General features: G+C 50.7%; 48 protein-coding genes (1 of these 48 running past the window's edge). 24 read left to right on the forward strand and 24 right to left on the reverse strand.

Features of this window, described 5'->3' with window-relative positions; all coding sequences use genetic code 11:
• Positions 1-101: 101 nt before the first annotated feature.
• Positions 102-554, reverse strand: coding sequence for a hypothetical protein (locus Q1A04_RS05305; RefSeq protein WP_299702219.1), 453 nt, complete (start codon positions 552-554; stop codon positions 102-104).
• 51 nt (positions 555-605) lie between these two features.
• Positions 606-1,130 carry a GNAT family N-acetyltransferase gene (locus tag Q1A04_RS05310; protein WP_299702221.1) on the reverse strand — a complete coding sequence of 175 codons (525 nt, stop codon included), beginning with the start codon at positions 1,128-1,130 and terminating at the stop codon, positions 606-608.
• 241 nt (positions 1,131-1,371) lie between these two features.
• On the opposite strand from Q1A04_RS05310, the gene Q1A04_RS05315 reads away from it, so the two are divergent.
• On the forward strand, positions 1,372-1,647 hold the full coding sequence (locus tag Q1A04_RS05315; protein ID WP_299702223.1) for a glycine zipper domain-containing protein: 276 nt from the start codon (positions 1,372-1,374) through the stop codon (positions 1,645-1,647).
• Positions 1,648-1,773: 126 nt separating this feature from the next.
• Here the strand turns inward: Q1A04_RS05315 and Q1A04_RS05320 are convergent, their stop codons facing one another.
• The 4 genes from Q1A04_RS05320 to lpdA all read right to left on the reverse strand — a co-directional run bounded on the left by Q1A04_RS05320 (position 1,774) and on the right by lpdA (position 7,363).
• Entirely contained in the window at positions 1,774-3,003 is a 1,230-nt protein-coding gene (locus tag Q1A04_RS05320) for a DEAD/DEAH box helicase (protein WP_299702225.1), read from the reverse strand.
• Positions 3,004-3,146: 143 nt separating this feature from the next.
• Positions 3,147-4,265, reverse strand: a complete 1,119-nt coding sequence (locus tag Q1A04_RS05325) for an acyl-CoA desaturase (protein WP_299702227.1) — start codon at positions 4,263-4,265, stop codon at positions 3,147-3,149.
• Positions 4,266-4,485: 220 nt separating this feature from the next.
• Complete coding sequence (locus Q1A04_RS05330; RefSeq protein ID WP_299702229.1) at positions 4,486-5,598, reverse strand: acyl-CoA desaturase; 1,113 nt, start codon at positions 5,596-5,598, stop codon at positions 4,486-4,488.
• Positions 5,599-5,968: 370 nt separating this feature from the next.
• Positions 5,969-7,363, reverse strand: coding sequence for a dihydrolipoyl dehydrogenase (lpdA, locus tag Q1A04_RS05335; RefSeq protein WP_299702231.1), 1,395 nt, complete (start codon positions 7,361-7,363; stop codon positions 5,969-5,971).
• 215 nt (positions 7,364-7,578) lie between these two features.
• Between lpdA and Q1A04_RS05340 the strand changes: the two genes are divergently transcribed.
• Positions 7,579-8,211, forward strand: coding sequence for a tetratricopeptide repeat protein (locus tag Q1A04_RS05340; protein ID WP_299702234.1), 633 nt, complete (start codon positions 7,579-7,581; stop codon positions 8,209-8,211).
• 206 nt (positions 8,212-8,417) lie between these two features.
• On the opposite strand, the gene Q1A04_RS05345 is transcribed toward Q1A04_RS05340, so the two are convergent.
• Positions 8,418-9,749 carry a peptidoglycan DD-metalloendopeptidase family protein gene (locus Q1A04_RS05345; protein ID WP_299702237.1) on the reverse strand — a complete coding sequence of 444 codons (1,332 nt, stop codon included), beginning with the start codon at positions 9,747-9,749 and terminating at the stop codon, positions 8,418-8,420.
• 277 nt (positions 9,750-10,026) lie between these two features.
• Here Q1A04_RS05345 and fabG point away from each other — a divergent pair, with 277 nt between their 5' ends.
• From fabG to Q1A04_RS05365, 4 genes are all read left to right on the forward strand, one after another.
• Entirely contained in the window at positions 10,027-10,773 is a 747-nt protein-coding gene (gene fabG, locus Q1A04_RS05350; RefSeq protein ID WP_299702240.1) for a 3-oxoacyl-[acyl-carrier-protein] reductase, read from the forward strand.
• 187 nt (positions 10,774-10,960) lie between these two features.
• A complete protein-coding gene (locus Q1A04_RS05355) occupies positions 10,961-13,042 on the forward strand; it encodes a VWA domain-containing protein (RefSeq protein WP_299702243.1) in 2,082 nt (693 codons plus the stop codon).
• Positions 13,043-13,051: 9 nt separating this feature from the next.
• Entirely contained in the window at positions 13,052-13,663 is a 612-nt protein-coding gene (locus tag Q1A04_RS05360) for a GNAT family protein (protein ID WP_299702246.1), read from the forward strand.
• Positions 13,664-13,707: 44 nt separating this feature from the next.
• Positions 13,708-14,397: a pseudouridine synthase gene (locus Q1A04_RS05365; protein WP_299702249.1), complete on the forward strand. Its 690-nt coding sequence runs from the start codon at positions 13,708-13,710 to the stop codon at positions 14,395-14,397.
• 1 nt (position 14,398) lies between these two features.
• On the opposite strand, the gene Q1A04_RS05370 is transcribed toward Q1A04_RS05365, so the two are convergent.
• Positions 14,399-15,361 (reverse strand): YpdA family putative bacillithiol disulfide reductase, encoded by a 963-nt coding sequence (locus tag Q1A04_RS05370; protein WP_299703635.1) that lies wholly within the window; start codon positions 15,359-15,361, stop codon positions 14,399-14,401.
• Between the two features lie 254 nt (positions 15,362-15,615).
• On the opposite strand from Q1A04_RS05370, the gene Q1A04_RS05375 reads away from it, so the two are divergent.
• From Q1A04_RS05375 to Q1A04_RS05390, 4 genes are all read left to right on the forward strand, one after another.
• Entirely contained in the window at positions 15,616-16,083 is a 468-nt protein-coding gene (locus Q1A04_RS05375) for a hypothetical protein (RefSeq protein WP_299702252.1), read from the forward strand.
• The gene (locus Q1A04_RS05380) at positions 16,080-16,280 is read left to right on the forward strand and encodes a helix-turn-helix transcriptional regulator (protein ID WP_299702254.1); all 201 of its coding nucleotides are present in this window, start codon (positions 16,080-16,082) and stop codon (positions 16,278-16,280) included. Before Q1A04_RS05375 ends, Q1A04_RS05380 begins: the two co-directional genes overlap by 4 nt.
• 122 nt (positions 16,281-16,402) lie before the next feature.
• Positions 16,403-19,339, forward strand: coding sequence for a glycosyl hydrolase (locus tag Q1A04_RS05385; RefSeq protein ID WP_299702256.1), 2,937 nt, complete (start codon positions 16,403-16,405; stop codon positions 19,337-19,339).
• 224 nt (positions 19,340-19,563) lie between these two features.
• Positions 19,564-20,922, forward strand: a complete 1,359-nt coding sequence (locus tag Q1A04_RS05390; RefSeq protein ID WP_299702258.1) for a M24 family metallopeptidase — start codon at positions 19,564-19,566, stop codon at positions 20,920-20,922.
• Between the two features lie 95 nt (positions 20,923-21,017).
• Here the strand turns inward: Q1A04_RS05390 and Q1A04_RS05395 are convergent, their stop codons facing one another.
• Positions 21,018-21,584: a PepSY-associated TM helix domain-containing protein gene (locus Q1A04_RS05395; RefSeq protein ID WP_299702260.1), complete on the reverse strand. Its 567-nt coding sequence runs from the start codon at positions 21,582-21,584 to the stop codon at positions 21,018-21,020.
• 180 nt (positions 21,585-21,764) lie between these two features.
• Complete coding sequence (locus Q1A04_RS05400) at positions 21,765-24,950, reverse strand: glycosyl hydrolase (RefSeq protein WP_299702263.1); 3,186 nt, start codon at positions 24,948-24,950, stop codon at positions 21,765-21,767.
• 331 nt (positions 24,951-25,281) lie between these two features.
• Here Q1A04_RS05400 and dnaK point away from each other — a divergent pair, with 331 nt between their 5' ends.
• The 3 genes from dnaK to Q1A04_RS05415 all read left to right on the forward strand — a co-directional run bounded on the left by dnaK (position 25,282) and on the right by Q1A04_RS05415 (position 29,432).
• Positions 25,282-27,213 carry a molecular chaperone DnaK gene (gene dnaK / locus Q1A04_RS05405; RefSeq protein WP_299702266.1) on the forward strand — a complete coding sequence of 644 codons (1,932 nt, stop codon included), beginning with the start codon at positions 25,282-25,284 and terminating at the stop codon, positions 27,211-27,213.
• Between the two features lie 234 nt (positions 27,214-27,447).
• A complete protein-coding gene (locus tag Q1A04_RS05410; protein ID WP_299702268.1) occupies positions 27,448-28,152 on the forward strand; it encodes a hypothetical protein in 705 nt (234 codons plus the stop codon).
• 44 nt (positions 28,153-28,196) lie between these two features.
• Positions 28,197-29,432, forward strand: a complete 1,236-nt coding sequence (locus Q1A04_RS05415) for an outer membrane beta-barrel protein (protein ID WP_299702271.1) — start codon at positions 28,197-28,199, stop codon at positions 29,430-29,432.
• Between the two features lie 115 nt (positions 29,433-29,547).
• Here the strand turns inward: Q1A04_RS05415 and purE are convergent, their stop codons facing one another.
• Positions 29,548-30,072 carry a 5-(carboxyamino)imidazole ribonucleotide mutase gene (purE, locus tag Q1A04_RS05420; RefSeq protein WP_299702274.1) on the reverse strand — a complete coding sequence of 175 codons (525 nt, stop codon included), beginning with the start codon at positions 30,070-30,072 and terminating at the stop codon, positions 29,548-29,550.
• A 1-nt stretch (position 30,073) separates the two neighbouring features.
• Positions 30,074-31,204 (reverse strand): 5-(carboxyamino)imidazole ribonucleotide synthase, encoded by a 1,131-nt coding sequence (locus Q1A04_RS05425; RefSeq protein ID WP_299702277.1) that lies wholly within the window; start codon positions 31,202-31,204, stop codon positions 30,074-30,076.
• A 149-nt stretch (positions 31,205-31,353) separates the two neighbouring features.
• On the opposite strand from Q1A04_RS05425, the gene Q1A04_RS05430 reads away from it, so the two are divergent.
• The 5 genes from Q1A04_RS05430 (at position 31,354) to Q1A04_RS05450 (ending at position 35,839) form a co-directional block, all read left to right on the forward strand.
• Positions 31,354-31,971: a MarC family NAAT transporter gene (locus tag Q1A04_RS05430; RefSeq protein ID WP_299702280.1), complete on the forward strand. Its 618-nt coding sequence runs from the start codon at positions 31,354-31,356 to the stop codon at positions 31,969-31,971.
• A 9-nt stretch (positions 31,972-31,980) separates the two neighbouring features.
• Positions 31,981-32,751 (forward strand): hypothetical protein, encoded by a 771-nt coding sequence (locus Q1A04_RS05435; RefSeq protein WP_299702283.1) that lies wholly within the window; start codon positions 31,981-31,983, stop codon positions 32,749-32,751.
• Positions 32,752-32,914: 163 nt separating this feature from the next.
• Positions 32,915-33,541, forward strand: coding sequence for a MarC family NAAT transporter (locus tag Q1A04_RS05440; RefSeq protein ID WP_299702286.1), 627 nt, complete (start codon positions 32,915-32,917; stop codon positions 33,539-33,541).
• Between the two features lie 147 nt (positions 33,542-33,688).
• The gene (gene hemE, locus Q1A04_RS05445; RefSeq protein ID WP_299702289.1) at positions 33,689-34,726 is read left to right on the forward strand and encodes a uroporphyrinogen decarboxylase; all 1,038 of its coding nucleotides are present in this window, start codon (positions 33,689-33,691) and stop codon (positions 34,724-34,726) included.
• A gap of 18 nt (positions 34,727-34,744) precedes the next feature.
• Complete coding sequence (locus tag Q1A04_RS05450; RefSeq protein ID WP_299702291.1) at positions 34,745-35,839, forward strand: porin; 1,095 nt, start codon at positions 34,745-34,747, stop codon at positions 35,837-35,839.
• Positions 35,840-35,995: 156 nt separating this feature from the next.
• Here Q1A04_RS05450 and Q1A04_RS05455 read toward each other — a convergent pair whose 3' ends face one another.
• From Q1A04_RS05455 to Q1A04_RS05480, 6 genes are all read right to left on the reverse strand, one after another.
• Positions 35,996-37,795 (reverse strand): potassium transporter TrkG, encoded by a 1,800-nt coding sequence (locus Q1A04_RS05455; protein ID WP_299702293.1) that lies wholly within the window; start codon positions 37,793-37,795, stop codon positions 35,996-35,998.
• A gap of 36 nt (positions 37,796-37,831) precedes the next feature.
• Positions 37,832-39,631, reverse strand: coding sequence for a potassium transporter TrkG (locus Q1A04_RS05460; protein WP_299702295.1), 1,800 nt, complete (start codon positions 39,629-39,631; stop codon positions 37,832-37,834).
• Positions 39,612-40,631, reverse strand: a complete 1,020-nt coding sequence (locus Q1A04_RS05465) for a bifunctional heptose 7-phosphate kinase/heptose 1-phosphate adenyltransferase (protein WP_299702298.1) — start codon at positions 40,629-40,631, stop codon at positions 39,612-39,614. Before Q1A04_RS05465 ends, Q1A04_RS05460 begins: the two co-directional genes overlap by 20 nt.
• Positions 40,631-41,839 carry a pyridoxal phosphate-dependent aminotransferase gene (locus tag Q1A04_RS05470; protein WP_299702301.1) on the reverse strand — a complete coding sequence of 403 codons (1,209 nt, stop codon included), beginning with the start codon at positions 41,837-41,839 and terminating at the stop codon, positions 40,631-40,633. The genes Q1A04_RS05465 and Q1A04_RS05470 overlap by 1 nt, the downstream gene beginning before the upstream one ends.
• Before the next feature lie 706 nt (positions 41,840-42,545).
• Positions 42,546-43,154: a recombination mediator RecR gene (recR, locus tag Q1A04_RS05475; protein WP_299702304.1), complete on the reverse strand. Its 609-nt coding sequence runs from the start codon at positions 43,152-43,154 to the stop codon at positions 42,546-42,548.
• A gap of 11 nt (positions 43,155-43,165) precedes the next feature.
• On the reverse strand, positions 43,166-43,447 hold the full coding sequence (locus Q1A04_RS05480; protein WP_299702307.1) for an ATP-dependent Clp protease adaptor ClpS: 282 nt from the start codon (positions 43,445-43,447) through the stop codon (positions 43,166-43,168).
• A 383-nt stretch (positions 43,448-43,830) separates the two neighbouring features.
• Here Q1A04_RS05480 and Q1A04_RS05485 point away from each other — a divergent pair, with 383 nt between their 5' ends.
• The 4 genes from Q1A04_RS05485 to Q1A04_RS05500 all read left to right on the forward strand — a co-directional run bounded on the left by Q1A04_RS05485 (position 43,831) and on the right by Q1A04_RS05500 (position 49,817).
• Complete coding sequence (locus Q1A04_RS05485) at positions 43,831-44,373, forward strand: hypothetical protein (protein WP_299702310.1); 543 nt, start codon at positions 43,831-43,833, stop codon at positions 44,371-44,373.
• Between the two features lie 19 nt (positions 44,374-44,392).
• Positions 44,393-45,106, forward strand: coding sequence for an endonuclease/exonuclease/phosphatase family protein (locus Q1A04_RS05490; RefSeq protein WP_299702313.1), 714 nt, complete (start codon positions 44,393-44,395; stop codon positions 45,104-45,106).
• A gap of 313 nt (positions 45,107-45,419) precedes the next feature.
• Positions 45,420-48,713 (forward strand): amidohydrolase family protein, encoded by a 3,294-nt coding sequence (locus tag Q1A04_RS05495; RefSeq protein WP_299702316.1) that lies wholly within the window; start codon positions 45,420-45,422, stop codon positions 48,711-48,713.
• 246 nt (positions 48,714-48,959) lie between these two features.
• Positions 48,960-49,817: a DUF4846 domain-containing protein gene (locus Q1A04_RS05500; RefSeq protein WP_299702319.1), complete on the forward strand. Its 858-nt coding sequence runs from the start codon at positions 48,960-48,962 to the stop codon at positions 49,815-49,817.
• 81 nt (positions 49,818-49,898) lie between these two features.
• Here Q1A04_RS05500 and Q1A04_RS05505 read toward each other — a convergent pair whose 3' ends face one another.
• Positions 49,899-51,056 carry a serine hydrolase gene (locus tag Q1A04_RS05505; protein ID WP_299702322.1) on the reverse strand — a complete coding sequence of 386 codons (1,158 nt, stop codon included), beginning with the start codon at positions 51,054-51,056 and terminating at the stop codon, positions 49,899-49,901.
• Between the two features lie 152 nt (positions 51,057-51,208).
• On the opposite strand from Q1A04_RS05505, the gene Q1A04_RS05510 reads away from it, so the two are divergent.
• Entirely contained in the window at positions 51,209-51,808 is a 600-nt protein-coding gene (locus Q1A04_RS05510; RefSeq protein WP_299702323.1) for a DsbA family oxidoreductase, read from the forward strand.
• Positions 51,809-51,873: 65 nt separating this feature from the next.
• On the opposite strand, the gene Q1A04_RS05515 is transcribed toward Q1A04_RS05510, so the two are convergent.
• Together Q1A04_RS05515 and Q1A04_RS05520 are read right to left on the reverse strand one after the other, a co-directional pair.
• Positions 51,874-52,686 carry a TerB family tellurite resistance protein gene (locus Q1A04_RS05515; protein ID WP_299702324.1) on the reverse strand — a complete coding sequence of 271 codons (813 nt, stop codon included), beginning with the start codon at positions 52,684-52,686 and terminating at the stop codon, positions 51,874-51,876.
• 71 nt (positions 52,687-52,757) lie between these two features.
• Positions 52,758-53,210, reverse strand: a complete 453-nt coding sequence (locus tag Q1A04_RS05520; RefSeq protein WP_299702325.1) for a MarR family transcriptional regulator — start codon at positions 53,208-53,210, stop codon at positions 52,758-52,760.
• Between the two features lie 213 nt (positions 53,211-53,423).
• On the opposite strand from Q1A04_RS05520, the gene hisC reads away from it, so the two are divergent.
• Positions 53,424-55,574 (forward strand): histidinol-phosphate transaminase, encoded by a 2,151-nt coding sequence (gene hisC / locus Q1A04_RS05525; protein ID WP_299702326.1) that lies wholly within the window; start codon positions 53,424-53,426, stop codon positions 55,572-55,574.
• 1 nt (position 55,575) lies between these two features.
• Here the strand turns inward: hisC and Q1A04_RS05530 are convergent, their stop codons facing one another.
• The 3 genes from Q1A04_RS05530 to Q1A04_RS05540 all read right to left on the reverse strand — a co-directional run.
• Entirely contained in the window at positions 55,576-56,133 is a 558-nt protein-coding gene (locus tag Q1A04_RS05530) for an NUDIX hydrolase (RefSeq protein ID WP_299702327.1), read from the reverse strand.
• A gap of 127 nt (positions 56,134-56,260) precedes the next feature.
• The gene (locus tag Q1A04_RS05535) at positions 56,261-57,364 is read right to left on the reverse strand and encodes a glycosyltransferase (protein ID WP_299702328.1); all 1,104 of its coding nucleotides are present in this window, start codon (positions 57,362-57,364) and stop codon (positions 56,261-56,263) included.
• Between the two features lie 35 nt (positions 57,365-57,399).
• Positions 57,400-57,671 carry the 3' portion of a glycosyltransferase gene (locus Q1A04_RS05540; RefSeq protein WP_299702329.1) on the reverse strand. Its footprint extends 841 nt past the window's final position, so only the last 272 of its 1,113 coding nucleotides appear in the window; the start codon falls outside the window, past its right edge; it ends in the stop codon at positions 57,400-57,402.

Raw genomic sequence — 57,671 nt, forward strand, 5'->3', positions numbered from 1 at the left:
TCAATAGCCTAAAATTGTTAGCCGATAGCGGCAAACATTAAGGCATGCAGGCACTTATAAAGTGCGAATTGGATTGATCGGCACTGGGATTGCCTAAAAAGCTATTCTTGCGGAGAAGAAATTGGGATGTTTTTCAAAAGCTTATACTCAAATTCCACCGTGTCCCCCTGCACCGGTCTAGCGTGCATTACGGCAATACTGTCGCCTTCGTGTAGGGCATAGTAAAAGTTTCCGCGCCCGGCCCACCAGCCGCCACAGGCTGATAGCGCATGTCGTGGCACCCCAAAGGAGGTATACATTTGCGGAGCGATAACCGAACAGGTATAGACCGTATCGAGCACGTGCTGCATCTCCAGTTGGCTCAGGTATACCACTGCAAGTGGGTCGCCCTCATCGGCGCTTTGGATCTCCTCGCACTGCAGGTCTGCTTTCACCCAATTGCTTGGGTCATACACTGCGTTTCCCTGTTCAAGCCGCTGATACTGCTCTTCTTGTCGCTGGCTGCAGGCGACAAGCGTGAATAGGTATAAAGTTAAGATGAGGCGGAGCTTCATTAGGAGCGGTTTTGTTAAACCCAAAGGTATAAAGAGAATTGCTTCAGCGCATCAGGCAATCTCTCTTTTCATCACGACCATGCCCCGGTAAATTTCCTTCATCATTTCGAAATCCAGCTCTTCCGTACCGCACTTTTTAAAGCCATTTTGCTCATAAAAATCAACAGCGCGGCTACTGTCCATGGCCTTGAGCCAAACAATGCGCTTATCGCATTCCAAGGCATACTGCACCGCAAAGTCCACGGCCCACTTGCCAATGCCGATACCTAAAGCACGGTCTACAAGGTATAGCCGTTCCAGTTCTAGGCACTCCGCATCTGTATAGCCTTCAAGCGCTTTGTCTTTGTTGAGTTTCATAAAACCCACGGGCTCGTCTTTGTAGCTGATTATGAAGAAAGCAGCATTAGGATCTTCCAACTCTTTGCGCAGCGCCTCTTCCGAAAAACATCGTTCGATGTACCAGGCCCCGCCATCGTGCCACAGGTAGGTATAGTGGTCGTTGTAAGACTCCAAAGCAACGTCCCGCAGGGCAGGTGCATCGGCTGCTGTGCAGGGAGTAATGGCGATATCGGTCATAGCTGGTTGGCAACAGGTCGTGTTAGAGAGTACTATATAGAAAAGGTATACTTTTTATAGCATTCTTTTGTGCCATGTAATCTACATTTTCATAAAATATTTTTAACGCTAGCAGTATTTCATGCTCATCACACTGTTGTTAACCCATTTCATAATTGCACTCAATACGCGCATCTCTCTTACAGAATCACAACTATGGATTCCCTAAAAACGTATTCAACTCACACTAAATCAAATAGCTATGAAACAATTAAGAATATTTTCTTTCACCATTTTATCAGTGTTTCTACTAGGTGGTTGCGCTGGCACAGACGGATGGAGCAGTAAAAAGAAAGGTGCCGTGATAGGCGGCGCGGCAGGTGCTGCTACGGGTGCGGCTGTAGGTGGTACCTCGGGCGCTGTAATTGGTGGCGCGGCTGGTACTGTAGCCGGTGGCGCCGTTGGCCGCAAGAAAGACAAAAAGAAAAGGGAACGACAACGCGAACGGGAAAATCAGCAGAATCAGAACGAACGCTAGGATATACTTTCCTATAGAAAACAGAACAGGCTGTTGGGAAAACAATAGCCTGTTTTGTTTTTAGTGGTTTATCAAATTAGGTTGAAAGGACAGTTATATAAGCAGGAACGATAAATCATTCTGCAATTACCTCTTTCCTCGTCTTCCTTTGCCTCCCCTGCCTGAGCCTTTATGCTTGTCGCTTTTGGATGACGATGAAGTCGCCGCTTCCATGAAATCCTGTGCCGTGAGCGGGAACGGGTGCTGGTCTACCACAGGCATGGCTTTACCTGTGAGGTTCTGGATGGCTATAAGCAGCGGTGTTTCACTGGCGCCACAAAACGTAATGGCGATGCCTGCAGCCCCTGCCCTACCCGTACGGCCAATGCGGTGCACATAGGTCTCAGCCTCAAAAGGGAGTTCATAGTTGATGACATGCGAGAGCTCCTCCACGTCTATTCCCCGGGCGGCCACATCAGTTGCGACAAGTACCCTGGTTTCGCTGTTCTTGAAACTTTCGAGTACCCGCTCCCGGTCACGTTGGGCACGGTCGGCATGGATAGCTTCGGCGGCTATACCTGCGGTGCTGAGTTCCTTAGCCAGTTTGTCAGCTCCCTCCTTGGTGCGCAGAAAAACAAGCGTGCGATCTATACCTGCGTGCTGCAACAGGTGCAGCAACAAAGGCGTTTTGTTTGCTTTTTTTACATAATACAGCTCCTGCCTGATAGTGCCCGCCGTTGAGGAAACTGGACTCACTTCCACATTAACCGGTTCTGTCAATATCTTCTTCGCTAGCTTTGCAACTTCAGGCGCCATAGTCGCCGAGAAGAACAGCGTCTGCCGCTTCTCAGGTATAGCCTGCAGCACCTGCCGGATGTCCTGCAGAAAACCCATGTCGAGCATGCGGTCAGCCTCGTCTAGCACTAGTAGCTGCACCTGCTGCAAGTCTATGAAGCCCTGATTGAGCAGGTCGAGTAAGCGGCCGGGTGTGGCAACCAGCACATCTATACCTGTCTGTAGCGCTTCCGTCTGCACTTTGTAGGGCACGCCGCCATAGACCACCAAATGCTTCAAACCGGTATACCTGCCATAGGCCGCAAAACTATCACTCACCTGACTCGCCAACTCGCGGGTAGGCGTGAGCACCAATGCCCGAATGGCTCGCGGCTCAGGTATAGCCTGCCCGTGCAACAGCTGCAGGATCGGTATAGCGAAGGCTGCCGTTTTGCCTGTTCCTGTTTGGGCCGTAGCCAGCAAGTCGCGCCCCTGCAGCACTTCAGGTATAGCCTGCGTCTGGATGGCTGTGGGCTGAGTATAGCCTTCTTCTTCCAACGCTTGCAGGATGGAGGCAATCAGGTGTAGGTCTTTGAATGTCATGTGGCGCAAAATGTGTTTACAGGTATACGGGCCGTATGTGCTTCTACAAAGGTATAGCCCAACTCCGCAAACCCCATAGATGCCGGAAATAAAAAAGCGACCGAACTTTCGCCCGGTCGCTTCATTTATATTTCACTTACAGCTTATGCCATTACCTCGTTCAGATTCGGCAAACGCAGTCTACCGAATCGGTGCAAGGTGTTCAAATGCGAGTTCACAGCCTGCAAGAAGGTTTTGCTCTCGATATAAGTCAGGTTAAATTCAGATGCAGTTTGCTTAACGATATCCGCAATAGCCGGATAGTGCACGTGGCTGATGCGCGGGAAAAGATGGTGCTCAATCTGGAAGTTCAGTCCACCTACGTACCACGACAACCACTTACTCTTACGGGCGAAGTTGGCTGTAGTGTTTAACTGATGGATAGCCCAATCGTTTTCAATAACACCACTCTCGGAAGGCACAGGATGGGTGGTTCCTTCCACAGTATGCGCCAACTGAAATACCGTAGACAGGATGATACCCGCTACAAAGTGCATCAGCAGGAAGCCTACCAGTACTTCCCAAAAGGGTATACCGAAAATAAGCGTCGGAGCTACCAGAATCGAGAAGAAATAGAGTATTTTAAAGGCTACTATCTTAGAGAAAGCAACAGTATTGGCTGATTTGGAATTGGCATTTACCCCGTTTCTGATGTATTTGAAGAACTGTACAAAATCTTTCAGAATTACCCAGTAGAGTGTAAGCAGGCCGTAGAAAAACAAGGCATACGCCCACTGCAGCCTATGGATAAACTTCACTTCTGTGTGTGGGGAAAAACGCAGCACGACCATGTCGTCGATGTCTTCGTCCATATCCACCACATTGGTATAGGTATGGTGCAGGATGTTGTGCTGCAGTTTCCAGTTAAAGGCGGAAGCCCCCAGCAGGTTCACGGAGTGCGCCATCAGGTAGTTCACCGTCTTGTTCTTAGAGAAAGCACCATGATTAGCATCATGCATCACGCTCATGGCCACGCCGGCTACCCCAATACCCATCACCAACCAAAGTCCGAGGCTTATCGTTACATTCGGAGTAAAGATAAGCAGGGCCGCAAATGGCACCACGTAGAGCAGCATCAGAATAATGCTTTTAATAAGTAAGCGGGAATTACCGTATTTGGGCAGGTTATTCTCTGAAAAATAGGTGTCCACACGTTTGCGGAGCGTCGGGAAAAACAGACTTTTGTCTTTGTTTACGAATTTTACTTTGCCTTTAAGCTTCATTTAATCTACTTGATATTCTAATAATTACGCACACTCTAAATACTGTTTTACGATGCAGCAAGTCATGTGTTTACGCAACCTTAAGTAAAAACAGGTTGTATCTGCCTTTGTTTCTCTAAACAGAAAATTCAGGCGACACAGTAAGCGCGCATATACGCAATTGGGGTGCAAATATAGAGGGGAAACGGGATACTATCAGCTTCCGGGGCCTATTTGATTTTTAACCGATGGCATCATTCAGACTCGGCAGTCTGCCAAAACGGTGCAGTGTGGCGATATGCGATCGCACAGCCTGTCCAAAAGTCTCGTTTTCCATGTAAGGAATACCAAACTCAGTTGCTGTTTCCTTCACAATACCGGAAATGGCCGGGTAGTGTACGTGGCAAACACGCGGGAACAGGTGGTGCTCAATCTGGAAGTTAAGTCCGCCCACATACCACGACAAGATCTTGTTGTGGCGGGAGAAATTAACCGTTGTATTCATCTGGTGTATGGCCCAGTCATTTTCAATAACGCCATGCTCGTCCGGTCTCGGGTGACTAGTACCCTCTACCGTATGTGCCAACTGGAAAACGACTGTCAGCACAATACCCGCCACAAAGTGCATGATGAAAAAGCCGAGCAGCACCTGCAAAAACGGAATTCCGAAGAATAGTGTTGGCACCACCAGTACAACGAAAAAGTACAGCGCTTTCATGGCAATCAGCTTTGCAAGCCACGTCCGGTTCTGGGTCGGTGTGTTGTTATTCACGCCATTCTTTTTGAAGAGCGCATACTGCACGAAATCTTTTGCCACCACCCAATAGAGTGTCAGCAGACCATAAAACACGAAAGCATACACCCATTGTATTTTATGAAAGAACTTCACCTTGCTATGAGGATTAAAACGCAGCACCAGCCTGTCCTGAATGTCTTCGTCCATTTCCACCACGTTTGTATAGGTATGGTGCAGGATGTTGTGCTGTAGTTTCCAGTTAAAAGCGGAGCCACCCACTAAATTTAAGGTGTAACCCATCAAATCATTAACCCGCTTGCTGCTCGAGAAGGCGCCGTGGTTGGCGTCGTGCATCACACTCATCCCTATTCCTGCCACGCCCAAGCCCATCACAAACCACAGCAGCAGACTAAGCGGATAAGCCGGCTGGAAAGCCAGCAGCGCCAAGAATGGCAAAAAGTAAGCAAGCAACAGCACCACACTCTTCACGATCATGGTAGTATTGGCTGTTTTCGGAATGTTGTTCTCAGCAAAATAAGCGTCTACACGCTTTCGGAGGGTTGGGAAGAAAAGGCTTTTGTCTTTGTTTACAAACTTTACTTTGCTCTGCAGCTTCATAGCTTTAAGGTGATGTGTGATAAAATCAAAACTCACGCATAGGGGCAGAAAGGCACAGAGAGTGAATTAATGGTATACTGTGTAAAAGAGAATCCGGCGTATTTAAGTTCAGATGCCCTTGTATCAGACCGTAGTCTCACCCGCTGCCAATTTCAGCTTCCGATTCTTCTAAAAAAACAGCAAGACGATGGAGTCAACGTCCCACTTAAGCTTGCAATATAGTCATTATCAAATAAATTCAGAAAATACTGAGGTTCGGAAATGAAATATATAAAGGACCTGTAATATCTATAAGGCTTGGCTTGCGGAACCATAAAAAAAGCCTGACCAGATGAACTCCGGTCAGGCTTTTTATAGCTATACCTGAAAATTACAGGTGGATTACTTCGTCGTAAGCAGCAGCGGCAGCTTCCATCACCGCTTCGCTCATGGTTGGGTGCGGGTGCACCGACTTGATGATCTCGTGGCCAGTGGTTTCCAGCTTGCGGGCTACCACTACTTCGGCGATCATTTCGGTTACGTTCGCGCCAATCATGTGCGCACCTAGGAACTCACCGTATTTCGCATCGAAAATCACTTTCACGAAACCGTCTTTCGCACCGGCGGCGCTTGCCTTGCCAGAAGCGGAGAACGGGAACTTGCCTACTTTAATGTCCAGACCTTGCTCACGGGCGGCTTTCTCAGTCAAGCCAACCGAAGCGATCTCTGGAGAGCAGTACGTACAGCCCGGGATGTTACCATAGTTCAATGGCTCTGGGTCGTGACCTGTGATGGCTTCTACGCAGATGATACCCTCGGCAGACGCCACGTGCGCCAGCGCAGGGCCCGGCACGATATCGCCAATCGCATAGATACCGTCCACGTTAGTTTTGTAGTACTCGTCTACTACCACGCGGCCTTTCTCCACGTTGATACCCAGTTCCTCTATACCGATGTTCTCCAAGTTGGTCTGTATACCTACTGCCGAAAGAACAACTTCCGCTTCCAGAGTTTCTTCGCCTTTCGCCGTCTTCACTTTCACTTTGCAGATGTCTCCGCTTGTGTCCACAGACTCCACAGACGCGTCGGTCATGATATTGATACCCGCCTTCTTGAAAGACTTGGCCAACTGACGTGATATTTCTTCGTCCTCTACTGGCACAATGTTCGGCAGGTACTCCACCACAGTTACTTTCGTACCCATGGCGTTGTAGAAGTAAGCGAACTCTACGCCAATAGCGCCAGAACCTACCACGACCATGCTCTCCGGCATTTTGTCAAGGGCCATGGCCTGACGGTAGCCGATGATTTTCTTGCCATCGATTGGCAGGTTAGGCAGCTCACGTGAGCGGGCGCCTGTCGCCAAGATGATGTGATCAGCCTCCAAGGTATCTTTCTTGCCGTCAGCATCCGTCACTTCAATTTTGCCTTTGGCCACCACTTTGCCGGTGCCCATGATGGCGTCAATCTTGTTTTTGCGGAACAGGAACTGAATGCCTTTGCTCATACCGTCAGCCACACCGCGGCTACGCTTGATCACGGCGTTGAAGTCTACAGAAGCCTCACCGATTGTAATGCCGTAGTCAGATGCGTGGTTGATATATTCGAACACGTTAGCGCTCTTCAGCAGTGCTTTGGTCGGGATACAGCCCCAGTTCAAGCAAATGCCGCCCAGCGACTCACGCTCGATCACACCTACTTTCATACCCAGCTGCGATGCGCGGATTGCCGCCACATAACCACCCGGGCCACTACCAAGCACTAACAAATCGTATTTTGATGCCATAGTCTCTTATTTTTAAAATGATGAGCAAAATTAAACGATAATCCCAACTTCACAAAACCACTTCTCAAGGTAAACAGCTGGCCCATTGGTTTAGTATTTTACAAAGGAGACACAGCCACTATACAAAGATATGGTAGTAAAAACAGGACAAAATATTCGGTATTGCCCTGAACAGTTGTATTTTGCGCGCCCATAACATGAGTTAACCACACTGCATGAAAAAAATTTTACTTCTATTTATACCTGTACTCCTCTCCCTGCCGGCCTTTTCACAGAAGGCAGCAAAGCAGCCTGTGCAAAAGTCTGCCTTGGAATATTTTCAGTCAGGCAACAAGAAATTCAATGCCGGTAAATATGCCGAGGCCATCAAAGATTACAATGAAGTTTTGAAACAGGAGCCTGAGCATGTGGTCACGGTCACAAACCGTGGTATCGCCAAGGACCGCATTCTCGATTATCGTGGTGCGATCGAGGACTTTAACAAGGCCCTCGAACTGGACCCGAAGCACGTGGAGGCTTGGACCAGCCGTGGCCTTTCCAAGTATAACCTGCAGGACTACCAAGGCGCGCTCAAAGATTTTAACAATGCCGTGGTACTGGAACAAAGGGAAGCCAAGATCTACAACAACCGAGGTCTCGCTCGCTATGCCCTCAAAGACTATCGCAGCGCCCTGATCGACTATGGCCGCGCTATTACCCTGAACCCGAAATACGGAGAGGCCTACTACAACCGGGCAGCCCCCAAGTATAACACCGGCGACAAGGAAGGCGCCTGCGCCGACTGGGTAAAAGCTAGCAAGCTCGGTGTAAAAGAAGCGGATATGTATTTGAAAGAGTATTGTAATTAACCTGCCCCCTCCTAAAAACAGGAGGGGGAGCCCTGTTAAAATTTGCTCCCAACCATACCCTTCTTTTCAAGTTTCTAGATGTTAAGAAAATTTTGTTGTTGGAACGAATTCAGCATAAAAAACTCCCCTCCTGTTTTTAGGAGGGGCTGGGGGAGGTAAAAAAAGGGGCGCTTTGCAGCGCCCCTTTTTTAATCACTATATAAACGTTAAGCCTCTTCTTCGTTTTTACTTGCCGATTGCTCAGATGCAAGCAATTCCTTTGGCTGCAAACCTTCCAGCTCGATCGCCATCATCTTACCTTCCACTTCCGCTTTCAGCTCTTCAAAGGCCTCCATGTATTTCTTATCAATCGGATGGGCGGATGGCAGTTTCACCTTGAGGGCGTCTACCTGCCTGCCGTTCTTCCAGAAGCGGTAGCATAGGTGCGGACCTGTTGCCAGACCGGTGCTGCCTACGTAGCCGATGGTTTGACCCTGTTGCACGCGTCTGCCTTTCTTGATGCCTTTGGCAAACTTGGACATATGCAGGTACTGGGTGGTATAGGTGTTGTTGTGCTTGATCTTTACATAGTAGCCATTGCCTCTGGTATAGGACGCCTCTAAAACAACCCCCTCACCCACGGTGCGGATCGGCGTGCCCCGCGGCGCGGCAAAATCGGTACCGAGGTGTGGCTTGTAGCGTTTCTGCACTGGATGGAAACGGTTCATGGTGAAGCGCGAGCTAATGCGACTGTACTCCAGCGGCTCGCGCAAAAAGGCTTTCTTCAGACTCTTGCCGTCTTGGTCGTAGTAACCACCCTTCTTTCCCTCCTGTTCAAAGGCGATGGCATACAGCGGCTTGCCCTCGTGCTCAAAGTAGGCCGCTTTTATCTTTCCGAAACCGATGACGTTGCCATTTACCATTTTCTCGTCATAGATCAGCTTGAAATGGTCTCCGGGCTGCAGGCGGCTCAGATTCAGGCGCCATGCATAGATGTCGGCAAAATGGTTAACGAGTTGCGGAGAGCCACCGGCCGCCAAAATTGACTCGAACAGCGAATGCTCTATAAAACCGGCAATGGCCCGTTCCACTATCTCGACCTGACGCTTCTCCAAACGCACATCCAACTCCCCGTTCAGGTCATAGATTACATACTCCACCTCGTTGGGCTCATAGATAAAGTAGCGGGCCGTCTGGGCCGAGTCCTGCGCGTGTAGTATGATGTAATTGCGGTTGGCATTGATGCGACGCACATTAAACACCTCTTTAGACTTGCGGGCCAGTTGGTCAATGGTGGTTGGGGAGATATTGAAACTGGCCAGGATCTGGGAGAGGTTCTCGCCTCTTTCAACGGTTCCCTCTACAATTTCTAGTGTATCGGTCGGAATGCCGAAAATGACTGGGGCTGGCTTTTTAACTACTTTGATGGGTGCTGCCGCTGGCTCTTTTTCTGCTTTGGGAATGCTGGAACTTTTAAAGCCGATGGTTTGCGCGGCGGTAATAAATACAAAAAGCGAAACCGCTATCAGGATGGCTAGTCCGATGCTACGTTTGAACATTACTGGGTACCTTTGGTTGGAAGAATGGCACGAAAATATGGTTTAACCTATAGAAATAAAAATATATACAAACACAATATTCAGATTATAAATATGTTACAATCCTGTTTTCAAAACGCCATATAGCACAGACATATCTTTTCACCTATATATCCCATTGCATTATACCCCATCACCTAGAACTTAACCTTCTAATAGCCAAAACCTTAAGGATAATTAAAAATGGAGGATGGGCTTCCTCTTCTGAATAAAAAAATCTTTTATAACTTTGGCCTCTATGAAAGCATTAGAAGGAAAAGTAGCCCTCGTAACAGGGGCATCAAAAGGTATAGGCCGTGCCATCGCTGAGAAGCTGGTGGAAATGGGCGCTCAGGTAGCATTCACCTACCTGTCAAGTGTAGAAAAAGGACAAGCCCTTGAGCAGGAACTGACTGCCAACGGAGGCAAAGCCAAAGGTTTCCGCTCCGACGCCTCCGATATGGCGCAGGCCGAGAAGCTGATCGAAGATGTGGTAGCTGAGTTCGGCAAGATCGATATCTTGGTGAACAATGCCGGCATTACCCGCGACGGCCTGCTAATGCGCATGACCGAAGACCAGTGGGACGCGGTGATCAACACCAACCTGAAATCTGTATTTGCTTTAACGAAAGGCGCCACCAAGCACATGATGCGCGCCAAGAGCGGTTCGATCATCAACATCACCTCGGTTGTAGGTATAAAGGGCAACGCCGGACAGGCCAACTACTCGGCCTCTAAAGCGGGTATTATCGGCTTCACCAAATCTGTGGCGCTGGAGTTGGGTTCGCGCAACATCCGCTGCAACGCGGTGGCTCCGGGCTTTATCGAAACGGAGATGACAGGCGAACTCGACCAGAAAGTGGTAGACGAGTGGCGTAAGGCGATCCCTCTGAGACGCGGTGGCACCCCTGAGGATGTGGCCAACTGTGTCGCTTTCCTGGCATCTGACCAGTCTTCGTACATCTCCGGCCAAGTGCTGCAGGTAGACGGCGGCATGCTGACATAAGTTAATTAAGAATTGAGAATGAAGAATTAGAAATTAGAAAATACACAAACAGTAATTCTTAATTCTTCATCCCCCATTAAACAAGACCAATGCTGTGGCGTTTACGTTAGTAGCATTGGTCTTTTTCTTTTATCTTTAAGTCAGTGTTTTTTCTTAAACTCTCAAACTCCTAAATTCTCAAACTTCTTTGAACTCCTTCCGCCTCATAACGACTTATTCCCCTTGGCTGATACTGGCATGTCTGGTAGTGGGTGCGCTGTATGCGTGGCTGCTTTACAGCAAGCGGACGCCTTGGCCGAAGAGTATAAACTATGCCTTGGCGGCGGTGCGCTTTGCGGTGGTCAGTTTTCTGTGTTTCCTGCTGCTCGGTCCGTTGGTTAGGTATGTGAGCAACAGCACGCAGTCGCCTACCATTGTGTTTGCGGTGGATAATTCGCAGTCCGTGGCACTGTTCTCGGATTCCGTACAGCTGCAACAGACACAGCAGGGCCTGCAGGAGCTGCGCAACAGGCTGCAGGACCGAGGTATACAGACTGAACTGAGAGTTTTGGGCGAGTCCGATGCGCCTCAGAACTTAGGTGAATTGCAGTATGAACAGGAAACGACCAACCTGAGTCAACTGCTCCGCAACGTGCAGGAAGACTTTGAGCAACAGAACTTGGCTGGAGTGGTGCTGCTGTCAGACGGCATCGTGAACCAAGGCACCTCCCCTACCTACTCGAACTACAACTACACCATCTACCCCATAGCCGTAGGCGATACCGTCCCGAAAAAAGACATCGTGCTAGCCTCTTTACGCTACAACAAGGTAAATTACAGCGGCAACCGCTTTCCCCTCGAAGCAGAGGTGCAGCAGCAGGGTTTTGACGGGACCACGGTTACCGTACAGCTCAAGGAAAACAACAAAGTGCTTGACCGCAAAACCGTCACCCTTAAATCCGGTCAGCCGATACAGCAGGTGCCGTTTCAGGTAATGGCCGGGGGCCTTGGCAAGCGTCATTATGAAGTGGAGGTGCTGCCGCGGCAAGGTGAGTTCACTACGCTCAATAACTCCCGCAGCGCCTACATTGACGTGGTAAAAGGCAAGATCAAAGTACTAGTAGCTGCCGCTGCTCCCCATCCGGACATCAAAGCACTCCGGGCCGCCATCGAATCCAACGAGAACTATGAGACCGAACTGTTTATACCCGGGCTGACCACGCTCAAGCAGCAGGACTACGATGTGGCGGTGCTACACCAGTTGCCGGGCAGAACGGCTGGCGGTGAGGCGGCACTTAATCTGGTGCGCCAGAAGAACCTGCCTGCGCTATACATCATCGGCCCGCAGAGCGACATTGGTAATTTCAACCAGCTAAACGTCGGCATTCGTATTAATACGCCGGGTCAGTCAGACGAGGTGACCAGCGTGATCAACCCGAACTTCAGTACGTTTCAAGTAGCGGAGGATGCCACCGAGCGAGTGCAGCAATATCCGCCGGCCACCGTGCCTTACGGCGATTACCAGCTTGCGAGAAACACCGAAACGGTGCTTTACCAGCAGGTGGGCCGCGTGCGCACCAACAAGCCGCTACTAACCGTGCAGACTGTCGGCGACAAACGCAATGCCGCCCTCTTGGCCTCCGGCACATGGCAGTGGCGCCTCACCGAAACGGCCAATCACGAAAACGCCGCCGTGTATGACAAGCTGATCACCAACTTGGTGCAGCTGCTCACGGCCCCACGCAATAAAAAGCGCCTGAACGTATACCCGCAACTGAACGAGTATAGCAGCTCCGATGAGATTCGCTTCGCGGCCGAGGCCTATAACGAGGCGCTCGAGCCGATCTATGGCCAGAATATTACGCTCAAATTACGGAACACGGAAGGAACTGAGAAGTCATTTGATTTTGCGAATGGCGAGAATCAGTCTGGGGTGAACATCGGCACGCTGCCGGGAGGCCGCTATACCTATACCGCCTCGGCGCGCATCAACGGTTCGCTGCAACAGGACAAGGGCGAGTTTGTGGTGGAGGAGTTGCAACTCGAGGCGCTGCATGCAGTGGCTGACCACAACCTCCTGTATCAGCTTGGCAGTAACACGGGTGCTAAGTTATACTATCCTGCACAACTGCAGCAATTGGAAGAAGACATACTCAAAGCCGACTACAAGGACCTCATCTACAGTTCGGAGTCTCTCAACGACTTAGTGGATCTAAAATGGCTATTCTTTTTGATTCTGGGACTGGTATGCGCCGAGTGGTTTGTGCGTAAGTATAACGGAAGTTATTAGAGCAGCACTATGAAAAATTCAACCGTCCCTCAGTGTATCGTATTGGAAACAGAACGGCTATACCTGAGCGAACTGAGCCCGGCAGTTTACAACTATCTGTTTACTACCTGCAGCGATGAGGAGATCACAGCCTATCTAGGCTTAAAGAGCAAAGCCGAGCTGGCAGAAGAAAAAAATAAGTTCAAACTAGGGCTGACCACGTATTTTCACTCTTTCAGAAACTTTAGAATACTGGAAAAAGCCACGAACACGGTACTGGGCCGATGCGGTTACCATACGTGGATCGTGAGTCACAACCGGGCAGAGGTGGGCTACGCGCTGCTTGACGACAGCTATAAGCAAAAAGGCTACATGACTGAGGCGCTGGGGCCTATATTGGCCTACGGCTTTGAGGAGATGGGTTTGCGCCGCATCGAGGCGCTGGCCGCGGACTATAACACGCCTTCCATAAAATTACTGAATCGGTATGGCTTTCAATTCGAGGGCGTCGTGCGGGAGCATTATGTGGTGAATGGTGTGAACGAAGACTCCGTGCTCTACTCCATCATCCGCCCCGAATACGACCAGCTTAAATCATCTTGGAATCTGCAGTTTCTAATTCGTCAGCCCGAGCAGGTATAGCTTTAGACACCCCTTTCTAACTTTTGACTTTCGAACTTTCTATCTTGAAATACTTCCTCCTCAACAAGCCTTACGAAGTCCTCACTCAGTTTACGGATGAGACAGGGCGCGCCACGCTCAAAGATTTTGTTCCCGTACCGGAAATCTACCCGGTCGGCCGCCTCGACTACGATAGTGAAGGCTTAGTGCTTTTGACCGATGACAAAGCCCTGCAGCACCGCCTTTCCGATCCGAAGTTTAAAATTGAAAAGACTTACTGGGTGCAGATGGATGGCATACCTACCGAAGAGGCGCTGGAGGAATTGCAGCGTGGCGTGATGATCAAAAATGTAAAGACCGCGCCTGCCAAAGCCCGCTTGCTGGAAGAAGAACCGCAGGTATGGGAGCGCTCCAAGCCCATCCGTTTCCGAAAGGAGATTCCGACCTCTTGGGTAGAGATCAAAATATCGCAAGGCATGAACCGACAGGTGCGCCGCATGACGGCTGCCGTAGGCTACCCTACCCTGCGCCTGATCCGTCCGGCCATCGGGCCACTTAGCCTAGACGAGCTGCAACCCGGCGAGTACCGCGAACTGACAAACGAGGAAGTGACAGAATTGAAGCGCCTGACAGCGGGAAGTAGTTTTGGGACTGGCAGCAGACCCAGAAAGACTGGCGGCACTACAAAAAACACAGGTGGCCGGCATTATGAAAGCCGCAACAACTCCAGCCGGAAGAAACGGATTGACAGATAGGTTATTTTTTGAGGATATCCCGCACAATCTTCACGGCATGCTCCCGCGAGTTCTCGATAAACCAGACGTGCGTTTCCATGCCCCCGCATACCACGCCCGCTAGGTATAGCCCGGGCATGTTCGTCTCCATAGTCTCCGGGTTGTGGTAAGGGTGCCGGAAAAAGTCATCAGACAGCTTCACGCCTATTTTCTCTAAAAAGGGGAAGTTCGGCTGGTAACCCGTCATGGCCATCACATAGTCATTGGGTATCGTCAGTTTGCCGTCCGGCGTCTGGATATCCACCTCCTGCTCCCGAACCTCCGTCAGGCTGGAGTTGAAATAAGCCTTGATACTGCCCTCGGCAATGCGGTTTTCCAGATCAGGCTTGGTCCAATACTTGATGCGGCCGAGTTCTCCTTCCCGGACCACCATAGTCACATTGGCTCCTTTGCGCCACGTCTCCAACGCCACGTCCGCCGAGGAATTGTTGGCCCCTACCACCACAATTTTCTGTTTGTAATAAAAGTGCGGGTCGTAATAGTAGTGTCGCACCTTAGGCAAGTCCTCCCCGGCTATACCCAGTTTATTCGGGATGTCATAAAAACCTGTCGCCACGATCACGTGCCTCGCTTTATACTTTGCCTTACTTGTGTTGACATGGTATACTTTTTCCTCCTGCGCTATACCTGTCACTTCCTCGAACAGCCTGATGTTTAGCTGTTCGACATCCGCCACCCGACGGTAATATTCCAATGCCTCGCTGCGGTTAGGCTTGGCATGGATGGACGGGAACGGAAAGCCGCCGATCTCCAGCCGGTCGGCAGTGGAGAAAAAGGTCATATTTAGCGGGTAGTGAAAGAGTGAATTGGTGATGGTGCCTTTCTCAATGATTATATAGCTTAATCCGGCATTTTTCGCCTCCAGTCCGCAAGCCAGCCCGATGGGGCCACCGCCAACTATAAGTATGTCGAAGGTATCGTTCAAAGTATCGTATTTTAATGGGTAACTACCAGCGACTGGCAGTGTGTTAGAGCGAATATACGCAACGTCTGGCATAGCAGTAATACCACATCCAACTCAATTCAGGGACGTTTGCCAAATCCGCCACTTCGTTTATATAGCGGTTTACCCAACTATTGCGTCTATTCATGTAATAAAATTCATACATAATGTAAAATACACTTGCATAATGTAAAATTTACTTTACATTTGATACGGATTTTAAACGAAATATAAACATGAAAACACGTTACCTTTTTCCTAACCGGTTTAAGATGATCGGCTGGATACTTTTGATTCCTTCCACAATAGTGGGTCTGCTTATCATGCTTTTCGATTACTATGTTTTTAACCTAGAGGGTACTGTATTTGCTGTGTATGATGGAGGCATTCTTGAAAAATCGAGGGCTTTTGCATTTGTCGAAAATAACATCGTAGATGAATTAGTGGCGATACTGGGTATAGTAGGTGGTTTACTTGCCGCTTTCTCAGAAGAAAAGGATGAAGATGAATACATCGCCAAGATCCGGCTGGAGTCGCTGCTTTGGGCTACTTATATCAACTATGGATTTCTATTGTTTTCGGTGATTTTCATTTACGGCTGGGGCTTTTACCAGGTCATGCTGTTCAACATGTTCACAGTGCTCTTTATCTTTTTGGTGCGCTTCAACTTTATTCTTTACAAAACAGCCAGAGCAGTCGCATGAAGAACACTATAAAAGTTGAACGGGCTATCCATAATTTCACGCAGGAAGACTTAGCTAAAAAGATTGGTGTCAGCAGGCAGACCATCAATGCGATGGAAGCCAACAAGTATGTACCATCCACTGTGTTAGCACTGAAAATTGCCCGTGTTTTCAGTAAACCTGTAGAGGATATCTTTGCGCTGGATGAAACCGATTAGCTTGCTGTCGGTAGGGCTGACTCTTGAATGTACCCCTTAAGCGGGCCACTCTCTTCCAAATTCCAGTGCAATTTCTTAGCTTTAGACACTAAAGCTAAACTAACCTTACCAAATTCTACATAATGCAAAAACGTATACTTTCGGTAGCGCTGCTGGTGGCCCTGAGCGGGGGAGCTGTGCAGGCTCAGAAGAAAGCACCAAAGCAGCCGGCCTACACCCCAGCCAAAGAGCGACTGCAGGGATTCGAAAAGCGCCAGCAACTGGACCAGAACTCCCTTGTAAAGAACGTGGCCTTCCGGAACGTGGGACCGACCGTGCAAAGCGGCCGTATCACTGACTTGGACGTGAACCCAAAAGATCCGACTAACTTCTACGCGGCCTATGCCTCGGGCGGACTCTGGAGAACAATCAACAACGGAATCTCTTTCGAGCCGATTTTTGACAACGAAGCGGTGATGACCATCGGTGACATTGCCGTGGACTGGAACAACAACGAGACCATCTGGATTGGTACCGGCGAGAGCAATTCCAGCCGCTCCTCCTACTCGGGCGTGGGTGTTTACAAAAGCACCGACGGTGGAAAGTCATGGCAGCACATGGGCCTCGACGACACGCACCACATCGGCCGCATCGTTCTGCACCCGACCGACCCGAACACCGTTTGGGTCGCAGCTGTGGGTCACCTGTACTCGCCAAACAAAGACCGTGGCGTTTATAAAACCACAGATGGTGGCAAGACATGGAAGAAGACACTGTACACTGACGAGAACACCGGTGCCATTGACATGGTGATTGATCCGAAGAACCCAAACAACGTGTATGCAGCCATGTGGCACCGCGAGCGCCGTGCTTGGGATTTTGTGGAAGGCGGAAAAACCTCTAGCATTCACAAGTCAACGGATGGCGGCAACACGTGGACCCGTGTGAGCACCGAGGGCAGCGGCTTCCCGACATCGGCTGGCGTGGGCCGCATCGGTCTGGATATTTACCCGGACAACCCAAACATCATCTATGCTTTCTTGGACAACCAAGACCTACGCCAAGTAGAGAAGAAGGAGCCAAAGGCGGGAGAACTGCAGAAAGACCAGTTCAAAGGGATGACAACAGAGGCCTTTTTGGCGCTGAATGACAAAAACCTGAACGACTTCTTCGACAACAACCGCTTCCCGGCCAAGTATACCGCCAAATCGGTGAAGGCGGATGTGAAAAGCGGCAAGATCAAGCCATCTGCTTTGGCCACATACTTGGAAGACCCGCTGGCTGTAACTACAGAAGCTCCGGTGAAAGGCGCTGAGGTATACCGCTCCGAGGACGGTGGCCAGACATGGAAGAAAACGCATGACAAGCCGATCGACGACATGTACTCGAGCTACGGCTACTACTTTGGTGTGGTGCGTGTGGCGCCTTACAATCCGGATAAGATCTATATTTTGGGTGTGCCAATCCTGACTTCAGATGACGGCGGCAAAACGTTCCGCAATATCGAGGGCGACAATGTGCACTCCGACCACCAAGCCCTTTGGGTAAGCCCGGACAAGCCCGGCTACCTGATTAACGGCAACGACGGTGGCTTGAACATCACGATGGATGATGGCAAAACATGGGCGATTGCCAATACCCCTTCGGTGGGCCAGTTCTATGCCGTGGCTGTGGACATGGAAAAACCATACAACATCTATGGTGGCCTGCAGGACAACGGCACGTGGTACGGACCGAGCAATTACAAAGCCAGCACCTCTTGGACCCAAACCGGCCGCTACCCTTACCAGCGAATTGGCGGTGGTGACGGTATGATGGTGCAGGTAGACTTCCGCGACAATAACACGGTATACCTCGGTTCACAGTACGGCAACTACGCTCGTGTGGACAAGCGAACGGGCCAGCGCGTCTCAGTGAAGCCAACACATGAGTTGGGCGAAACACCGCTCCGTTTCAACTGGGAAAGTCCGATCCACCTGAGCCGCCACAATCAGGACATTCTGTACTTCGGCTCCAACAAATTCCACCGCTCCATGAAGAAGGGCGAGGAGATGCAAACCCTCTCCGGCGACCTGACCAACGGCGGTCTGAAAGGCGATGTGGGCTTTGGGACGCTGACCTCTATTGACGAGTCTCCGCTGAGGTTCGGCCTGCTCTATACCGGTTCAGACGACGGGGCGATCCATGTGTCGAAAGACGGCGGCTACAACTGGGAGAACATCACTAAGAAATTGCCACAGAACATGTGGGTATCTACCGTGGTAGCTTCTAATCACAGCGAAAACCGTGTGTATACTTCACTGAACGGCTACCGTTGGGATGACTTCACGCCCTACCTGTACGTGTCGGAGGACAACGGCAAGAAGTGGGAGCGTTTGGGCAGCAACCTGCCAGCCGAGGCCATCAACGTGATTAAAGAAGACCCGAAGAATGCGAGCCTGCTTTACGTAGGCACCGACCACGGCCTGTACATCTCGCTTGACCGCGGCAAAACTTTCATGCAGATGCGTAATGGCATGCCAGCTGTTTCAGTGCACGATGTGGTGGTACATCCGCGCGACAACGATTTAATCGTGGGCACGCATGGCCGCTCGATCTACATCGCCAATGTGGAGCACCTGCAGCAGCTGACACCTGAGGTTCAGAACCAGAAGCTGCACCTCTTCGCGTTCCAGCCAGTGCAGTATAATGCCCGCTGGGGCCAGTCGTGGGGCGCATGGGGCGAGCCAATGGAGTCTACGCTGGAGATCCCGTATTACACTGCGCAGGCAGGTACCGCCACTATCCGCATCAAGACGGACAAAGGACAGCTGCTAAAAGAGCTAAAGGACGAGCATGAGCGCGGCCTGAACTACGTGAACTACAACTTCTCTATAGACGAAGCCAATGCCAAAGCCTACGAAACTGCCCTCAATAGCAGCAAGAAAGAAGGCGAGGAAGCGGTAAAAGTAGAAGCCGCTGACAACAAAGTAATCTATCTGCAGCCGGGCAAGTATACCGTGGAGGTAGAGACGGCCGATGGTGGCAAGGCTACTTCTGAGTTTACTTTGAAAGCGCCAGAAAGAAGATCGAGAAGCTAGTCTTGTATCTTGCTATACCCGATGCAAAGGCAGTTCCGAAAGGGACTGCCTTTGCTGTTTTAAGGCAATCTGTAAAAGCCTGCATTTATCATTCCATGGGTACTTTTTGAGAGAAATCATGTTGGGGCACTATAAACCAAGCTGAAATGGTGTTACCCATTAGATTTCTTTCAAGTTATACCAATTCCCCTATCTTTGTTAGAAGCGCTATACAGTCTCTCCTTATGAAAAAACTTCTCTCCTTTCTCTTTGTACTAGTAGTGGCAATACCAGTCACAGCTCAACAGATGCCTGCCATTCTTCCGCTGCAGGAGCGTGCCGTACTCGAAGATAAACTGCTGCAGGAGCGGCTTGACAACCTCCTACCTACCCTCATGCGGAAGGAAGGTATAGACATGTGGTTAATCATTGCACGGGAATACAATGAAGACCCCGTGATTAGAACCATGCTGCCAGCTACTTGGCTGGCTGCCCGGAGAAGAACCATTCTGCTCTTTTATGACAATGGAAAAACTGTAGAACGGCTGGCAGTAGCGCGATATGATGTCGGCAACTTGTTTAAAGGGGCTTGGAACCCGGAACAAGAGCCGGATCAGTGGAAACGACTGGCCTCCCTCATTGCTGAGCGCAATCCGAAGAAGATCGGGCTGAACTATTCCCCCCACTTCGGCCACGCCGACGGACTGGCAAAAATTGAATGGGACAACCTGATGCGCTACCTGCCCAAAGCACAGCAAAAGCGAGTAGTATCGGCTGAAAAACTGGCAGTGGATTGGCTGCAGTTACGCACAGAAACCGAGTTGAAGCTGTATGAACAGATCAGCCAGATAGGCCACAGCATTATCGCGGAGGGCTTTTCTGAAAAAGTGATACAACCCGGCAGCACGACGACCGATGATGTGGTCTGGTGGTTTCGGGAGCGTATTGCGGAACTGAAGTTGGAGGCTTGGTTTCACCCGACCGTGGATGTGCAACGGGCTAACCCGGGAGCCGGTGATTCCGAAAGATCATTTGCTGAACGCCCTGCGCAGGAGGTGATCCTGCACGGCGACTTAGTACATGTGGACTTGGGCATCACTTACCTTAAACTGAACACCGACGTGCAACAGCTGGCGTATGTGCTCAAGCCTGGAGAAACCAACGCCCCCGATTACCTGAAGGAAGCGCTGGCCATTGGCAATCGCTTGCAGGATATCCTGACCAGCCATATGAAGCTCGGCAAAACTGGCAACGAAGCACTAAAGGCGACACTCGCACAGGCAAAGCAGGAGAACATTGTAGCGAGTATTTACTCCCATCCCATCGGCTATCACGGTCACGGGGCCGGTCCCGCCATCGGGATGTGGGACAAGCAAGAGGGTGTGCCCGGCACGGGCGATTACCCGCTGCAACTTAACACGGCCTATGCCATCGAGCTGAATGCAAAAGTCACGCTACCGGATTGGAACAATAAAGAGATCCGGGTGATGCTGGAAGAGCAGGCGGTGCTCACTCCTTCAGGCATCCGCTACATTAATGGCCGACAAAAAGAACTGCTGCTGATTCCGCGACAGAGCAAAACGGGTAATTACCTCCAGCAATAGGCGAAGTTTAATCAGATTACGCGTCGTTCAAGTGAGAAGGCAGGGGCTTTAGTGTCCTCTCATTGCCACCAATTGCAAATGCCTCCTCATCGCCATTACTCGCTTTTGATCTGTCGAATTTTTTTCGGGTAAAACCACAGGAAGAAACCTGTAACGGAAATCATCAACAGCCCAAAGCCGAGCACGTTCATGGAGAGCAGCTTAAAGAGATCACTGATGATGGAGCCGTCGTGTATCTTTTCTATCCAGTCGGAGTGGCGACGGGCTACCGAGAGCACTTTGCCGGTGCTGGCATCGAGCTGCACCTCCCAGCTTCCTTCCTTAAAGATGGTTTTGACTATGCCCTTGTCCAAACGGGCCTCGATGCGGTCGATGGGGTTGTTGTTGATAGCCTCCGCCGAGTCCAATCCGGCGAGCGAACGGGACGACAACTCAGCAAGCGGCAGCCACTGCTGCAGATCGGTAGTGGCTCCTTTCTGAGTGGGTGGTTGTAACAAGTCCACATCCTTCTTCCAGCCTAACAAGATACCGGTCACGCTGCTGATCAAAATGAAAACGCCCAAAAATAGTCCCAAGTAGCGGTGGTACACTCGGAAGTTACGCAGCCGGTCAGCGAGGCTTCGCACTTTTTGTTTGACGCGGGTGGTAGTACTGGTACTCAAAATTTACAGGGAATAGGTATAGCAGCACAATATCCTATAAAAGACGCAGATAAACAATGTGCAGCCATCGGTCAGTTGAAATTAGGTACAAATGAGAAGAGAAGGAAAACCTGCTTTAAAACAGGAAGCCCTGCCAATGATGGCAGGGCTTTCCATTTACTTTAGCGGCACGTGCTATACCTACAGCGATCCCGTTGCAGGAGCTGCCTCGGCTTTCTTCACTGATATCGCATCAACACCCTTCTCCTTTACCAGCCTGTTCAGCGCCGGCACATCCTGCGCCTGTACTTGCTTGAACAGGCTCAACTGCTCGTCGATTTGGGTGGTGATCTCCTTCTTATAGGCATAGGCTTGGTCAGTCGGACGGAAGTCGCCGGTGCTCACCTGCCCCACGAGATTCGCCAGTTTGTTATTGAGGCGAATCGGGAAGTTAAGCGGGTCCTGTCCACTGCGGTTCTTCGTCTGGTACAGTGCCTCTTCAATGGCGGTGATCTTCTTATCAATGGCCGTGGCAGACTCCACGACATCTTTGTAACTCTCCTGCCCTTTCAAGTTTCCTTTGAGTGTGTTCAGCTGGGCACGCATGGTACGGATCTCTTTGATCGCATCATGTGTTTCGGTCAGCTTTTCACGCACCTCCGTCAGGAATGCGAACTGCGCCGCCCTATCCTCTGGCGTGGCTTTGGTGCGCGGGTCCGGCAGGATCGTGAAGGCTGTTTCCTGACTCTCCTTGTTCACTGTCAGCTTCGCCTTGTAGTTGCCGGGTATAGCCTTTGGTCCCTGCAGGCCACCACCCCACAGAATGATACCATCAAAGCGACTGGCCTCCGGATAGCGCATGTCCCACACAAAGCGGTTCAGCCCTTCCTTCACTTCCAGCTTGTCCTTCTTCTCTTTGGCATTGCTGGTATAGCTTCGGATCAGTTTGCCGTTCTGGTCCATGATCTCCAGTTGCACCACCATGGCAGAGTCCGGTTTTTGTGGCAGGTAGTAATGCACCATCACCCCACCCGGGTGGTTCTCACCTGCTGTTTTCGAAGGCCCTCTGTTACCGCCATCCATTTTGTAGCTGTCCAATGGCTTGTACAGGTGGAATTTGCTCTTCGCTATACCTTGGTTCAGCTGGTGCAGCGGTGTCAGGTCGTCGATAATCCAGAAGCTGCGGCCTTGCGTGGCAGCGATCAGGTTGTCATTTTTGATGGTCAGGTCCGTGATCGGCACGATCGGCAGGTTCAACTGCAATGGCTGCCAACTCTGACCGTCGTTGAATGACACATACATTCCATATTCGGTGCCGGCATATAGCAAGCCGTCGCGCTTCGGATCAGCGCGCACTACGCGGGTAAAGTGGTGGTCCGGTATACCTGTCGTTATCTTGGTCCACGTTTTACCGTAGTCGGTTGTCTTGTAGAGGTATGGGCTGAAGTCGCCGGACTTATACATGGTGGCGGCTACATAAGCGGCTCCCTTCTGTGTTGGGTGCGCCTCAATGCTGTTGATCTGGATCCACTCCGGCATGCCCTTCGGCTGTACCTTTGTCCAGTTTTTGCCATTGTCGCGGGTCACGTGGATCAGGCCGTCATCGGAACCCGTCCAGATCACGCCCGGCTCTACCGGCGACTCGTTGATGGCGAAGATGGTGCCGTAGTACTCCACGCTGGTGTTGTCCTTGGTGATCGGTCCACCTGATGGTCCTAGCTTTGTTGAGTCGTTGCGCGTCAAATCCGGACTAATCAGCTCCCAAGACTGCCCCTCGTTGTAGGTCACGTGCACGTGGTTGGACGTGGAGTAGAGTTTCTTCGGGTTGTTTGGTGAGAACATGATCGGGAAGTTCCACTGGAAGCGGTACTTCATACCTTCTGCGCCGTGGCCCATCGGGTTGTCCGGCCATACGTTGATCACGCGCTCCTGTCCGTTGCTGTGGTCCACGCGCGATAAAAAGCCGCCGTAGTTACCACCATACACAATCTCCGGGTTTTCCGGATTCACAGCGAGGTGCGCACTCTCCGAACCAGCAGTTTCTTCCCAGTCTTTTTCAGAGATATTCCAGCCCGTAGAGCGGTGGCTGATGCGCACGGTTGAGTTGTCCTGCTGTGCACCGTAAATGCGGTAGGGGAAGTGATTGTCGGTTACCACGCGGTAAAACTGGCCAGTTGGCTGGTTATTCATCGTGCTCCAGTTCATGCCGCCGTCGGATGTTACCTGCGCACCACCGTCATCGGCAATTACCATGCGCGACGGATTCTCCGGTGCGATCCAGAGGTCGTGGTGGTCGCTGTGTCCGGCGTAGGCGGATGTAAAGGTTTTGCCGCCGTCTTTGCTCCGGTGGTAGGCCACGTTCAGCACGTATACCACATCCTCATCTTTCGGGTCTGCATACACGCGGGTATAGTACCAGGCCCGCTGGCGCAGGTTACGGTCGTCGTTCACTCTGGTCCAAGTCAGGCCGCTGTCATCGGAGCGGAACAGGCCGCCTTCTTCTGCCTCTACCATTGCGAACACACGGTTAGAATTCACAGGCGATACTGTCACGCCAATGATGCCGAGTGTGCCTTTCGGAAGACCTTCGTTCTTTGAGATGTCTTTCCAAGTTTCACCTCCGTCAGTACTTTTCCAGATACCCGAGCCCGGTCCGCCCGAAGATAAGCTATACGGATTACGGCGCACATTCCAAGTCGTGGCATACAGGTGGCGCGGGTTGTTCGGGTCGAGAATCAGGTCAACGGCACCGGCATCCTTGTTGGCAAAGAGTGTTTTCTTCCACGTTTTGCCGCCATCTGTGCTCTTGAATACTCCGCGCTCCTCATGCGACTTGTACAGGTCGCCCATCACAGCTACAAACACAATGTCCGGGTTTTGCGGATGGATGCGGATGCGTCCGATGTGCTTTGAGTCTTTCAGGCCGATGTGCTGCCATGTCTTACCGGCGTCCACGGATCGCCATACGCCATGACCGGAAGACACGTTGCCGCGCACCGTTTTCTCCCCTTCCCCTACATAGATTACGTTGGGATCGGCCTCACTTACGGCCACTGCGCCTATCGAACCGCCAAAAAAGCCGTCTGAGATATTCTCCCAAGTGGAGCCGCCGTCAGTTGTGCGCCATACGCCACCGCCCACAGAGCCAAAGTAGTAGAGGTTTGGTTTGCCGGGCACGCCCGCTACCGTGGCTGATCTTCCGCCGCGATGTGGGCCGATGGAGCGCCACGTCATGCCATTGTAGAGTTTCGGGTCAAAAGTAGCGACAGCCTCTTTTTGCTTGCTGCTGCGTGACTTTTGTTTTTGGGCTGCAGCATCGGGCGATGCAAAAGCCAAAGCTAGCAGCAAACAGGCGGCCGTACCTGTTCTGTAAAAGGTTCTTTTCATGAAAAGGTGAGTAAGAGTTTGATAGCTTGTTGTGTTTGGGCTAATGAGTTATAAAAGATCGGGAAGAAAAGCAAACAGAAACAGATGCAATTTTAAGGAATGTCCACCTTGGCAGCACGAGTACAATACTGCAGTAAAAGAATCAGGTGTAGGAAATTATGTCGCATCAGGTATAGACAAACCGGACAGGGTAAGACAAAAAGGAAAGTTGCCACACATCCTGTGACAGAATGACAGACGAAACAGGCATATTTTGCCTTGGCACATACCTTGATAGATTGCTACCAACAGTAAAAAGGAAATTGTAATAGAATCTTAATAAAACTATAGAATGGGAAAGATAATTGGTATAGACTTAGGTACAACCAACTCCTGCGTTGCCGTAATGGAAGGTAACGAGCCAGTGGTTATTCCTAACAGCGAAGGCCGCAGAACTACTCCGTCTATCGTCGCTTTCTTGGACGGCGGCAAAGGCGAGCGTAAGGTAGGTGACCCTGCCAAGCGTCAGGCAATCACAAACCCGCAAAACACGATTGCTTCGATTAAGCGCTTCATGGGCCACAGCTACAATGAGGTGAGCGAAGAAGCGAAGCAGGTGTCTTACAAAGTGGTACAGGGTGGCAACAACACGGTACGTGTAGAGATCGGTGATCGCCAGTACACACCACAGGAAATCTCGGCGATGGTACTTCAGAAAATGAAGGCTACAGCAGAAGACTACCTAGGCACAACTGTAACAGAAGCGGTTATCACGGTACCGGCTTACTTCAACGACGCGCAGCGTCAGGCTACAAAAGAGGCCGGCCAGATTGCGGGTCTTGAAGTGAAGCGTATCATCAACGAGCCGACAGCGGCAGCGCTGGCTTACGGCCTCGATAAAAAACACAAAGACCAGAAGATCGCGGTATTCGACTTAGGTGGCGGTACGTTTGATATCTCTATCTTGGAGCTGGGTGATGGCGTGTTTGAAGTACTATCTACCAACGGTGATACACACTTGGGTGGTGACGACTTTGACGCGAAGATCATTAACTGGCTGGCGGATGAGTTTAAGAACGACGAAGGCTTGGACCTGCGCAAAGACCCAATGGCGTTGCAGCGTTTGAAAGAAGCAGCTGAGAAAGCGAAGATTGAGCTTTCTTCTTCTAACGAAACAGAGATTAACCTGCCGTACATCATGCCGGTTGACGGTGTGCCAAAGCACTTGGTACGCAAACTGACACGCGCTAAGTTCGAGCAGTTGACTGACGACCTGATTCGTCGTTCGATGGACCCTTGCAAGAAGGCCCTTCAGGATGCAGGCCTATCTACTTCTGACATCGACGAGGTGATCTTGGTAGGTGGTTCTACCCGTATCCCAAGAGTGCAGGAAGAAGTTGAGAAGTTCTTCGGCAAAAAGCCTTCTAAAGGTGTGAACCCGGATGAGGTGGTAGCCATCGGTGCTGCAATTCAGGGTGGTGTACTCACAGGTGAAGTAAAAGACGTACTTCTGCTGGACGTAACTCCACTTTCACTGGGTATCGAGACCATGGGTGGTGTGATGACGAAGTTGATTGAGTCTAACACGACAATCCCTACTAAGAAGTCTGAGACGTTCTCAACTGCTTCGGATAACCAACCATCGGTAGAGATTCACGTGCTGCAGGGTGAGCGCCCAATGGCGAAAGACAACCGTACGATCGGTCGCTTCCACCTAGACGGCATTCCACCAGCACCACGCGGTGTTCCGCAAATCGAAGTAATCTTCGATATCGACGCCAACGGTATCCTGCACGTAACGGCCAAGGACAAAGCGACTGGCAAAGAGCAGAAGATCCGTATCGAGGCTTCTTCTGGTTTGAGCGAGCAGGAGATCGAGAAAATGCGTCAGGAAGCTGAGGCTAATGCTGAGTCTGATAAGAAGGCGAAGGAAGAGATCGAGAAGCTGAACGCGGCTGACTCTATGATCTTCCAGACCGAAAAGCAGCTGAAAGAGTATGGCGAGAAGCTGTCTGAAGGCAATAAGTCTAACATCGAAAGTGCACTGGGTCAGCTCAGAACAGCACACGGCGCGAAAGACATTGCTGGAATCGACGCAGCCATCGAAGGCCTGAACAACGCTTGGCAGGCGGCCTCTCAGGAGATGTACGCTGCCGGCGCCGGACAGGAAGGCGCAGCTGGTGCAGCCGGCAATGGTCAACAGGCAGGCGGCCCGCAGGGCGCAGGCACTGACGACGGCGGTGTAACCGACGTTGACTACGAAGAAGTAGACGGCAAGAAATAAGAATAACTCAAACTATAGTAAAAATCCCCGGCTGGTTCAGTCGGGGATTTTGTTGTTTTAACTATACCTTAGAGTTATCAGGAATATTAGTTTTAAAGCCTGCAACCAACTATATGATGAACAATAAAAGAGTCTGATACTAGATAAGTTGCTTTGGAAGAATTCCCTGCCTATGGAGCTACGTGTTTAACTTGGTCATTAGGTAGTGAATGTATTTCTGTACTAACTTCGCACATGAAACAAATACTACTATTCATCATCTGTTGCATCGCTTCCGGAGCGTGCTATGCACAAGTACAAACTGACAATATGCTGATAGGCGGTACCTTAGGCAGCAATGTGAACCGTCCGCACGCACCTGCCCCTTCCTCGAGCACTTTTACGGTGAAGCCTGTTGCAGGAAAATTCTTCAGCGAAAAGTGGATGCTAGGTGTCAGCGGTGAATACCGGATACAGCATGTTAAGAGCGACCAGCATATTACGCAAAACACTGGCAACAACGAAATACAGCATTATAGATTTGCAAACCCCAAAAGCCAGACACTATCCATTGGCCCCATGGCGCGTTACTATCAGGAAGTGATACCTAAGGTATATGCTTTTGGGGAGAGCAGTATAGGTTATAGCACTGTGAAAAACCAGTATGAGTTCAGCACTTATGTAACAAACCAATACGGAGAGGAAAAATATAGGTCTACGAGTGATGGGGCTGTCAAAACTCAGTACCTGTATGGCAATATCAGTCCAGGTATTGTATTCTTTCCTGTAACCAATTTAGGTTTAGAATTGAAGGCAAATGTGATAAACTATACCCATGGCATTGGCGATGGCCTAAATCAGGATCCGAACACATTTATGCTTAACCAGAACATGGAGAGGAACCTGCAAGTCAACTTCACATTGGCATCGACAAGTATTGGGGTAGGCTATTATTTTTAAATACAATTATTAACAACAGGTATACATTTATTCAATTTCACTACATGAAACACCTTTACCTTACCCTTTTAGCTTTTTTATTTTTTGCACAGGCTTTTGCCCAAAAGGACTTCCGTACCGGTTACATTGTGCAAGATCATGACACCCTCCGAGGCTATGTTGACTACCGAGGTGCTAACCGAAACTCAAAAACGGCCACTTTTAAATCCACTCTCGAGTCAACTGAACAGGCTTACACCCCTGCTCAGTTAGCTGGCTATGGGTTTGACAAGGAGAATAAAGCCTATGAGTCTAAAGTCGTGCCTGCCACAGAGACTCAGCCAGAACAACTGCTTTTTTTGCATGCTCTCGTTAAAGGGAAGGCCAGCCTCTACAACTACCGTGACGACCTTGACCGGGACCGTTTTTACTTCTCGAAGGATAATGCCGTTTTGGTCGAACTAACGGAACATAACTATACCAGCAAAGATCCTAAAACAGGCAAAACCTATCGCACAGTGGAAAAGCCTTATCTGGGTGTACTAGGCTCTGCCTTCTACGACTGTGCTTCACTTAGCGAGAATCGCCTCAAGACTGTTGCACTTCAGCACAGCTCACTTACAAAAGTGGTGCAGACTTATAACCAGTGCATGGGAAGCACACAGTACGCAAAGGAGCCCAAGAAAACTTCATACAAACCTGTTCCGATGCTTACTTTTTCCATCCCTTCTTTAAACATGGCTGGCGAACACTCCTACGCAAAGGGGTCTTATAGCAGCACGGGGATAGGTTTGGGAGCTGGAGTTGCCATGCAGGTTTCAAATCCCGCTGTCAGCGAAAAAATTTCTCTATTGTTTGAGTTACTTTATGCGCCCTATCGATTTGAGGGTACTGTACAAACCAACTATAGCTCAGGAAGAACTACTGTTCATGAACTTCTTTTCGACCTACACTACTTAAAACTGCCCGTTCAGCTACGATATACATTCCCTAAAGGGAAAGTAAGACCTTTTATTAATGTAGGCGCATCCTATTCCTACGCTGTATACACAAACAGGCAACTAAAAACCACCAGCACGTTCCATAGCACAAGTTATACCGAGGAGTCTGAGGCTCTTCCGGGTAGCGATTTTAGACCTAGTATGCTTGGAACCTTGGGAGGAATAGGCATTATGTACCCGATAAAGGACAGAACACTGTTTTTGGAGACTCGCTACGAATCCGCCGACGGAATCTCTCGGATTATTATGCTGCCTAGCAGTATCAAAACCTTTAGTCTAATGGCAGGATACAGCTTTTAAAAAGGTTCTATCACAGTTCTCTAAAAACATAGAAGCCGGACCACAAATGGTCCGGCTTCTATGTTTCCGGGATGTCAGCTAAGGATCAACAATAGCCTATCCAGATCCATTGCGCTTAGTCTAGGTCACGGTCGCCACGGCGTAGTTCCTCTACCGAGCGCATTACCTTATCTTTCAGGCTTACCTTGTACTTCTCCAGTTTGTCAGCCACAGCGGCGTTGGATGTGCCTATTATTTGCGCAGCCAGTATACCTGCGTTAAGGGCTCCATCTAGCGCAACAGTTGCCACCGGAACACCACCCGGCATTTGCAGGATGGAGAGCACAGAGTCCCAACCATCGATAGAGTTGCTAGACTTCACAGGCACGCCAATTACAGGAAGTGTTGTGATGGAAGCCACCATGCCCGGCAGGTGCGCTGCACCACCGGCTCCGGCGATGATCACTTTCAGTCCTTTTTTGCGGGCCTGCTCGGCGTACTCAAACATGCGGTGCGGGGTGCGGTGCGCCGACACGATGGTAATCTCAAAAGGAACACCCAAGTTCTCTAAAATCTCAGCGGCGGCATCCATTACTTTCATGTCAGACTGGCTGCCCATGATAATGCCTACCAGCGGCTGCGTATTTGTTTCATTAGACATATTATGCGATTACTTTGATGACGTTTCTGATTTGCTCGGCCCGCTGCTGTGCTTCCTGCAGGTCGGTGCCCAGCACGGTGATGTGTCCCATCTTACGGGCGGCGCGGGTGTACTTCTTGCCATACAGGTGAATGTAAACGCCCGGCACGGCTAGTGCGTCCTGTAAACCTTCGTACTTGGCTTCGCCGTCGTAACCCGGTTCTCCGAGTAAGTTGAGCATTACAGCGGCACTCTGAATGTCGGTGCTGCCGAGCGGCAGATTCAGGATGGCACGCAGGTGCTGCTCGTACTGCGAGGTATAGTTCGCCTTAATGGTATGGTGGCCACTGTTGTGCGGACGAGGCGCCACTTCGTTCACCAGTATCTGTCCGTCCTTGGTTAGGAACATTTCCACGGCTAGTATACCTACCATGTCAAACGACTCGATCACGCGGGTAGCAATCTCGATGGCAAGGCGCTGCAGTTTGTAAGGCACGTTGGCCGGAGCAAAAAGCGAATCCACCAAGTTGTGCTCTGGATGGAAACTAAGCTCTACAACCGGAAATGCCGTTACCTGTCCGTTAGCATTGCGGGCCACGATCACGGATATCTCCTTCTCAAAATCCACCAACTTCTCCAGCACCGACGGCTCTGTAAAGCCCTTGCCCAGATCAGCATCGCTTTGCAGTCGGGTTACGCCGCGGCCATCGTAGCCCTCGCGGCGCAGCTTCTGGAAAGCCGGCAGAAAATCGGTGTTGGCTTTGAGCTCTTCGGCGTCTTTCAGGATTCTGAAATCTGCTGTAGGTATAGCATGGCTCTTGTAAAATTCTTTCTGTAGGCCTTTATCCTGAATGGTGCGCACGGTGCGGGCATCTGGGTATACCTTCACGCCTTCCTGTTCCAGTTTTTCGAGGGCATCGGCATTCACATGCTCAATCTCAATGGTGAGGATGTCGCAGTTCTTACCAAACTCATACACGGTGTCGAAGTCGCGGAAGCTGCCTACGTAGAACTCGTGGCACACGTCTTTGCAAGGCGCGTTTTCGTCCGGGTCGAGCACCAAGGTATAGAGGTTAAAATCGAGTCCGGCCTGTATGAGCATGCGGCCCAGTTGCCCGCCGCCCAGTATCCCGAGCTTTACTTCTCCTTTCATAGTGTGTTGCTTAGGGTGTTTACTACCCAAAATTAAGGATAATGTTTTAATCGCCTTGCCTCCCCGGCGATTTCTATACCTGCTAAACGCTGTTCTTTGGTTTTATATTGATTAAAAACTATATTGGAGGTTCTACGTTTATCGCTTCCATGGAAATTATTCTTGCCACGCTTTCTGCCCTTTTCTCCGTTGTGAACCCTTTCGGGGCCATGCCGGTATTCCTGACGCTCACCCAAAACGACACAACCGAACAACGTAACCAGCAGGCCCTCAAGGCTTGTCTGTATATGGTAGGTATACTGGCAGTCTTCTTTCTGGCTGGGCAGTACGTGCTCAATTTCTTCGGTATCCGCATCCACGACCTGCGCATCGCGGGCGGGCTCATGATCATGCGGGCCGGTTTCGAGTTGCTCACACCGGGTGGCAGCAATAAAAAAGTATCGCCGGATGTGGTGGAGGAAGCGCAGCATAAAGAAGATATTTCCTTTACGCCGCTGGCCATGCCGATGCTCTCCGGTCCGGGGGCCATAGCCGTGAGCATTGGTCTGTTCACCACTTCCCTTTCCTTCTTGGACATGACCTTGATCCTAGTCGGCATTATCCTGCTGGCCGCCATTAGCTATGTGATTCTTCGCTTCTCGACACAGCTTACCCGTTTCATGGGCAAAGCGGGCCTGTCGGCACTCTCCCGTATCATGGGCTTTATTGTGCTTTCAATCGGGGTGAATTTCATTGTGTCGGCAATTTATGCGCTGTTTTTGTCGTAGTCACACAGCATGAATCTTCTGCGTAACCCTTTTTTAAAACTGGCTCTTCGGTATACCTTTCGGATGCTGGTCGGGGTACTAGGTGTGGTGCTCATTTGGGATAAAGAGGGGCATCTTGCCTTTATAATAGGTATAGCCGGCGGTCTGTATGCGCTCTGGAACCTATCTCTATTAGGCATGCTTGGTGAGGCACGTGCCGCTTTGAAATACCCTGAGTATAACGAACCGGTTGTACCAGACTCTAAACTCGAAAAGTGGTTGCACCGTCTGGCTTTAGCCTTTTTTTACGCTACGCTGCTCGGTTCTGGCATCTGGTGGCCACCCTTGGACAACCACATCCACACCAACGACTTTCTGATTATTTATGGCCTATTGGGCGTTGCACTTGCTACCGTGACCACCTCTATCTTAAAGAAGATGATGCCAAGCTTCTTTAAAAACAATCATACAAGAGCCGTTGCCATTCTGGGCTTATGGTTAAGCATTGCAGCTTGTACGGTAATGATCGCCGGACACTACAACATGGCAACAGCCAAAGCTAACCTGAGAACTGAAAAAGCCTTTGTGCAGCAGAAAACCAAAAATGTAAGCACCAGCACACGCTACCTATACCTTCAACTTGCCACCCACGAAGAACGATTTTCGCCAAGGAAAGCAAGTGAGTGGGATGCCATAGCAGTCGGCGACTCACTGGAGCTTACTGTTGGCAAGGGTGAACTCGGCTATAGCTACATTTTTCATTTTAAGCGGAGCCACTCAAGTGCGAGTGACTTAAAATGATGGCGTCTTTTAATGAAATCTCTTCAAAGGAGTTCTGTATCGAAGCGCCTGCATTTGACAACCAATCTTTCTTGCAAGACACTTAACAAACATAAAACATGGCGGTAACGCAGGCGTAATTTCCGGGTTATAGCTTTGCATCAGAAAACAACCTGACCAAGCTATGGAAATGATGCTGGCCACTTTTTCGGCCCTGTTTAGTGTGGTAAACCCCTTCGGGGCGATGCCTGTATTTCTCACCCTCACCCAAGACGACACGCCCTCGAACCGCAACCAGCAAGCGTTGCGCGCCTGCATTTACATGGCGCTCATTCTGGCGGTGTTTTTTCTGGCCGGGCAGTACGTGCTCAACTTTTTCGGCATCCGGCTGCACGACATCCGCATTGCGGGCGGACTCATGATCATGAAAGCGGGTTTTGAGCTGCTTTCCAGTAAAGCGCACCGGGGCAAGAAAGTATCGAAAGGCGTGCTGAAAGAGAGTATGCAAAAAGAAGACATTTCCTTCGCCCCACTGGCTATGCCGATGCTGTCCGGCCCGGGGGCCATAGCCGTGAGCATCAGTATGTATTCCGATGCACTCCAAATCATAGATTTAGGCCTTGTTGTGACAGCCATTATCGCGCTTGCCCTAGTTGCATACCTGATTCTTATCTTTTCACACCAGTTGCTGCAGTTTCTGGGCAAGGCTGGTTTGTCGGCTTTGTCACGCATTATGGGTTTTATGGTGCTGTCGATTGGGGTGAATTTTATTGTGACTGGGATACAGGGGCTGTTTTTTACAGAGGTATAAATAAAGCTTCCGTTTTGGCTATACCCTCCAAAATTTCCAAACCACTTCATCCCGCACAGAGTACACCAATTAACATGACATTTGCCCTGCTGTTTGATGATAACAATCATCTTCCGACAGTCAGCATTTTTAACGTATCTTTGCGCCATGGAATTGAAGAATGACCTGCTTATAAGAGCCGCCAAAGGAGAAACCGTAGAACGTACTCCGGTGTGGCTGATGCGCCAAGCCGGCCGCATCTTACCCGAATACAGAGCCGTACGCGAAAGCCTGAGCGGATTTAAAGAACTGGTGGAAACCCCTGATCTGGCCGCCGAAGTAACCATCCAACCCGTGGACATCTTGGATGTGGACGCCGCCATCATTTTCTCTGACATCCTCGTAGTGCCGGAGGCCATGGGCTGTACCTATGAAATGGTGGAGAAGCGCGGACCGTGGTTCCCCAAGACGATCCGTACTGAGGCTGACTTAGCAAGACTTCGTGTAGCTGACCCGCACGAGCATTTGGGTTATGTACTGGAAGCCATCAAAGTAACCAAAAAAGCACTGAACGGACGAGTGCCGCTTATCGGTTTTGCCGGTGCGCCATGGACAATCCTGGCTTACATGGTAGAGGGAAGCGGCTCGAAGACGTTCTCGCATGCACGCGGTTTGCTGTATACCAACCCTAAACTGGCGCACCAGATGTTGCGCATGATCACCGACACCACCATTGCCTACCTCAAAGCACAGGTAGAGGCGGGTGCCAACCTGATCCAAGTGTTCGACTCTTGGGCAGGTATACTCACGCCAGCACACTACCGCGAATTCTCATTGCCTTACATCAGTGAGATTTGTAATGCCATCAACGACGTGCCGGTAACGGTGTTCGCCAAAGGCGCTTTCTTTGCGCTGGAGGATTTCAGCAAACTCAACTGCGAAACCATCGGTCTCGACTGGAACATGGACATCAAAACGTCCAGAGCCCAAGTTGGTCCTAACAAGACGCTGCAAGGCAACATGGACCCATGCTTACTGTACAGCTCGTTCGAAACAATTGAGCGTGAAACCATTAATATGTTGAAGGAATTTGGTCCGCAGCGCCACATTGCCAACCTTGGCCACGGCGTATACCCAGATACCGACCCGGAGAAAGTGAAATGCTTTATCCAGACTGTAAAAGCGTATAGCGGAGTAAGAGCGTAAGAGTATAGCTGAGAAGCCGTGATAAGAGCCACCATTTTAGCCATATCGCTACTGAGCTCCATCAACGCTTTTGCACAAACAGATACCACCATGTCGGCAAATCCTGAAGTTCGCTTCGAAGGGTTTGCCGACATTTTTTATGCCTATGATTTCAACAAACCCACTGCAGGCTATCGGCAGCCCTTTCTCTACAACCACAACCGCCACAACGAGTTCAACCTGAATCTGGGTTTGCTCCGGGCCAGTGTAGAACACGACAGGTATAGGGGCGCTTTGGCTTTGCAGGCAGGCACGTATGCCTCCGACAATTATGCAGCCGAAGAAGAGGTAATGCGCCATGTGTTCGAGGCCAACGCAGGTATAGCGCTGGATAGGCAGTCAAAGGTCTGGCTTGATGCGGGTATCATGGGCTCACACATCGGGTTTGAGAGCGCCATCTCTGCCGATAACCTGACGCTTACCCGCTCCTTGCTGGCTGAGAACTCCCCCTATTTTCTCTCTGGAGCAAAACTGACCTATGCTCCTACACCAGACTGGACACTGGCCGCTTTGGTCGTAAACGGCTGGCAGCGCATCCGACGGGTGCCCGGGAATTCATTACCCTCTTTCGGCACACAGGTAAACTATGCGCCGCACGACAACCTGACCCTGAACTGGAGCACGTTTATCGGCACCGACGACCCGGATGCTCTCCGGAGAATGCGCTACTTCAACAATGTTTATGGGCAGTTTGGGATTGGTGAGCGAACTACTTTGATCGCAGGATTTGACATTGGAATACAGCAACAGAGTAAGGGAAGTAGCAGCTACCACACATGGTACAGCCCGGTAGTCATCGCGCAGTATAAATTAAGTGAAGCATGGGCTATGGCCTTCCGCGCCGAGCACTATTCTGACAGAAATGAGGTAATTATAACTGCTCCGGTCGGGACTAACGGTTTTCGGGCCACCGGCCTCTCCGCTAACGCCGATTATAGTCCACACTCAAACGTGGTCTGCCGTATAGAAGCCCGCTGGCTGAAAGGGCAGGAAAACATTTTTGAAAAAGATGCTGGCTCAACTTCCAATAATTTTGCTCTCCTTTCTTCTATTGCCTTTCGGTTTAAGAAATGATGAATTATCTGTTAAATGGTTGAATGGCTAAATTGTTAGGTGCACAAATCCGGCAGGTAATTGGTGCACGATTTGGACAGGTCGCGACCTGTCCCTACAGACCTTGTGCTTTTATAGATTTCTGAACTACTAAACACCCCAACTCCTAAACTCCGGTTATCCGACCGGCACATGCGTTTCTGGGTATTTGTAGGCAGTGGTGGTTGCCCGGGTGCTGAGAGCGAGTGCTAGCGTCAGTGTTCCTACCCTGCCCATGAACATCGAGACTATGATCACACCCTTGCCCGCATCCGAGAGGCCGGCGGTTATACCTGTGCTTAGACCCACGGTGGCAAAGGCCGATACCTGTTCAAAGGCCAATCTGAAAATATCGAATTGTGAGTCGGTGATGGTAAGGATGAACAGAAAGAGGATATTGATCATGGCAGCGAACGTAAACACTGAAAAGGCCTTATAAGACACTGAGTGCGGTATGGTACGGTTGCCAATCTCTACGTTTCGTTTGCCGCGGATAGTTGCCCACACAGACAATAGGATAATTGTGAAAGTGGTGGTTTTGATACCGCCCCCGGTAGAGCCCGGCGATGCCCCGATGAACATCAGGAAAATAAACATAAGCAAGGTAGGCACATTCAGCGCTGAGATATCGAGCGTGTTAAAGCCAGCCGTACGGGTGGTCACAGCCTGAAAAAAAGACGCAATCACGGCTTCCACAAAACTGAGTTCGGCCAGCGTATTATAGTACTCCAGTAGAAAGAAGCCCACCGTGCCCATCGTAATCAGGGCGGCTGACGTGAAAATGGTGATACGGGAGAGCAAGCGCCAATTTCTCCAAGGCCGCTCCATGCGTGCCCGCATCGACATTGGTGACAGCACATCAAGGATCGTTGGAAAACCGATGCCTCCGAATATAATCAGACCCGCCACAGTCAGGTGCATGACATAAGCGAACCGGACCGGCTCGGTATAGAGTCCTTCAGGGTATAGCGACAATCCAGCGTTACAAAAAGCCGACACCGCATGAAACACCGAGAAAAAAATCTTGCTGCCCAAGCTCTCAAACTGCGCTTCTTGTCCCCACGTCATGAAGATAATCACAGCCCCAATAGCTTCGATGGTAAGGGTCATCACGACCAGTTTGCGCAGTAGGTTTTTTGTGGAGAAAAGCGACTCGCTTTCCATGATCTCGTACATGGCTACGTGCTGCTTTATACCTACTCCCTGCCGCATGAGCGTGGCAAAGAACGTGGCAAAAGTCAGGATACCCAGACCGCCCAACTGCACGAGCATCAGCAATACCACCTGTCCTGAAAAAGTAAAATAGGTACCCGGGTCCACCACGGCCAAGCCCGTTACGCAAGAGGCGCTGGCCGCCATAAAAAGGGCGTCGATAAAGCGCATGCTGCCCGGGGTGGTAATCATGTTGGGCATCATTAACAGGCTTGCGCCTATCAAAATCAGGAACAGGAAACTGAACAAAAAGGTAATGGTGGGCTTGAACTGTAGCGTTTTAAGGTGCACACGTGTTTCCAGAAGCTCAATAACCAGCAGCACGAGCATAAAGAGCGACACCACTACCCGGTACAGTTCTACGGAAAGAGGAATGTCAATGCGATCAAAAAGAGTGTATATCAACGACTCCTGCAGACCGTAGGTACTTACCTCATTCACCAGAATAACGGCCATGAGAATCCCTTCAAACCATGTGCGCCGCAAAAATTTCTTTCGCTCGAAGGTATAGAGGATACGCAGGAGGTAGATAATAACGAATATCGTCAGGATGGCGTCGATGGCGTTGAACAGCAGCTGAATCGTTTCAGGCTTCTGCGCGATGCCGTGGGCATAAATGAGGAGCCCCACCGAAATGATGGCGAGCAGGTATGTCGTGCGCCGCATAAGGGCGTAGGCCCTAAGTTTGCTGCCGTATAATGCCCTGTTTAGCTCTTCTGTCCGCATTTAAAAACAAGTTGAAGCCTCAAAGCTACTACAAGCTTAACCAATAGCCAAATGTGTGTCCGGATACTTGTACGCGGTAGAAGTAGTCCGTGTGCTGATAGCCAGTGCCAATGTAAGTGTACCTACCCTGCCAATGTACATCGACAGAACAATCACGGTTTTGCCCACATCCGAAAGACCAGCCGTTATACCCGTACTCAGCCCCACGGTTGCAAAGGCTGATATCTGCTCGAAAGCCAATCGCACAATATCAAACTGCGCATCGGAAATAGAAAGGATAATCACAAACAATATGTTAAAACCCACAGCAAAGGTAAATACAGCAAAAGCCTTGTAAGAAGCTGAGTGCGGAATAGTGCGCTTGCCGATCTCGATGTTCCGCTTGCCCACAATCGTAGCCCACACAGACAGAATGATCACCGTGAACGTGGTCGTCTTAATACCCCCACCCATCGAACCGGGTGAGGCACCGATGAACATCAGCATCATCATGATCAACAGCATTGGAATCGACACCGCCGAAATATCTACGGTGCTAAATCCTGAAGAGCGCGTGGTCATGGACTGGAAAAAGGAAGCGATAAGTGCCTCGACAAAGCTTAGCTGCGAGAGCGTGTTGAAATACTCCAACAGGAAAAAAGTGACTGTTCCGAAAGCCAGCAAAGCAGCCGACGAATAAACCGTCACGCGGGTCATCAGTTTCCAATTACGCCAAGGCGCTGCCATACGGGCACGCATTGCTTTTGGAGAAAACACATCGATTATCGTCGGAAAACCGATTCCTCCCAAAATTACCAAGGCTGCGATAGTCAGGTGCAAGGCATAGGACGTCCGTAGCGGATTAGTATACAACCCCTCCGGGTACAAAGAGAAACCGGCATTGCAAAAACCGGATACGGCATGGAACACCGAAAAGAAAATCTTGCTGCCGAGCCCCACAAACTCCGCCTCGTTTCCCCATGTCGCAAATATGATCACAACGCCAATCGCCTCGATGGACAGCGTCATCACAATTAGTTTTTGCAAAAGGCCTTTGGTGAAAGAGATGGACTCACTCTCCATGATCTCATACATGGCCACGTGCTGCCGTATACCCAAACCCTGCCGCATCAGCATGGCAAAGAAGGTGGCAAACGTCATAACGCCCAAGCCGCCCAACTGCACCAGCACCAAAAGCACCACCTGTCCCGATAAGGTGAAATAAGTACCCGGGTCCACTACCGTCAGACCCGTGATGCAGGAAGCGCTGGTTGCCATGAACAGCGCATCGATGAAGCGCATGCCATCCGGATCATTGGTCATTTTGGGCAGCATAAACATGGCCGTTCCCAGTGCAATGAGCGTAACAAAACTCATCAGGAAAGTAACGGCCGGCTTCACCTGCAGGGTTTTGAGGTGCACTCTCGTTTCGAGTAACTCGATAACGAGCAGCATGAGCATGTAGAGCGAAACCAAAATGCGGTATACCTCTACGGAGAGCGGCATGCCAATGCCCTCAAAAATATTATAGATGATTGGGAAGTTGAACAGGTAAGTACCGACGTGGTTGACCAGAATGATGGCCATCAGGATACCCTCAAACCACGTGCGCCGCAGGAACTTGACCCGCTCAAAACCATATAGGATACGCAACAGGTATATCACGACAAAGACCCCGAGGATCGCGTCAATGGCGTAGAAAATAAGCTGAATGGTATCCATGTCGGTCACTACACCGTGAGCATACAGCAGCAAGCCTATCGCTACGATCGTGAGCGTATAGGTGGTGCGGCGCATCAGCATGTATGCCCGCAACTTGCTGCCGTACAGCAGCCTGTTAAGCTGTTCGGTGTTCATGGGTTTCGTACAGCCTGTTCTCTTTTGCTTCTTGGAACAGGCGGTCTCTGTCGACAGGCACCACGCCTACCTGTTCGCACACCAGTCCGCCGCCCAGATTGCTCAGGCCGGCCAAAAACGGCAGCGATGTTTTCAGCGCCATACACAGCGCCGCAATGCTGATCACGGTATCGCCGGCACCCGACACGTCGGAAATGGAACGGCGGTGCGCCGGTATGTAAGTTTTCTCCTCGCCATTGGCCACAAACACGCCACGTTCCGAAAGCGTCACCAATACTTGCTTGGTGGTTAATTTAGCTTGCAATTGCGATACTGCATCCTCAAAAGCATGCAAGTTCTCGTCTGCAAAGTCTACTTTCAGGCCTTCTTTAAGTTCTTTCAGGTTGGGTTTGAAAAGCGTGCAGCCTTTGTAACTCAAGAAGTTTTTCTTCTTCGGATCCACCACCGTAGGTATACCGCGCTCGTTGGCTAGCGCGATAAAACGGGCAATGTTCTGCTCCGAGAACACCCCTTTGTCGTAGTCCTCGAACACGACCACATCAGCACGGTCGAGCAGTTTCAGGTAATGCTCCTCTAAGTGGCGCTCTTCGTAGTCAGCCAAATTGTGCTCAATCTCAGCATCCACGCGCAGCAGTTGCTGACCACCGGCTATGATGCGGTGCTTGATGGTTGTTACCCGCTCCGGGCTCTGCACAATGCCCTCAGTGGAGAGATCGCGCTCTTCCATCAGGCGCAGGAAATCGCCTCCGTCCGGATCATCCCCAATGACAGAGCAAAGCAGTGGCGTCGCGCCCATTGCCTGTACGTTCAGGGCCACGTTGGCGGCACCGCCCAGACGCTTTTCGCGCTTCACCACGTTCACGATCGGCACGGGTGCTTCCGGCGAAATGCGTGTCGACTTGCCCCACAGGTAGGAGTCAATCATCACGTCGCCCACGATGAGCACGGTTAGCCTGTCAAAGGCACTGAAAATATCTTCTAAATTGGTATGCTGATTCATTACTGCAATTTGGCGAGGCTCTCCTTGATGCGGCGGAGGGCCTCGATTAATTTATCGTCGGATGTGGCATAAGAGAAACGGATACACTGCGGTGCGCCAAAAGCCTCACCACTCACCAGCGCCACATGGGCGTCGGTAAGCAGGTATAGGCTTAGGTCGAGGGCGCTGCTAATGATATTGCCGTTGCAGCTCTTACCGAAGTAGTAGCTCACATCCGGGAAAATATAAAATGCACCGGTAGGCACGTTGGTTTTGAAACCCGGAATATCCTGCATGATTTCCAGCACGAGGTCACGGCGACGGCGGTAAGCGTCGCGCATTTCCAAGGCCGATTCATTTCCACCCAACAGGGCCGCATGGGCCGCTTTCTGGGCGATGGAGCAGGTACCGGACGTGATCTGGCTCTGCATTTTCTCGCAAGCGATAGCAATGTCTTTGTGAGCCGCAATGTAGCCCACACGCCAGCCTGTCATAGCATAGCCTTTCGAGAAGCCGTTCACGGTAATCACGCGGTCTTTGATAAAGTCGAAGCCGGCCATGCTGGCGTGCTTACCCCCGAAATTGATGTACTCGTAGATCTCGTCGGCGATGATGTATACCTGCGGATGCTTCTCGAGCACTCGGGCGATCGCCAGTAGCTCGTCCTCGTCGAATACTGAACCAGTCGGGTTGCAAGGCGAAGAGTACATCACCACTTTGGTGTTGGACGTGATCGCGTTCTCGAGTTGCTCCGGCGTTACTTTAAAGTCATTCTCCAAACGGCCTTGCAGTGGCACCGGTATACCTTCGGCTAGTTTCACAATCTCCTCATACGACACCCAGTAAGGCGAAAAGATGATCACCTCGTCCCCCGGATTCACCAGACACATCACCGCATTGGCAATGGATTGCTTGGCCCCCGTCGACACCACGATGTTCTCCGGACCATAATCCAAGTTGTTGTCGCGCTTAAACTTATCGGCAATAGCCTGACGAAGCGCCGGAAAGCCCGGTACTGGGGTATAAAAGGTAAAGCCGTCATCAATGGCCTGTTTCGCAGCGTCTTTGATGTACTGTGGCGTCTGGAAATCCGGCTCCCCGAAGCTCAGGTTGATGATATCGAATCCCTGTGCGGCGAGTTCACGGCCTTTTTTGGCCATCGCGATGGTCTGCGACTCCGACAGCGCCATGATTCTGTCTGAAAGTATGTGGGATGCTATGTTCTGCATGCTTGTTCTGAATTAAGCTCCAAAGTTAATATAATGCAAGAGAAAACCAGTGAAATGGGGGTTGTTTATGGCGCGAGCGTCCACGCTCGTGTCTCCTATGGTGGGGCCTCTGCCCCAGTTTAGTGACCCCATCCCAACCTTCCCCTTTTGTCGAGGGCCCCTGCCCCCAAAACAGGGGAGGGAGTTTGTGCACGATTGACATCCCCCTGCCCCTCCCGAATCAAGTCAGGGATCTTCGACTTCAAAGGGGGAACTGTCTGCCGATGCCCGTGTCAACTGTTTTAATGTTCCATAGTTACAGATTATACAATGCAGTATTGGGTCAAACCACCCCTGCCCCTCCTTGTCCAAGGAGGGGAGCTTTGGCCGTTGCCATTTGACAAGTTTAAGCCTTGTCGTACGTGCTTTAGATTTAAACAATACTGGCACGCTTTGGAAGACTAACTTGCACCAGAGCAATGAAACAGACCGCACCAGCCAAGTGCACTAAATGACTACCCACTGTTTGAGCGTTCAGCGAGTTTGGGGAGTCTTGATTTTTTTGCTTACTTTTTTCATCAAGGAAAAAAGTAAGTGCCCGCCGCACAGGCGAAGCTATAAAACAAAGCTAGTTGCTATACCAATAACAGCATAAGCTACAATGCAACAAAAACAGAAAAGGACATGCTTTCGCATGTCCTTTCCCAGCTATTACAAGCCGCAAGTTTTAGTTCTTACCGTAAGAAGTGCGCTCTACAATGCTGCGCCCCAGCGTAATTTCATCCGTATACTCCAGCTCACCCCCTACCGGCACACCACGGGCGATGGTGGTGATGCGCACGTTGTGGTCGCGGAGTTTGCGGGTCAGGTAAAAGGCAGTAGTGTCGCCTTCCATAGTCGGGCTGATCGCCAGCAGAATCTCTTTTACTTCGGAGTTCGGCAGACGCTCCAGCAAAGAATCGATGTGCAGGTCCGATGGGCCCACGCCTTCGATGGGTGAAATCACACCACCCAACACATGGTACAGACCTTTGAACTGAGAGGTATTCTCGATCGCGATCACATCCCGGATATCGCTCACCACACATAGCAGGCTGCGGTCGCGCAATGGGTTCAGGCAAATCCCGCATACCTCGGTGTCCGAAATGTTATGACATTCCTTGCAGTGCTTCACCTCGGTGCGCATTTTCACGAGCGCCTCGGCCAGCAGGAACGTCTCTTCAGACTCCTCTTTGAGCAGATGCAGCGCCAACCGCAGGGCCGTCTTGCGCCCTACGCCCGGGAGCTTTGCCAACTCCTCAACGGCGTTTTCAATCAGTTTAGAAGGAAATTCCATTCAACCTCCCGCTACTCGATGTTGGCCGACAGGTCTTTGTCGTGAAGGGCGGTGCACATACTTGCCAGCTCTTCGTAAGACCCTACCTTCACGGTGCACTTGCCTTTGTAGTGGATCAGCAAGGTGCATTGCTCCGCCTGTTCCGCCGAGTGGCCGCACACCTTGATCAGCGTTGCGATCACGTGGTCAAATGTATTTACGTCGTCGTTATACACAATCAGGTTATGCAGATCGGTGCTCTCTTCGAGCAGAGCCACATCTTCCTGATGTAAAATTTCAGTCTCAATATTCATAGTGCAAAATTACGAATTTTTATGGAGCTACGGAAGCGGAAATCACTATAAAACAGCGCTCCCGGAAAGCTCCGCTCAATCAAAAAAGGTATAGGTTAAAACAATCTGAAGTTGAGGTTAATTCCTGTGCGTGTGATTATTTCAGGCACAGCAGGAGAAATTTGATTGAAGAAATTCTCCCCTTGAGGACAAGTGAGAATGAGAGTTCGAAACTTGCGAGCGAAGTTCTTAGAGGGATGTAAAAAATTAGCAGATAGCTTTTGATACTGGCAACACCCCTATGGTCCCCTAAAGGGGACAGTTTCTAATTACACTTAGCAGCCCTCCTATCTTGAACAGCACACCCATTTTACTTAACTTTACAGATATAGCCTAAATACCTTATGCCCACCGTCTCCACTGGTTTTAAACAAGCTGTTAAGCAGCTGAGCGATAAAGAAAAGGAAGCCATCATCATCAAAGCCGCCCGCCGCGACGGGGAGCTGTATGAATTACTGGCAATCGAGCTGGGCGAACTCACGCCGGAAGAGGCCTATGAGCAGACGGCCGAGAAAATCCACGAGCTGATGATCAGCACCTCCGGCCGCTACCTAGGCAGAGCCCTGACCAAGTCGTTGCGCAAGTCGGCCAAGGAGATTGCCCGTTTCAAGCGCGTTACCAAAGACGTAAAACTGGAAACAGACCTGCACTTATACCTGTTGCGACTGATCTTCGACAACTTCACCGGCCAGTTCGACAGTTACTACAAAGCCTTCTACACCGCCACGGCCCGCCTCCTGCAGCGCACCATCCAGCTTATCCGCAAGAATCTGCACGAAGACTACCACCTCGAGTACAAAGACGAACTCGACAATTTCCTGCAGCAGATCCACAGCCGCAATAAGCCGCTGAGTTTTGACTTGCCGGGGAGTTTTGAAGTGGAGTAAGGGTAAATAGACTGAAGCAATGAAGATCGTAACTTGGAACTGCAATGGTGCTTTAAGGAATAAATTTGAACATTTATTGGACTTCGAGGCTGACATTTACATCATTCAAGAGTGCGAGGATCCAGCTCTGTCCCGTCATCAGGAGTACACGGCTTGGGCAAAAAATCATCTTTGGCTCGGCAGCACGAAGAACAAAGGGCTCGGCATTTTCGCAGCTGAGCACATAAAAATTGAGCCGCTGGATTGGAGTAATACTTATCAAGATCATACAGTTAAGTACTTTTCACCATGCATGATTAATGATACGTTCCAGCTACTTGGTGTTTGGACGCACCAGAATAATTCTCCGAACTTCGGCTATATTGGTCAGTTGTGGAAGTACCTTCAGGTGAACAAACAACACCTCAAGCAAACTCTGGTTGCCGGCGATTTTAACAGCAATACCATTTGGGATCAGTGGGACCGATGGTGGAATCACTCTGATGTAGTAAAAGAATTGGAGGAATTAGGTATAAGAAGCTTGTATCATCTACACTACAAAGAAGAACAAGGCAGAGAGTCTATACCTACTTTCTACTTTCATAGAAAACCGGAAAGGCCTTATCATATCGACTATATATTTGGTAGTCAGGAGTTCTCTGATAGGCTGACTAAGTTTAAGATTGGAGATATTGAGCAATGGTTGAAGATTAGCGATCACTTGCCTGTTAGTTGTGAGTTTGAGTTGAATTGAAGTTAATTTATCTGTAGGGACAGGTCGCGACCTGTCCGAATCGTGCACAGGTATATATTGCTTGAATCTTGATATAGGGGGCCTACCCCACGAATGACGGGGATTAAAAAGGATTGGGTCTTCCGAACTCCATACCTTCTGTTTCAGCGCACAGCCATCGCGCGGACAGGTCACGACCTGTCCCTACAGAACCGCCTTCACTCCAATCACCCCTCCTATATTATCAATCCTCACCATGCTATTTAAACCTTTTCTGATTTCTCCCCTCAAATCATTAAATTTGAGAATCTAAACTAACCGAATTCACCCTGTCATGAAGAAGCATACCTATCTGAGTATGTTCCTAGCGGCGGCGCTTGCCTTACCTTTGGGCACAGCCACGGCGCAGGACAAAAAAGACAATAAGTGGAACGTGGAAGAAGCCCGCGGACCGCAAAAAGAAATTACCGTAACAACCGACGAAGGCACTTGGATGAGCTTGGACGTGAGTCCGGATGGCAAAGAGATCGTGTTCGACATGCTTGGCGACATCTATAGCATGCCCATTTCCGGTGGCAAAGCCAAGTTGCTCCGCAGCGGCCGCGCCTACGAAGTGCAGCCACGTTTCAGTCCCGATGGCAAGTTCATCTCCTTCACTTCCGATGCAGGTGGCGGCGACAACATTTGGGTGATGAAGCGCGACGGCTCCGACGCTAAGCAGATCACTAAAGAGAACTTCCGCTTGCTGAATAACGCCGTTTGGACGCCAGACGGTGAGTACCTGATCGCGCGTAAGCACTTCACGGCCTCCCGTTCGCTGGGTGCCGGTGAAATGTGGATGTACCACCGCTCAGGCGGAAGCGGCGTGCAACTGACTAAGCGCAAAAATGATCAGCAGGATGCCGGCGAGCCGATGGTATCGCCTGACGGCAAGTATGTGTACTTCTCCGAAGACATGAGCGGCGGCACTACCTTTGAGTACAACAAAGACCCGAATAGCCAGATTTACGTGATTCGTCGTGTGGACCGTAACACGGGCGAAATTGAAAACGTGATCACAGGAAACGGTGGTTCTGTTCGTCCGGTTATCTCCCGCGATGGCAAGCACATTGCCTTCGTGCGCCGCGTGCGTACCAAGTCGGTGCTTTTCATCCACGACCTGAAAACAGGCGAGCAGTGGCCGATCTACGACCAACTAAGCAACGACCAGCAGGAAGCTTGGGCGATCTTTGGGGTATACCCTAACTTCGCATGGACGCCTGACAACAAGAGCCTTGTGTTCTGGGCAGGCGGCAAAATCAACAAGATCGATGTAGCCAGCCAGAAAGTAACCAACATACCTTTCGAAGCGACCGCCACGCACCACATCGCCGAAGCCGTGCGCCACGACTTCAGCAAGGAAGGCGTATCACCGGCACAGTTCGCTGCCAAGGCCATTCGCCACGCCGTGACTTCGCCTGACGGAAAGTTACTTGTGTTCAACGCAGCGGGTCATATTTACAAAAAAGAACTGCCAAACGGTAAGCCGGAGCGCGTGACCAATGGCAAGGATTTCGAATTCTACCCGGCTTTCTCGCCAGACGGTAAGACGCTGGTATTCTCTACCTGGGATGATGAAAACCTAGGTGCGCTCGTGAAAGTGGACATCCGCAAGAAAAACGCCAAGCCAACAAAACTAACTTCTGAGAAAGGTTTCTATACCAATGCCTCCTTCTCACCGAACGGCAAGCTGATCTTGTATAGCAAAGACGGCGGCAACAACCACATGGGCTACGCACACGGCAACGAGCGCGGCACCTACTACATGACTGCAGACGGCAAAAACCCGAAGCTGATACAGAAGAATGGTTTCAACCCACTGTTCAATGCTTCGTCTGACCGTATTTTCTTCACGGCAGGCGGCGGCGGTAAGTATACCTTCAAGAGCGTAAACCTGAACGGCAACGATGAGCGCACACACTATACCTCTACCTATACCGACCAGTTCTACCCAAGCCCGGACAACAAGTGGCTGGCCTTTGTGGAGCTGTTCAACGGCTACGTGGTGCCTTTCTCGGCCAACGGGGCAGGTATGGAACTGAGCGCTGAAACGAAAGCCGTACCTGTGGCCCGTTTCACCAAAGACGCCGGTACGAGCGTGCACTGGTCAGGCGACAGCAAGAAAGTAAACTGGGTACTGGGTGATGAGTATTTCTCCAACGACCTGAAAGATCGTTTTGCCTTCTTGGAAGGTGCACCGGAGAAATTGCCTGCCATCGACACGACAGGTATAAAGATCGGCTTGGAGTTCAAGACAGACGCCCCACAAGGCAAAGTAGCTTTCACCAACGCCCGTATCATCACGATGAAAGGCGATGAAGTGATTGAAGGCGGTACGATTGTAGTAGACGGCAACCGAATTGTGTCGGTAGGCAAGGGTATAGCCGTGCCGAAAGACGCGAAAGTGATTGACGCCAGCGGCAAAACCATTATGCCGGGTCTGGTAGACGTACACGCGCACTTGGGCACGTTCCGCAACGGCATGAGCCCGAAACAGCAGTGGTCCTACCTAGCCAACTTGGCTTATGGTGTAACGACAACGCACGACCCCTCTTCTACAACGGAGATGGTGTTCAGCCAATCAGAAGCAGTAAAGGCAGGCCACATGGTAGGCCCGCGCATCTACTCTACGGGCACGATTCTGTACGGAGCCGATGGCAACTTTAAAGCTGTGGTCAACAGCCTTGACGATGCCCGTTCGCACCTGCGCCGCATTCAGGCTGCCGGTGGTTTCTCGGTGAAGAGCTATAACCAGCCACGCCGTGAGCAGCGCCAGCAGATTATTCAGGCGGCCCGCGAACTCGACATGACCGTTGTACCGGAAGGCGGCTCGACCTTCTTCCACAACATGAGCATGATCCTCGACGGTCACTCCGGCATTGAGCACAACATCCCGATTGCCCCGCTTTACAAAGACGTGGTGGAAGTATGGAAAGCCTCGAACACGGGCTATACTCCTACCCTGATTGTGAACTACGGCGCGACGAGTGGCGAGTACTACTGGTACCAGAACACCAAGGTATGGGAGAAAGAAAGACTCCTTAAGTTCACGCCTCGTTCTGTGATCGACGGTCGCTCACGTTTTGTGATGCAGGTGCCGGACGAAGAATATAAGAACGGATACTTCAAAACTTCCGAAGCCTGCAAGGCCCTGACCGACGCCGGCGTAAAAGTGAACCTTGGTGCACACGGACAGCTGCAAGGTCTCGGTGCTCACTGGGAACTATGGATGCTGCAGCAAGGCGGTATGACCAACCTCGAAGCCCTGCGCGCTGCCACCCTGAACGGTGCTGAGTACTTGGGTATGGGCAAAGAGTTGGGCTCACTGGAGACTGGCAAATTGGCCGACCTGATCGTGCTGGACCAGAACCCACTGGAGAACATCCAGAACTCGGAGCACGTGCGCTACACCATGGTAAACGGCCGTCTGTTCGATGCCGCTACAATGAATGAAGTAGGCAATTACGAGCGCAAGCCGGGCAGATTCTGGTGGGAAAACAACAAGTACGCTTCCTCATTCGACTGGCACGAAGGTACTGATACCCGCACGGAAGGTATTGCAGGTGAGAACTGTACTTGTCGTCACTAAGACTTACAAGTATAAGTTGAAAAGAAACGAGCCGACTCAATTGAGTCGGCTTGTTTTGTTTTTACAGGTATAGGTGGTAGGTATGGTGCGAGCGTTCTCGCTCGTGACTACTATCGTGGGGCCTCTGGCCTCTTTAAAGGGACTACTCTCTATCCTAATAGCATACCCAACAATAATCTACAAGTATGAATTGCTTGCAAATCAAGAATTAACTATTAATTTAGTTTGAAACTTAAGCACTGTCCCATGCCGCTATACCTATACAGTATTCTCGTCGTCATGCTCACCTCTTGCAGTTCAAAAGCGGAACAGGTCGCAGTTTATATTCCTGAAAGTATAGCCAAAACTGAAGTGCTGCTCAACCCTGCAGGCGAGACAATAGCGGAAAGATTCCTGCCTCCAAAAGGGTATATAAGAATAACAACTTCCGAGAACAGCTTCGGAGCCTATCTCCAGCACTTCAAGTTGAAACCACATGGCGCACAGGTGCATTACTACAACGGGGCAGTTAAGCCCAATGATAATATTTATGATGCCGTGCTCGACATAGATGTCGGTAAACGGGACCTGCAACAATGCGCCGATGCGGTGATGCGCTTACGGGCAGAGTATTTGTATGGCCAGAAACAGTATGACGCCATTCACTTCAACTTCACGAGCGGCTTTCGGGCTGACTACAGCAAATGGCAGCAGGGCTACAGAATAAATGTAAAAGGAAATGATTGCTCTTGGGTGAAAAAAACCGCTCCCTCCACTGCCTATGCTTCTTTTAAGGATTACCTACAAGTAGTGTTTACCTATGCTGGCACCTTATCGCTTGAGAAAGAAATGAAAGCTGTCTCTTTAAAGGACATGCAAATTGGTGACGTATTTATTAAAGGCGGGAGTCCCGGCCATGCTGTAATCGTGGTAGACATGGCTGTCAATGAGCAAACAGGAGAAAAGCTATTCCTGCTTGCACAAAGTTATATGCCGGCGCAGGAGATCCAGATCCTGAAGAACCCTATGAATGCAGGTATAAGCCCTTGGTACAGCACGAATTTCAGCGGCCCCCTTTTCACCCCCGAATGGACTTTCCAGCGAAGCCATTTGAAGCGGTTTTAAGGTATAGATATGGCGCAAGCGCCATATCTATACCTTCTCACGAGGCAAGACAACAATCAACAATTAGCAGTTAGCAATCCCTTACTCCTTCACCGCTGCCAGCACCCGTTTAATTAACTCATCGGGATTGCCATTATGCCAGCGCCACACGATTACGATATCATGCTCGGGATCTACCCAGATCGTATTTTGTCCAGCACCTAAAGCAGCGTAGCTGGTAGTAGGCGCGCTTGGCCAAGCTTTACCTTCGGTGTTCAGCCACCACAAGTAGCCATAGTCTGGACCAACGGGGCCTCTTACAGTTGTTGCTTCTTTCACCCAATCTTCAGACACAATCTGCTTGTCCTTCCAGCGGCCGTTGCGCAGGAAGAGGTAGCCGAAACGGGCCTCGTCGCGGGCGCTGATCCAGAGGCCACCGCCCCAGCGGGTGCCGCCACTCACCGATGGCATCCGCTTGCCATCTATCTCCACATAAGAATTGCGGTATGGTACATATTGCCACGTATTAGAAGCGTCAATCGGGTCCATCACTTCATCTTTGAACACTTCCGGCAGTGGCTTTTTCCACAAACGCAGCATAGACAAGGCGAAGCGGTTGATGCGCACGTCGTTGTATTCATAGAAAGTACCCGGTTCCTGCAGTTCACGCGGTTTGCGCTCGCCGCGACCATACTCTTCCTTGCCTACAAAGTCGTGCTTCTTGCCCCACAGTTCTCCCTCCCATTCGCTGGTTTGGCGTGCATGATGCTCCCAAGTCACCTTGCGGTTTTGCTCCGAGTCATAGCCGCCGTCCTGCACATAATTCGCCACTGGATCTTTAACGTCTTTGATCATACCGCGGTCGATGGTTATACCTAATATCGTAGAGAGCACACTTTTTGCCACACTGTAAGTTGGATCCACGCGCTCGGTCCCACCCCACTCGGCCACGATGTAACCGTTTTTGAGAATGATGCCATTGGTGCTGGCACGGTCATTGGGTATAGGGCCGAGCATTTTGCCGAAAATCTCCTCTTGTGTGGAGAAGTCCTTTGGCATCTGGGTAGTTTCCTGTTGCTTGGCCCACACTACTGCCTCCTGCAAGAGGGCAGCGTCCATGCCTAGTTCTTCAGGCTTTTTTGCTTCCCAGTTATCACCTTTGCCGGGGTAGTAAACTTTGGCTTCGGTTGTTTGTGTTTGTGTAGTAGTCGGCTGCTGTGGTTGCTGCTGGCAAGCCACAAGAGCAAGTGCTAGTGCCAACTGTATCAATCTGCTTTTAAACATCATCTCCAGTTTATTGAAAGTGCTCCCTAAAACTACACAAAAGAGGTCGACATCTGCTAGTTCACTTTCCTATTCTTAAACAAAAGCACTGGCACGCCGGTAGAATGAATTCTAGATACCGTAAAACCATGCTACAGATAAAAGTTTACTCCGATTACGTTTGCCCTTACTGCTTCTTTGGGGAGCAAGTACTTGAGAAGGCGCTCGAAGGGATGGAAGAGCAGGTACAGGTGGAGTGGATGCCTTTTGAGCTACGCCCTCAACCTACACCGACCCTAAAGCCGGAAGGTGAATACCTGCAATCGACTTGGGAAAACTCCGTCTACCCGATGGGCAAGCAGTTGGGTATCGATATTGTATTGCCTAAAGTATCGCCACAGCCCTACACGCACCTGTCCTTCGAAGGCTATCAGTATGCCAAAGAGCAGGGAAAAGGCGAAGCGTATACCCATCGCATGTTCACGGCCTTCTTTCAGGAAGAGAAGAATATCGGAGACATAGAAGTGCTGACAAAACTAGCGGGTGAAATTGGTTTGAATGAACAGGAGTTCCGAAAAGCGCTGGAGTCGCGCAGGTATAAGGAGACACATCAGCAGGCTTTGCGCCATGCGAATCAAGAGATCGGTATACAGGCTGTCCCCACTTTTATAATTGGCAACAAAATGGTGCGGGGGCTACTGCGCGAGGAAGATATGCGACGACTTATAAAACAAGAGCTGGAAACATAAATGCTTCCAGCTCTTCTCCTAGTTTATTCTTGACACAAGGTGAGCGATATGTCCTTGCGCTATACCTACCAACTGGTGCCGCCTCCTCGCTTGTTACCGCCGAGCAGTCCGCCCAACAATCCACCAAGTCCGCCGGAGCCCATACTGCCGTAGCGATTTCTGCCGTTGAGCCCACCTAGTACCGAGGCCATAGAGCCTAAGCCGCTGCTGGAGCGGCGTCCGCCACCCATCAATCCGCCACGGCCCGTCATCATGCCGCCGAGCAGGCCACCTAACAGCCCGCCGCCCATACCTCCCATCATACCGCCACGGCGTCTGCCACCGCCCATCATACGAGCCAACACCAGCGGTGCTGCTATACCCAATATACCCTGCACCATTTGAGGTGAAATACCTGCATTTTTAAACATATCCCCGAAGCCATTTTTGCTCATAAAAGACTGTGAAGTGGGATCCTCACCATGCTTCTGCGCCTCGTCTGCTTTGTCAACAAACTGCTCCAGCAGGCTGTACTGCTTCTGATCCACCCCAAGGTAGTTTGCCATCTCCTGAATGCGTTTCTGCTCCTCTTGGCTATACTCGCCGTCAGCCTTGGCAAAGCTGATGATATCGGTAATGAAGGAAAAGCGCAATTGGCTCTTTTTGAGCACGTCCAGCACCCGCTGCACACTGATCTGCGTTGGATTTTTGGCAATAGAGAGCACCTCCTGCTCCACGTTCTCCGGCATCTCGGCGGCTTCACTTAGCACCCTCAGAAACTCCAGTTCTTCTTCGGAGGCGTGTCCGTCAGCAGAGGCTACCGAAGCAAGGGCAGCTAGGTAAGCCCCCTTTTCTTCCATCGTATAGTCTTTCAATAAGGTCGTTTGTTCTTGTTCCATAGCTTTTAGTTAAAGTTTGTCCTGTTTAAACGAACTGTAACTGAAGCGGGTTAGCTAAAACGGAACATTGTCTACTCGCGAATCAGATCCAAGGTATCGCTGAACTGATGGGCCTCCTGTTCGGTCATGGCCTTGAAGGTGTCTTCTTCAAGTTGCTGCATGAGCGGATCCAGCGTTTCTAGTAATTCGAGCCCTTTTTCTGTGATCGTGATCTCTACTTTTCGGCGGTTTTCGGCACATAGCTCTCTTGTTACGAGCCCCTTTAGGCGCAGCTTTTCGACTAAGCGGGTGGCATTGCTCATGCGGTTGAGCATGCGCTCCTGTATGGTGTACAGATTGATGGCATTGCCTTGCTGCCCACGCAGAATGCGTAGCACATTGTACTGCTGGGACGAAATATCATAGGGCTTCAGTAGATTGTCAACACGCGCCATGAGCCACTCTCCGGTAAACATCAGGTTCAGGGCCGCTTTTTGATAGCCGCTTCTGAACTTCGGCATTTTAATTTCTTCTTCTAATTTCATGAGGCGGGCATTTATATCATCAAGTAATTATTCCGGAGCAACAGTTGTATATACAACGCATTGAGGACTTTAGTTTTTGGATCCCCAAGATACAGGAATTATAGAGATTATTTAGGATGATGTTTCTTAGCCTTGACAGTATGAAAGCTTCTTTATTACATTTTGAAATTACTATATTGCAAGCGCAATACCACTGTTCCACCCCCCACTACTATGAAAAACAACCCCTATTACGCTGCCTCAAATGAAAATCTGTTTGGCGCCTCCCCTCAGGTGCAGATAGCGTTACAACGGGCACTTGCACAAGTAAACAGCTACCCACAACCAGATGCCGCTGACTTACGCCATGCCTTGGCAAGCAAACTAGGGGTTCATCCTGAGCAGTTAGTTATTGGAAACGGGTCGGCAGAACTTATCTCGCTGCTCGTGCGACGCTTTTGTGGTTACAGCAAAACAGGAGAAGTGCTAGCGCTGTATCCCTCCTACCCTCTTTACCGACAAGAAGCAGTGGCACTGCAGATTCCCTTTAAGGAGGCACCCCTCACAAGTGGCTACAGGATTGACAAGGAGGCGATTCTTCGGCAGGTAAATGCTGCGACCCGCTTGCTATTTCTGTGCAACCCCAATAACCCGACTGGCACTTATCTGTCTCAGGATGAGCTGACCCAGTTACTCGACGAACTGCCTCCCCATGTGGTGGTTGTGGTAGACGAAGCCTATATTGAGTATGCCACCGCGCCAGACTGCGCAAACGCCCTTTCGCTACTACCCAGTTTTCCCAATCTGGTAGTGCTGCGAACATTCTCTAAAGCCTATGGACTCGCCTCAGTGCGTATTGGCTATATGATAGCCCAGCGCAGCCTCATCCAACAGGTGCTGGAGGTAAAGCAGCCTTACAACGTAAACCAACTGGCACAGGTAGCGGCCATGGCTGCGCTGGAAGACGAGCAATTTCTGGCGAAGACCGTGAAAGACACGCAGGTCGGCAAAGCAGAGTTAACCGCCGGAATGCAGCAGGTAGGCGTACAGTACTGGCCTTCGCAAGGCAATTTCCTGTTGCTTGATGCCGGCATCGGTGCTGAAAAGGTATACGATTACCTCCTGGCAAACAATATAACCGTGCGCCGCACCGACGACAACTATACCCTGCGCCTCACCATTGGCCCAGAAGAACATCAGCTATACCTGCTAAGTATGCTGCAAGCCTTGCTGCACCCGGAAAACCTGTATCCGCAGCACCCACTCTTGGCACAGGTACTTGAAGTAGGTTATAGCTTACCCAGTCTCTCGGCTGAGGCTACGCAACAAGCCATCAACGATCTGTCAGCTAAGGCGGCATCACAGCGCGATGCACAAGGCCGTGTCGCACTTGCTTATGCCCGTGCCTTTGCAGCCCGAAGCCTGCAGAACACCGCCAATGCCGGCAACCTCTATGCTTCTTCCTTGGGCGTGATGGATATGATATCGGCGTTTAACGTGCTGGTGACGGCAACTCCGCTTGTAACTTTTGGGCACCGATTCGCCAATCACAGCATACTAACTGCCATAGCCGGAAAAACAGAGGTTTATCTGCTCGATTTGGGAATAGGAAGCGGCCTGCAGTGGTTTCACCTGATGGAGCTGCTGGCAGCGCTACCCGGAGAAAAGCCGACTCTCCATCTGACAGCTATAGACATACCAGATAATACATCGTCAAACCCACTGCAAAAGCTACAGGAAACAGGAGAGCGCCTGTCCTTGCATGCCCAACAGCTCGGCCTCGCCTTTAGCTACACCTGCATCGGTACCCGACTGGAGGACTTTGATTTAACTTCATTGTCCATCTCGCCTACGCAAACACTGGTGGTTAATGCCGCCCTCACGCTGCACCACTTGGCTGACGAACTGGTGTCTCAGCCAGACCAGCGCGACCGTGTACTGCAACAGATCAGCGCTTTGAGCCCAGCGGTCTTTTCCCTCACCGAACCCGACTCAGAGCACAACCGCCTCAACTTTCTGCCGCGTCTGCGCGAGTCGCTGCGCCACTACCACACCGTGTTTGACGTGCTGGACGCACTCCTGCCACCTGATATGCCGGAGCGCCGCATTATTGAGCAGGAGTTTTTCGGAAGGGAGATTATGAACGTGGTGGCATGCGAGGGCAATGGACGTGTAGAGCGGCACGAGCGTGACGAGGCATGGCAACGCCGATTGGTCCGCAACGGATTCAAACCAGCCCCGCAGCAGGACATCGGACTCGAGCTGGCACAGGAACTGGCTCTGCACCCGAGTTTCAGCCTCGTACCGAACGGCGCCGGTTATACCCTGCACTGGAAAGGCACCACCATCATCTCCTCCACAGCTTGGGTCACGCTACAGGAATAGTTTATAGGCCAAGCTTGCGGAGGGCGAGCATGCAGAGCGCGACAGAGCCAGCCACTCTGATCTGCCCGTTCATGATCATGGGCTCCACTTCCTGTAGCGGCACTTTCAGCACCTCAATATGCTCACTTTCATCCAAGTCTTGGGCGGCCACCTCGCGCACGTTGTGGGCTATGAAATAAAATATCTTGTTCGTGTCCTTAGTCGGATTGTCGATCACCTGCAGCATCGGTTCCATCTCCTCTGTAGTATAGCCGGTTTCCTCCAGCAGCTCTCTTTTAGCCGCTTCGACAGGGTCGGTTTCCCCTTCGTCTATCACACCGCCGGGCAACTCAATAAATATGTCGCCGGCAGCATGCTTGTACTGCCGCACGAAAAGCACATGCCCATCCGCTGTCAGTGGAAAGGTAAGCACCACATCCGGCCTCACACTCACAAAATAGTCATCCATCTCATGCCCATTGGGCAGCTCCACGTGGTCGCGGCGCAGGGTATACCACTTGTGGTCAAACACGACCTGCGACTTCAGTGTCTTCCAGCGTTCTATTCCTTTTTTTGTCATTACTATTCTTAAAAAAGCGAAGCTACCTTTTTTACGGCAGACCGCACAAAAAAGAGCCATACCTGCTACAACTTTGAAAGCAGGTATGGCTTAAGAATTTTACCCTTTGGGCTTAATACAACATCTATCAGCCTGTAACGGCTAAGTGCTTTTCGCCCTTTGAATCAAGCGACATCAGTTCCGCCACGTAGTCTTCCAGTTCCTGCGCACGGTGTGCTGCGGTATGCTCGGCCATTACCTTGCGGCGTGCCCTAGAGCCAATATTTTTACGCTCTGTGTTGCAAATCTCACGAAGGAAACGGAGTGTCTCGGTGGCACTGCGAGAAATTAGGATCTCTGTCTCAGGCTCAAATAGCGTCTCGATTCCTTGCCAATAATCCGATATAACAGGTGTGTTGCAAGCGGCAGCCTCAAATAGCCGCATACTAGGCGTATACCCAAAACGGCTGGCACTGGCACGTGAAATGCTGAGGGTGAAGCGCTGGCTGTTAAAAAAGTCGCGATGCTCGAACGGCGTCAGGTGCTGCAGCATGGTTACATTGTTAGGCCAGCCCAAGTCTGCCGGATACTGTGTGCCTGCCACCGCAAAGCGCCCCTGCGGCCACTGCGCCGCGGCGTCCAGCATGAGCTTTTGTAGCCCCGATTGGCGATCTTCGGCATAGTTTCCCAAATAGCCAAGGTCCCACTTTATCTCGCGGTACTCGTGGTGGTAAAGCTCCGGATCGAAGGAGAAGTATAGCGGACGTGCCATACGCGCGCCATACTGTTTCTCCAACAGTTCCAACGCTGGTCCGCCTGTGCAAGACAAGTATAGATCAAAATTAGGTATAAGGTCGGCCTTCAGGTAGGGCAGTCCCTGCTGTTGCTCCAACCCAGTTAAGGTGGCCGGAGCATCTAGGTCGTAGAAGGCTTTTATGCCACGGGCTACTTTTTGCACCCATTCTATAATTTCGACACCTTGCGGTAGCCCGGATCCCACTAGCACCACGTCGGCTTCGCGTACCTGCTCCGTATAGTGCTGTTGCAGATTTTCGGAAGAGGTATAAAAACCAAGCTCACAGTAGTAGGGGTCGTGCAGATCGCTAGGCGTGCTAGAGGCGGTCGTTTCGCGTTCCAGAAAAAGAACGCTGTGCGCTCTGCCATGCAGGGCTTTCACAAGGTTACGGAAAGTGGTGGCGTGGCCGCTGCCCCAAGACGAGGTAATGGATGAGCCAAGTATAACAATGTTCATGGCATTCAGAATTACTCTTTCAAATTTAAGCTAAATCATTTTGAAACCACAGCGGGTGCCTGAATCAATTGCCCATACAAGTGACTGTAGTCTTGGGCCATCTGATCGGCAGTGTAGCCATGTGAGCGCTTCACAGCTCTGCAAGCCATGATGTTGCGGCAGAATTCGTCGTCTATCAGGTTATGCAGCGTATCGAGGAGTTCGTCGGCACTGTGCGGGTCTACGTAGCGCGCGGCATTGCCCCACACCTCGGCCATGCTTTCGGTTTTGCCCACCACAAGGGCACAGCCCGACATGGCCGCTTCCA

The sequence above is a fragment of the uncultured Pontibacter sp. genome, assembly GCF_947499215.1.
Lineage (GTDB): Bacteria > Bacteroidota > Bacteroidia > Cytophagales > Hymenobacteraceae > Pontibacter.

What these genes read in the sequence shown, in the direction of transcription:
- Q1A04_RS05305 (WP_299702219.1), bottom strand. Translation starts at nt 554, where the DNA reads ATGAAGCTCCGCCTCATCTTAACTTTATACCTATTCACGCTTGTCGCC.
- Q1A04_RS05310 (WP_299702221.1), bottom strand. Translation starts at nt 1,130, where the DNA reads ATGACCGATATCGCCATTACTCCCTGCACAGCAGCCGATGCACCTGCC.
- Q1A04_RS05315 (WP_299702223.1), top strand. Translation starts at nt 1,372, where the DNA reads ATGAAACAATTAAGAATATTTTCTTTCACCATTTTATCAGTGTTTCTA.
- Q1A04_RS05320 (WP_299702225.1), bottom strand. Translation starts at nt 3,003, where the DNA reads ATGACATTCAAAGACCTACACCTGATTGCCTCCATCCTGCAAGCGTTG.
- Q1A04_RS05325 (WP_299702227.1), bottom strand. Translation starts at nt 4,265, where the DNA reads ATGAAGCTTAAAGGCAAAGTAAAATTCGTAAACAAAGACAAAAGTCTG.
- Q1A04_RS05330 (WP_299702229.1), bottom strand. Translation starts at nt 5,598, where the DNA reads ATGAAGCTGCAGAGCAAAGTAAAGTTTGTAAACAAAGACAAAAGCCTT.
- lpdA (WP_299702231.1), bottom strand. Translation starts at nt 7,363, where the DNA reads ATGGCATCAAAATACGATTTGTTAGTGCTTGGTAGTGGCCCGGGTGGT.
- Q1A04_RS05340 (WP_299702234.1), top strand. Translation starts at nt 7,579, where the DNA reads ATGAAAAAAATTTTACTTCTATTTATACCTGTACTCCTCTCCCTGCCG.
- Q1A04_RS05345 (WP_299702237.1), bottom strand. Translation starts at nt 9,749, where the DNA reads ATGTTCAAACGTAGCATCGGACTAGCCATCCTGATAGCGGTTTCGCTT.
- fabG (WP_299702240.1), top strand. Translation starts at nt 10,027, where the DNA reads ATGAAAGCATTAGAAGGAAAAGTAGCCCTCGTAACAGGGGCATCAAAA.
- Q1A04_RS05360 (WP_299702246.1), top strand. Translation starts at nt 13,052, where the DNA reads ATGAAAAATTCAACCGTCCCTCAGTGTATCGTATTGGAAACAGAACGG.
- Q1A04_RS05375 (WP_299702252.1), top strand. Translation starts at nt 15,616, where the DNA reads ATGAAAACACGTTACCTTTTTCCTAACCGGTTTAAGATGATCGGCTGG.
- Q1A04_RS05380 (WP_299702254.1), top strand. Translation starts at nt 16,080, where the DNA reads ATGAAGAACACTATAAAAGTTGAACGGGCTATCCATAATTTCACGCAG.
- Q1A04_RS05385 (WP_299702256.1), top strand. Translation starts at nt 16,403, where the DNA reads ATGCAAAAACGTATACTTTCGGTAGCGCTGCTGGTGGCCCTGAGCGGG.
- Q1A04_RS05390 (WP_299702258.1), top strand. Translation starts at nt 19,564, where the DNA reads ATGAAAAAACTTCTCTCCTTTCTCTTTGTACTAGTAGTGGCAATACCA.
- Q1A04_RS05400 (WP_299702263.1), bottom strand. Translation starts at nt 24,950, where the DNA reads ATGAAAAGAACCTTTTACAGAACAGGTACGGCCGCCTGTTTGCTGCTA.
- dnaK (WP_299702266.1), top strand. Translation starts at nt 25,282, where the DNA reads ATGGGAAAGATAATTGGTATAGACTTAGGTACAACCAACTCCTGCGTT.
- Q1A04_RS05410 (WP_299702268.1), top strand. Translation starts at nt 27,448, where the DNA reads ATGAAACAAATACTACTATTCATCATCTGTTGCATCGCTTCCGGAGCG.
- Q1A04_RS05415 (WP_299702271.1), top strand. Translation starts at nt 28,197, where the DNA reads ATGAAACACCTTTACCTTACCCTTTTAGCTTTTTTATTTTTTGCACAG.
- purE (WP_299702274.1), bottom strand. Translation starts at nt 30,072, where the DNA reads ATGTCTAATGAAACAAATACGCAGCCGCTGGTAGGCATTATCATGGGC.
- Q1A04_RS05425 (WP_299702277.1), bottom strand. Translation starts at nt 31,204, where the DNA reads ATGAAAGGAGAAGTAAAGCTCGGGATACTGGGCGGCGGGCAACTGGGC.
- Q1A04_RS05430 (WP_299702280.1), top strand. Translation starts at nt 31,354, where the DNA reads ATGGAAATTATTCTTGCCACGCTTTCTGCCCTTTTCTCCGTTGTGAAC.
- Q1A04_RS05435 (WP_299702283.1), top strand. Translation starts at nt 31,981, where the DNA reads ATGAATCTTCTGCGTAACCCTTTTTTAAAACTGGCTCTTCGGTATACC.
- Q1A04_RS05440 (WP_299702286.1), top strand. Translation starts at nt 32,915, where the DNA reads ATGGAAATGATGCTGGCCACTTTTTCGGCCCTGTTTAGTGTGGTAAAC.
- hemE (WP_299702289.1), top strand. Translation starts at nt 33,689, where the DNA reads ATGGAATTGAAGAATGACCTGCTTATAAGAGCCGCCAAAGGAGAAACC.
- Q1A04_RS05455 (WP_299702293.1), bottom strand. Translation starts at nt 37,795, where the DNA reads ATGCGGACAGAAGAGCTAAACAGGGCATTATACGGCAGCAAACTTAGG.
- Q1A04_RS05460 (WP_299702295.1), bottom strand. Translation starts at nt 39,631, where the DNA reads ATGAACACCGAACAGCTTAACAGGCTGCTGTACGGCAGCAAGTTGCGG.
- Q1A04_RS05465 (WP_299702298.1), bottom strand. Translation starts at nt 40,631, where the DNA reads ATGAATCAGCATACCAATTTAGAAGATATTTTCAGTGCCTTTGACAGG.
- Q1A04_RS05470 (WP_299702301.1), bottom strand. Translation starts at nt 41,839, where the DNA reads ATGCAGAACATAGCATCCCACATACTTTCAGACAGAATCATGGCGCTG.
- recR (WP_299702304.1), bottom strand. Translation starts at nt 43,154, where the DNA reads ATGGAATTTCCTTCTAAACTGATTGAAAACGCCGTTGAGGAGTTGGCA.
- Q1A04_RS05480 (WP_299702307.1), bottom strand. Translation starts at nt 43,447, where the DNA reads ATGAATATTGAGACTGAAATTTTACATCAGGAAGATGTGGCTCTGCTC.
- Q1A04_RS05485 (WP_299702310.1), top strand. Translation starts at nt 43,831, where the DNA reads ATGCCCACCGTCTCCACTGGTTTTAAACAAGCTGTTAAGCAGCTGAGC.
- Q1A04_RS05490 (WP_299702313.1), top strand. Translation starts at nt 44,393, where the DNA reads ATGAAGATCGTAACTTGGAACTGCAATGGTGCTTTAAGGAATAAATTT.
- Q1A04_RS05495 (WP_299702316.1), top strand. Translation starts at nt 45,420, where the DNA reads ATGAAGAAGCATACCTATCTGAGTATGTTCCTAGCGGCGGCGCTTGCC.
- Q1A04_RS05500 (WP_299702319.1), top strand. Translation starts at nt 48,960, where the DNA reads ATGCCGCTATACCTATACAGTATTCTCGTCGTCATGCTCACCTCTTGC.
- Q1A04_RS05510 (WP_299702323.1), top strand. Translation starts at nt 51,209, where the DNA reads ATGCTACAGATAAAAGTTTACTCCGATTACGTTTGCCCTTACTGCTTC.
- Q1A04_RS05515 (WP_299702324.1), bottom strand. Translation starts at nt 52,686, where the DNA reads ATGGAACAAGAACAAACGACCTTATTGAAAGACTATACGATGGAAGAA.
- Q1A04_RS05520 (WP_299702325.1), bottom strand. Translation starts at nt 53,210, where the DNA reads ATGAAATTAGAAGAAGAAATTAAAATGCCGAAGTTCAGAAGCGGCTAT.
- hisC (WP_299702326.1), top strand. Translation starts at nt 53,424, where the DNA reads ATGAAAAACAACCCCTATTACGCTGCCTCAAATGAAAATCTGTTTGGC.
- Q1A04_RS05530 (WP_299702327.1), bottom strand. Translation starts at nt 56,133, where the DNA reads ATGACAAAAAAAGGAATAGAACGCTGGAAGACACTGAAGTCGCAGGTC.
- Q1A04_RS05535 (WP_299702328.1), bottom strand. Translation starts at nt 57,364, where the DNA reads ATGAACATTGTTATACTTGGCTCATCCATTACCTCGTCTTGGGGCAGC.